The organism is Siccirubricoccus deserti (assembly GCF_014283215.1).
GTDB classification, from domain to species: domain Bacteria; phylum Pseudomonadota; class Alphaproteobacteria; order Acetobacterales; family Acetobacteraceae; genus Siccirubricoccus; species Siccirubricoccus deserti.
Genome location: NZ_JACOMF010000021.1, coordinates 1 through 57671, shown reverse-complemented (window position 1 = coordinate 57671; position 57671 = coordinate 1). Strand labels below are relative to the sequence as shown.

Sequence of the window (57671 nt, the reverse complement as noted above, 5' to 3'; positions counted from 1 at the left end):
GCACCAACACCAATGGCTCGCAGGACCTCGGCGTCATGCAGATCAACACGCTGTGGATCCGCCCGCTCGCGCGCCACTCCGGCCTGGCGGAGGAGGAGGTGCGCGAACGGCTGCTGCACGACGCCTGCTTCAACATCGCCGCCGCCGGGCTGATCCTGCGCATCTACCTCCATGAGGCGCAGGGCGACCTCATGCGTGCCATCGGCTATTATCATTCGCACACGCCGGAGCGGCACTTCGGCTACCGGGCCAAGGTGATGGATGCGGCGCAGAGGCTGTTCGCCCCGCGTCCGCTTCCCGCCGCGCGACCGTGACCGCCGCGTGACCGACGCCGCCCCCGACACCATGCTGGAGCGTCTCGCGGAGCTGCTGGTCCGCACCGGCCAATGCGACGCGCGCGGCTTCGAGCGGGCGCGTCGCGTCGCCGAGGAAACCGGCCAGCGGCTGGCGCCGGCGCTGCTGCAGCTCGGCCTGGTGTCGGAGCGCGGCCTGGCCGAAGCCTATGCGACATTGCTGGACCTGCCGCTCGCCCGCGCCGACCGCTACCCGACCGACCAGCCGCTGTGCGCCGACCGCCTCTCCACCCGCTTCCTACGCTGGGCCCGCGCCCTGCCGGTGGCGATCGAGGAAGGCACGCTGGTGCTGGCGCTGGCCGATCCGCTCGATCCCTTCACCCCGGCCGCCATTGCCGCCGCCACCGGCCACAAGGTCCGCACCGAGGTGGCGGTGCCGATCGAGCTGGATGCCGCGCTCGACCGGCTCTACCCGGATGAGGAGGCGAATGCGCCAGCCGAGCCCGCCGAGTTGCTGGAGAGCGATACCGAGCGGCTGAAGGATCTGGCGAGCGAGGCGCCGATCATCCGCCTGGTCAACCAGCTTCTCACCCGCGCGGTGGAGACCCAGGCCTCCGACATCCATATCGAGCCGCTGGAGGACCGGCTGCGGGTGCGCTACCGCTACGACGGGTTGCTGCAGGAGTCCGAAAGCCCGCCGCTGCGCCTGGCCGCCGCCATCATCTCGCGCGTCAAGATCATGGCGCGGCTCGACATCGGCGAGCGGCGGCTGCCACAGGATGGCCGCATCCGCCTGACGGTGCGCGGCCAGGACGTGGATTTCCGCGTCTCCACCATCCCGTCCCTGCATGGCGAGACGCTGGTGCTGCGCATCCTCGACCGCGGCGCGGTGGTGTTCGACTACGCCCGCCTCGGCCTGTCGCCGGCGGTGATCGGGAAATTCAGGGCGGGGCTGGAACTGCCCAACGGCCTCATCCTGGTCACCGGGCCGACCGGCAGCGGCAAGACGACCACGCTCTACACCGGCCTGCTGGCGCTGAACGCCGTCACCCGCAAGATCGTCACCGTCGAGGACCCGATCGAGTACCAGCTGCGCGGCATCAACCAGATCCAGGTGCAGGCACAGATCGGCCTCGGCTTCGCCAGCCTGCTGCGTTCCATTCTCCGGCAGGACCCGGATGTCATCATGGTGGGCGAGATCCGCGATGCGGAGACCGCGCAGATCGCGGTGCAGGCGGCACTGACCGGGCATCTGGTGCTGTCCACCCTGCACACCAACTCCGCGGCCGCCGCGGTAACCCGGCTGCGCGACATGGGGGTTGAGGATTACCTGATGACCGCGGCGCTGCGCGGCGTGCTGGCGCAGCGGCTGGTGCGCCGGCTCTGCGTGGAGTGCCGCCGCGCCCTGCCCGCCCCGCCCGAGCTGATCCGTCGCTTCGCGCTGGACCGCCGCTGCGACGGGGGCGCGGTCACGCTCTATCACCCGGTCGGCTGCGCCGCATGCCGGCAGACCGGCTATCGCGGCCGCGCCGCCATCGCCGAATTCCTCGTCCTCGACCCGGAGCTCGAGCGGCTGATCCTCACCCGCACCGACCATGCGACGATCGAGGCCGCGGCAGTCGCCGGCGGCATGGAGACGATGCTGGAGGCCGGCATCGCCGCCGCCCTGGCCGGTGAGACGACGATCGAGGAAGTGGTCCGCAGCGTGCAGGCATCGGCCTGAGCGATGCCCGGCTTCCGCTACACCGCCATCGCCCCCGGCGGCGCCCTGCAGCGCGGCCGGATGGAGGCGGCGAGCGAGGCCGAGGTCGTCGCCACGCTGCGCCGCCAGGGCAGCATCCCGCTGCGCATCGAACCTGCCGCGGCGGGCACGGGCTTCACCGCGCTGCTGCCGGCCGGGCTCGGCGCCCGCCGCGGGCTGCGCCGGCAGGAGGTTGCCGATCTGCTGCTAGAGCTGGCGACGATGCTCGGCGCCGGCCAGGATCTCGACCGGGCGCTGCGCTACCTGCAGGACACCGCGCCGAACCGCCGGGTTGCGCAGGTGGCGACCGGGCTGCGCGATGCGGTGCGCGATGGCAGCCCGCTCTCCGCCGCGCTCGGCCGCTACCCCGCCAGCTTCCACCGGCTGCATGTCGGGCTGGTGCAGGCCGGCGAGGCCGGCGGCCGACTGGCCCAGACCCTGCTGCGACTGGCGGAGCTGCTGCAACGCCAGCGCCGGCTGGCAGCAAGCGTCAGCGCCGCGCTGATCTACCCCGGCCTGCTGCTGGCGGCGACGCTCGGCTCGGTGGCGCTGCTGCTGACACAGGTGCTGCCGCAGTTCATCCCGCTGTTCGAGCAGAGCGGCGCGGCGCTGCCCGCCTCAACGCAATTCCTCATCGAGCTGAGCAGCCTGGCATCCCGCCACGGGCTGCTGGCGCTGCTGGTGCTGGCGGGCGGCACGCTGGCGGTGGGGGCGCTGCTGCGACGACCCGGCCCGCGGCGGCTGGTCGACCGGCTGCTGCTGCACCTGCCGGTGCTCGGCCCGCTGCTGCGGGAGGTGCAGGCGGCCCGCTTCAGCCATGTGCTCGGCACGCTGCTGGTCAATGGGGTGCCGCTGATCGCGGCGCTGGAGGTGGTGCGTGGCACGCTCGGCAATGCGGCCGTCGTCGCCGCGGTGGATCGCGCCACCGCCCTGGCGCGCGAGGGCGGCGGGCTGACCCAGGCGCTGGCGGATGCCGGCGTCTTCCCGCCGCGCACCATCCACCTGCTGCGGCTGGGCGAGGAGAATGCGCAGCTCGGCCCCATGGCCCTGCGCGCGGCGGAGATCCATGAGGAACGGATCCGGCTGGCGATCCAGCGGCTGCTGGCGCTGCTGGTGCCGGCGATCACCATCCTGATGGGCGGCCTGGTGGCCGGCATCGTGCTGTCGATGCTGACGGCGATGATGGGGTTGAACGACCTGGCCGGGATGTGAGGCCCGATCAGCGCAAACCTGCCGTCGAGACCCGGCCGGTGAGCCATTCGACCTTGACCGTCGCCACCCGCTCCCCGGCCTGCAGGGTGATGGCGCCGCCGGAGGAGCTGCCATTGGCCGCGAAGGCGATGGTGCCGGCGTCGCGCGCCACGATCCGCGCCGGCAGCGGCTGCGGCGCGCCGCCGTCGGTGGCGTAGGAGGCCATGCCGATCGTCACCGCCACGCTGCGGTTCTCGACGATGGCCTGAGAACGGGCCAATTGCAGCGCCCCGGTCAGCGCCCGCGCCGCGGCTTCAAGCTCCAGCCGCGCACTACGCGGCGCCCGCTGCAAGCCGAGGAAGCCCAGCACCAGCCCGATCACCGCCAGCACCACGACCATCTCGATCAGGGTGAAGCCGGCACGGCGATGCGGCGGTGCGGCCGGCATGCGGGCTACCGGAGCACCTGGACCACGAAGCCGTTCCGCACCGCCCGCACGGAGTAGCCCCGCGCCTGGCAAAAAGCCGCGGGCGTATCGCCGAAGCGGGCGGTGTCATAGTGCAGGATGGTAAGGCAGAAGTCGCAGCGCACCACCCGCGGATCCAGCGTCGGGGATTCGCGGATGCGGGCGGGATCGATATGCGCGTAGCGCGCATTGAGCCGCAGCGCCTGGGCGGCGACATCGACCACGGCAGGCAGCCGGCAGATCGGCCCGGGCGGCGCGGCCTGCGCCGCCGCGAAGGGCGCCGCCAGCGCCACCAGGGCTGCCAGGGCCGCCATGCGAATCATCCAAGCCTCCTGTGCGTCGCTGCCGTGAAGGCTGCCATCCTTCGTTGCCGGGCACTATCGACACTCCGGTGTGTTCGGGCACGGCAGCGCGAGCGGCGGCGTGTAACTTGTTCATCAAACGGCACGAACTCTCGCCGAAGTTGCTGGGACCTCGACGGCGGCAGCGTAGGATTGGCCGTCGCATCGCGCCTGCGGGGCCGGCGAGCGGCGATACGCCCTGTTCGGTGCTGCCCGTGGCGAGGATGACCGGTTGGATGCTGATGGCGACGGGTGTGCCGGAGGCGGCGCTCCGCTGGCTACGCGACGCCATCCGCGCCGCACGCCGCCCGCCTGCCCGCGCAGGGGGCTTCACCCTGGTCGAGGTGCTGATCGCCTTCGTCATCGCCTTCCTGGCGCTTGGCGCCCTGGCCCGAGCGGGGGCGGATGGGCTGCGCTCGCTGCACGGCGCAAGCCGGTACGAGGAGGCGCTGGCACGCGCCCGGTCGCGGCTGGCGATCGCCCTGCATGGCGCGCCGCTGCTACCTGGCGACCACCAGGGCGACGATGGCAGCGGCTTCCGCTGGCGCGTCCTGGTCACCCCCGCCGATGGGCCGGTGGTGCGTCCCCTCGGCGAGCGTGGCCCTCGCCGCCTGATGCGGGTGCAAACCACGCTCTACGCGGTCAGCGTCCGGGTATGGTGGACCGAAGGTGGTGGCACGGAGGGGCCGCGGCGGGAGGTGCGGCTCGACACGCTGCATGTCGCATCGAGCCTGCTGCCGCGCGGCGGCCCGCCCGAGACGGGGCGATGACGCGCCGCGTCACCTTGCGGGGCAAGGGCTTCACCCTGGTCGAGGTGCTGGCGGCGCTGGTCGTGCTTGGCCTGGTGGTCGGCGGCCTCGCCCAGGGCATGCGCTTCGGCCTGCAGGCCTGGGACCGCGCCGCCAGCCTGATCGAGGCGGGCGACACGCTCGACGCGGTGGACCGGACGCTGCGCCACCTGGTCGCTCGCATGCATCCCGGCGCTGTGGGCAAGCCACCTCCCTTCGCCGCCGGCCCGGCGAGCCTCGGCTTCGTCGGCATGCTGCCGGGGATGCCGCCGCGCCGCGTGGAGGCGAGGCTGGAGCTGGATGCACAGCACCGGCTGGTGCTGCGCTGGCGGCCCTACTCCAACGCCCCGCGCACCCGGCCCGTCGCCTTCACCGAAGCCGAGCTGCTGCGGGGCGTTGCCCGGCTGGAGCTTGCCTACTGGCACCCGGATGCCGGCTGGTCCGCCGATTGGGAGGCCAGTGTGTTGCCGGCGCTGATCCGCATCCGGCTCGGCTTCGCGCCGGGGGACCGGCGGCGCTGGCCGGATATCGTGGTGGCGCCGGGGCTGGACCGGCCATGACACGGCAGCGCGGTTTCGCCCTGGTGACGGTGCTCTGGGCCCTCGCCTTCCTCTCGCTGCTCGGCACCGGGCTGCTCGCCAATGCGCGCCTCAACACCCAGCGGGTGCGGAACCTGCTGGACGCCGCCGCGGCGGAGGCGGCGGCGGAGGCCGCGCTGCACCAGACAATCTTCGCCCTGCTCGATACCTCGGAGCGGCGCTGGCGGCCGGATGGCCAGGTGCGCCTACTGGCACATGGCACGCACCGGATCGAGGTACGGGTCGAGGATGAGAACGGCAAGGTCAATCCGAACCTCGCCTCGCCGGAGCTGTTGCAGGCGCTGCTGCTGCAGCTCGGCGTGGACCGGCGCGGCGCGGCGGCATTGGCCGCGGCGATCGTCGCCTGGCGCAGCCCGGTATTCGGCCCCGACCAGCAGCGGGCCAGGGCGCAGCCCTATGCCGCCGCCGGCCGCGACGTGATGCCGCCGGGCACGCCTTTCGAAACCCTGGACGAGTTGGCGGAGGTGCTGGGCATGACTCCGGCGTTGCTTGCCCGGCTGAAGCCGCATCTCACGCTGTTCACCACCAGCGACCCCGACGTGTCGGCCCGCGATCCGGTTGTCGCGGCAGCGCTGGGCGTCAAGGCCCGGGGCGCAGCCACGGCGGACAGCGGCGAGGGCACCGGCGTGATCACGGTCACCATATCGGTGCAGGGCGCGCGGCGCACCCGCTACGCCGAGCGTGTGAGCCTGCGCACCAATGCGCTGACCGAGATCCGCCGCTACGAGATCCTGGCGCGTGAGCCCCTGCCCTGACCCGGCCGGGGTGCGCCTCAGCCTGGCCGAGACGGCGGGAATACGCGGATGATCGTCTCGGCCAGCCTCTCCGGCGTCAGCATCGCCGGCGCCATGGTCCAGCGGTCCAGATGCTCCTCGCCGATCCGCAGCATGGCGGCGTGCTGGAACAGGTCGGCGTCCAGCACCGGGTTGATGTCGGCGAAGCCGAGGCGCCAGCGCAGCACCTCGATATCGGCAGGATCGCCGGTCAGGAAGGACCAGCCCGGCCTGATCGCGAAGCGGTCGGCGTAAAGCTTCAGCACCTCCGGCGTGTCGAAGTCGGGCTGCAGCGAGATCGAATACATGAGGATCTCGCTGCCCACCCGGTCGCCGAGGATGTCCTGCACGGCGGCAAGGTTCGCCGTCACCGAATCGCAGACATCGCTGCAGCCGACGAAGACGAAGTTGATCAGCACCCGCCTTCCCTTGATCAGGTCGGTATAGAAGCGCGCCTGCCGCCCCTCATGCGTCGTCAGCACGGCATCGGTGAAATATCCTGCTCCGCGCCCGGTGAAGGTTGCGGCCTTCGCCGCGCCCGGCAGGGCGAGTGGTGCCAGGGCGGCGCCGAGGCCGGCCTTGGCGAGAGTTCGACGGTTCATCCTTCGTCTCCCGTTGCTGCGCGCCGGCGCTCAGACAATGTCAAAGCGCATCATCATCGCCGCATCTTCATGGGTCACGTTGTGGCAGTGCATGACGTAGCGACCTTTCATGTCCCTGAAGCGCATGAAGACTTCCACCTCTTCCTTCCGGTAGAGCGGGATGGTGTCCTTGCGACCGTATTCGGATGTGTTGGTCGCGATAGGCCTGCCGTTGCGCTTCAGGATGCGGTGTTCCTCGAAATGCATGTGGACCGGATGGCTCCAGCCGTCGTCCCTGTTCTGGATGACCCAGACCTCCTCGGATTCCTGATCGATCCTGGCGGCGGCTTCCTTGGGGTCAAACAGCTTGCCGTTCACCGTCCAGGCGCCGTTGGAGCGGTCGAAGCGGAAGGTCCGCTTCTTCGCTTTGTCCGCCCGGGCCAGCAGCGCCGCGAAATCCGGGTCCGGCAGTGGCCGCAGTTGCAGCGGGGCGGCGGCCGGGTCGGCGCTGTCGTCACGCACCGCCGGGCCGACCTTGTTGAGCTGGATGATCGGGACGCCGGGGTTCAGGATCTCGTTCTTTGGACCGCGCCCGTCATCCTGCTTCAGCCGGTTGACCAGGTAGATGCGGGAGCTCTGGATCTTGCTGAAGTCGACGATGATGTCGGCGCGCTCGGCGACGGAGAGCCGCACGCTGGTCTTCTGGACCGCCTGGGGCAGCAGGTTGCCGTCGTTGGAGATCTGCCAGAAGGGGATGAAGCCCCGTCCGTCGTACAGCGCGAATTCATACCAGCGCGCCGGGCCATGGTTGTAGAGGCGGAAGCGGTAGCGCCGCGGCTTGACGTTGAAATAGGGCTGGATGACGCCATTGGCGCAGAATCTGTCGCCGAGGATGCCATCCACGTTGAACAGGTCGAAGACCGGCTGGCAGTCCCTGTCGAAGACGAAGTCGCCGAACATGATCGGCACGTCGAACTCGCCGCTCGGCAGGCGGAGCCCGGTCGTCTCGTCGCCGGTGTCCAGGTGATCGAACAGCGTGTAGACGCCGACCAGCCCTTTGTAGATGTTCTGCGAGGTGAAATCGAGCGTGTGGTCATGGTACCACAGCGAGCCCAGCGCCTCGTTCGGATCGCCGCGCAGGTCGTTCAGCGCGGTGTAGCCGGCATAGACATTCGGGTAGTGCTGATCCTTGAAGCCGAGCGGATTGACCTCATCGGGATCATTGACCGAGTTGAAGAAGTCGGCCGGGTTGCCGTCGCTCTCGGATGGCGTATGGGCGTTGTGCAGGTGGGTGGTGATCTCCGGCATGCCGAAGCCGACATGGGTCTTCCGTGACGGCAGGTGGTTGTGGAAGCGCACCATGATCGGCTCGCCGTAATAGGCGTTGTAGCGCGGTCCGGGGTAGGTTCCGTCGAACCCCCAGATCTTGCTGGGCGCCCAGGACGGGTGGAATTTGTGGTCCGCCTCCCGCACGAAGGTCTCGTAGAATTTCTGCGGCGGGAAGGTGCCGCCATAGGTTCCGTCTGCGTTGCGCGAGCAGAGCTGATGATTGATCCGCCGTCGCGCGCCATCGATCAGCGTGGTGCCGTCTGGCGCCCCATGGGTGAGCTGGTTCACGGCCACCGGCGTCTTGATCGGCAGCACCGGCATGGGCTGCGCCCAGGATGTCGCCGCCGGGCTGGGCGGGATCAGGGCGGTCTGGGCATGGGCCCGCGCGCTGAGACCGGCCTTCAGGACGAGCGACCCCGTCGAGGTCAGCAGGCCGAGCCGCATCATCTCGCGCCGGCTCAGCTTGGCGTTGACGATCTCCTGACGGTTGCGCTGCGCGATCACCGCAAGCCGGTCCTGCCAATCAGCCATCTTCATCATCCCCGCTCGTCTATGCCCTGCCTGCGGCAGGGTGCATTTTGGGTTTGCCTCTTTGGGGCCGCCTGGGCCTCGGACACCGGCTCCGACAGCCCCGTCCAGCGGGGTAGGCAGGGAACCAAGTTGTCTCGTTACGGATTATGAAGACGTATTTATTATTCTACAGCTCGCGTTTCAGTTACAGGCCATGACAATTTTGAGAGAAAAATAGCCTAGAAGGTGAACATGTAATCTCAGAAAGATCGCCAATTCCTCGACTTGTTCGCAACATGACCAGCAATCGGTCAGCCTTCCCCAATCACTATCACAAGAAAACCGAAACAAGCTTGGTGCAATTTCCATCACGCTGCGATGGCGACTGTTAATTTGCGCCATCTGTTCGAATTTCAAATGATGTATGTAGCGCCATGAGCAAAATTCGACTGAATTGTAGGCGATTTCGACGTGGGCTTTGCCAAACCTTCAAATCGTCTTGGTGAATAACGAGTTGCTTAATTCTACCTAGATATATTTTTTGTGATGCGGTGCGATTCCTTGCCAATGATAGCATCCGATGACGATCTGCAACGAGAAGCGCGATGCTCGAGGAGTTCCTCCGCTGGTGGGCGCAGCAGCTGCGTGCCCTGGTGCCGCGGCACGGGGCCTTGCCGAGCCGCGTCCTGCTGCTGGATGCAGGAGGGCAGGAGGAGCCCTGGCTGATCCTGACGCTGCTGCGGCGACAATCGGAGCGGCCACTGGGCCGCTTCCCCCTGGACCAGGCAGGAGGGGAAGCGCTGCGCCGTGCCCTGCGGGCGGCCGGGCGTGCCCCGGCGGTTCTCCGCCTGCCGCCAGGACGGCTGCTGAAGCAGGAGGTCGTTCTGCCGCTGGCGGCGGAGGCGGAATTGGCCGGGGCGCTCTGGCATGAGATGGACCGCGTGACCCCGTTCCGCCCGGCGGATGTCTTCTGGTCCTGGGAGGTCATCGGTCGCGACCGTCGCCGCGGGTTGCTGCGGCTGCGGCTGCTGCTGGTCCCCCGCGCCGCGGTGGCGGCGGCGCTCGCTACTGTGGCCGCCACCGGCACGACCGTCACTCTGCTGCAAGGGCAGAGCGCCGATGGGGCGCTGCACCGGATCGGCCTGGCAGCGACGGCATGGCGTCCCTGGCAGCGCCTTATCCTGCGCGCCGCGGCGCTGGCCTGCGCCACGCTGATGGTGGCGGTGGTGGCAGCGCCCTTCCTCCGCCAGGCCAGGCTGCTGGACGAGCTCGAAGCGCGGATCGCCGTGCTGCAGCCCCGCGCGCGGGAGGCCGTGGCGGCGCAGCAGCGCGCGGCGGAGGCGGCAGCGAGCGGTGACGTCATCGCGGCAACGGAGGCCGAGTTCGGCAATGCACTCGGCATCCTCGCCACGGTCACCACGATCCTGCCCGACCATACCTGGCTGACCGGCTTCACGCTGAAGCAGCGGCAGGTGACGCTGCGTGGCCAATCCGCCGATGCCGCCCGGCTGATTGCCACCCTGGCCGCCGAGCCGGCGATCCGCACCCCGGGTTTCGCCGCGCCGGTGACGCGCAGCTCCGGCGATGGCCAGGACCAGTTCGTGATCACCGCCACGGCGGCGCAATGAAGGGAATGGCGCAATGACCGCCAGCCTGCCGACCGGACGCGCCGGCACCGCGCTCGCCCTCGGGCTGCTCGGTGGTGTGCTGCTGACAGCGTGGTTCGCCATCGGTGCGCCGCTGCTCGCCTGGCACGCCGATCGCGCGGCCGAGCTCGCCGAGCGCCGCGGGTTCGCACGGCGGCTGGAAGCCCTGGCCGAGCCGGGGCCGGCGCCGCCCCGCGCGCCGGGCCTCGACGACACCGCCGCCCTGCTGCTGGAGGGCGGCACCGATGCGGTCGCCGGCGCGGCCCTGCAGGGGCTGGTGCGCGACATGGCGACACGGGCCGGCGCGACATTGTCGAGCGTGGAAACCCTGCCCGCCACTACCGTCGGCGGCTATCGCCGCATCGGCTTGCGGCTGTCGCTCAGCGCCAGCTGGCCGGTGCTGGTGCGGCTGCTGGAAGCGGTGGAGCTGGCGCGGCCACGCACCCTGGTCGACGAACTGGAGGTGCAGGCCACGCAGATGCTGACCGGCACCGACGAAACGCTGTTGACGGCCGGCCTCACCGTCTACGCCTTCCGCGCCGCCACCGAATTGCGGGCGGGACAATGACCGCTGGCAACCGCTTCGCCCTGGCCCTGCTGCCACTGCTGGCGCTCGGGGCCGCATTGGCGGCGGCGCTGCACGCCGGGCTTGCCGGCGATGCCACCGACACCGCGCCACCGGAGGCCGCACGGCCCGCGGCGCATGCCGACATGCCGGAGAGCGATCCCCCGGCGGCGAACCCGGTCGATGACTGGGTCGCCACCACCCTGGCGCGCCCGCTGTTCGAGCCGGAGCGCCGCCCGCCAACACTGCGGAGCACCCCGGTCGATGCCGAATTGCCGCGCCTCATCGGCGTGATGGTCAGCCCGGCCACCAAGGTCGCGATCTTCGCCGGCGCCAGTGGCGGCAAGCCGCTGGTGGTGGCGGAAGGCGGGCGGGTCGGCGGACATGTGGTGCAGTCGATCCGCCCCGGGGAGGCGACACTGGCCGGGCCGCGCGGGCAGCGCATCCTGCACCCCTTCGCGCGGAACCCCGGCGCCGCGTCCGCCACAGGCGCGGATCGCCGCTGACGCGCCGCGCAGGCGGCGCCGGAACCGGTGTCCCGCGCAGGCCCTGGGCCGGCTGGCGCGGGACGTCCGGGTCAGCCGGGCGGGCGTGCCGCCGGGGCTTCGCCGCCCTGCGCGGGCGCCGGCTGCTGGCCTTGTCCATGGCCATGCCGATGATGGCGCGGCCGCCGCGGCAGCTCGTCCCTCGCGACCGCGCCATCGCCATTGGCGTCGAAGCCGCGGAAGCGGGCCTCGGCCGCCGGTCGGATCTCCTCCAGCGTCACCTTGCCGTCACGGTTGGCGTCCAGCCCGCGGAACATCATGCCGAGCATCTGCGTCCGGCCAGCACCCTGGCCACGGTCCGCGGGCGTCTGGGCTCCGGCCTGGCCACGCCGCGGGAAGGCGGCGGCCAGCTCCTCCTGCGTCAGGCCGCCATCATGATCGCGGTCCGCCGTGGTGAAGCGCTGCTGCACATAGACCCAGGCTTCGTCCCAGGTGACCTTGCCGTCGCGGTCGCGGTCGATCTGGTTGAAGATCGCGCCCGGCCCGCGCTCGCCACGGGCCGGCGGGCCGCCGGCGGCCGGGGCGGGCTGTGCCAGGGCCGGCGCCGCTGCCAGCAGCGCCGTACCCAGCAGGGCCATGCGGAAACTCTTCATCGGCTACCTCCTTCATCGGACCCGGTTGGGCCGGTGATGCAGAGATGCTCCCCGATTGTAACGCCCGCATGACTTCGGGGCGCCTTCCTGGTGAGGAAGGGTAACGACCGACGCTACCGCTTCGGCGTCCCCGCCTCTCCCAGATCCCACCACAGGCCGGCGAAGGCCATGATGCCCTCGCGCGCCGGGGCGATCAGCAAATGCTCGTCCGGACCATGCTGCTTGCAGCCATTGTAGCTGTGCGGCACCCAGACCAGTGGCGTGCCGAGATGATCCACGAAGACATCACCCGGCAGCCCGCCGGAGGAATTCGGGATGATCTGCACCGGCTTGCCGAGGCTGCGCGCCATGCTGTCCTGCGCCCAGCGCACCCAAGGGTGGTTCGGCGGGGTGCGCGACGCCGCCATGCGCACGCCGGCGTCGCGGATCTCGACCTCGGGGAAGCCGTGCTCGTCGAGGTGGCGACGCAGCGCGGCCTCGAAGCCGGCCGGGTCGGTGTCGACGGTGTAGCGGATGTGGCAGGTGGCGCGGGCATCCGGGGCGACCGCGTTCACCGGTGCCTCCGGCCGGCCGCTGACCATGGCGAGGACGATGAAGCTGTTCCAGCCGTAGATCTTCTCGGCCGGGGTTAGCCCGGGCTCGCCCCAATCGGCGTCGATGGTGGCGGCGCCGTCAGCGCCACCCACCGGGCAGCCGTCCAGCACGCCGCGCACCTCGGCCGGCACGCCGTTCCGCGGCAGCCAGTCGCGGACCAGAATTCTGCCCTTGCGGTCCATGATGCTGCCGATCGCATGGGTCAGCACCACCGCCGGGTCGGTGGTCAGCCCGCCCCAATGGCCGGAATGCACGCCGCCGGCGCGCAGCTTCAGCTCCAGCTCGAACTGGAAGATCCCGCGGGTGCCGGTGGCGATGGTCGGCAGCGCCGGATCGACGCGCGGCCCGTCCGAGGCGATCAGCACATCCGCTGCCAGCAGATCCGTGTTCGCCGCAACGAATTCGCGCAACCCGCGGGAGCCGCGCTCCTCCGCCATTTCCAGCACCAGCTTCACATTGAAGCCGAGCCTGCCGCCGCGCTCGGCCAGCACCGCCTCCAGCGCCGCCAGGTTCAGCGCGTGCTGGCCCTTGTTGTCGGCGGTGCCGCGGCCGTACCAGCGGTCGCCTTCCTCGGTCAGCGCCCAGGGCTTGAGGCCATCCCGCCATTGCTCATCGAGGCCGCGGACAGTGTCGCCATGGCCGTATAGAAGAATCGATTGGAGCGCGGGGTTCTCAACCCGCTCCGCTGTCAGGATTGGGCCGAACCCTTCAATTGGATTGGGGTGGATGGCGACTGAAAAGCCGATTTGCTCTAACCAGGGCTGGATGCCTTCGGCAAGGTAGCGGTGCAGGTCCGCCTCCCTTCCCTCCTCCTGGGAAGTGGAGGGAATGCTGACCAGCCGAGCCAGGAGGTTCCGAAACTGGCCGCTGTCGAAGTAGCTCGCCGCCCGCGCCAAGGCACCGTTTCGCGTCCCCATGCGTGTTCTCCCATTCTCGGTCGGGAGGATGGGCGGGCAGAACTAGCACGTCCAGTCCGTCACACCGGGGCACCTGGGGGGCGGTTGGGCACTTGCTCCGGCGCACATCACGGAACCTTGAGGTTTGCGGCAGCTTGTGCTAAATAGCCTTTGGTACGGAATTATCCGCACCGATTTCATTCAAGATATTTCTATGTCATCATCATCACCCATCGACCCCGCCGCCTTGTGGCGGGCGCGGGTCGAAATGCTTGGGCAGGAACGTTGGTCGTTCGCCCTTACCCTCGCCTACAATGACTGGCCGATCTCCCGCGACCGCATGCGCAGGGACCTCCGCGCCCTTCATTGCATCGTCGATCGCAACCTGTTCGGCACGCGATTCCACCGGCTGCCCGCGTCCGAGCGCACGCGCTTCGTCGCATTCGTCGAGGGGGAAGATCATCATCCCCATCTTCATGCAGGCTGGCGCGTTCCTGGCGGGCGGCGCCTGATGGACTTCGTTCGCCTGTGGAAGGTGGATCACATCTGGTCGCGCATTGCACCGCGCGGCAGCTTCGAAATCCGCATACCCGAACCGGGGCGCGGCTGGTGGAGCTATTGCACCAAGCACACCACAGCGGACTCCGAATGGATCAGCAGCGACGAGTTCCTGCCCGCAGACGCCTTCGCCGCGCCATCATAGCGCACCTCCCTCTTGGCGGCGCGGGGAAAAGCGCCACCCACGGTGCCGAGCGGGCGGGGCTGCGACCAGCGCGCCCCTTCGGCCACCCGGACCAGCATCGAGCCAACCGCGTGGGGGCCATACGGACCCCCGCAATGTAATCCTATGGGCAGAGGTCAGAACACGATCGGCATAGGTTCGAGGAAGCCGTCACCAAGAGCCGCAGAGCCATCGACGACAACAGTTCGAAGCCACTGCTCTTGCACAGCCAGTCGGAGAGGCTGGAGGCCACGGCGAGCGAGAGCTAGTTGCACGGCATCCTCGACAACGAAGCTCGAATCCGGCACGGCCAGAGCATCCCCCAGCATCACCCCAGACCATCGCTGAGAGAAGACCTTCACCACGTCGTTGCCATCCGCACCATCGACCATCACATAGGCTCGGCCACTGGCAACGATGCCCGCTAATGCGACATGACACCATGTGCGGCGGCGGTGGACATGACGATCTCGAACATCACGAACTCCTCGCCGCAGTCCGCGAGCCGCCTCGACGATCTTGCCGGGCTCGGCGGTGACGGGAATCACGGTCAGCGACGCCCTCGGACTGGCCCACACTTGCACCCGGCTCCACCATGCCCGCATGGCGGATCGACGGCACGACCAGCAACCGGCGGAACCGCAGCGCCACCGTTCGTGCCGCCGCAGACGCACGGACTGACACCGGGCGAGACGGTCGGCGATCCCGACTGCGCCCTTCGACGACAAGCAGGCGATCACCTCCGCCTGGACGGCCTCGGCCTCCAACAGGGCCGCCCTTTGCATGCGCGGCGACCTGCCCATCATCGCCTTGCATCCCTGGCGCGCCGCTCCAGTTCGGAAAGTTTCGCCCGGTGGCGGTCACGCTCCTCCTTCTCACGGGGGGGCAGGTCGGCCAGGGCGACGGCCCGTCGCACGGCGTCGGCGATGCGGGCGGCGGCGCTCCGCTTAGCGGCGAAGCCCGCCATAGCGTTGGAATGGCGCTGCCGTTCGCGGGCGATCTGCCGCTGCACCGAGCCGAACTTGTCGAGCTTGGCCGTGACCGCCCCGCCGACAGGCTTCTGCGGCTTGCGGGCCTTCACCACTTCGGCCCTCCCATGAGCCTCTTGTGAAAGAGCCGCAGTGCGAGCGCCGTACCCTGGTTGGGCATCTGGAAATCCCAGCCGACCCTTTCATGGTCCACATAGCGGGCTTGAATGAAGCAGCGCGGGGCGATGCGATGAGCGAATGCACGGCAGCATTGGAACACACGGGCGGCGCGCCACGCGCCGATTTGGCTCCGGTCGATGGAGAGGAAGACAGGGATCATCCTCTATTTAGCGTCGGCGAAACATGCGCCGGGCCGCTTATGCGGCCCTGGTTGCCCCACCCCCTGCCGCCTCGGCCAGCGCGCGGTAGACGCTAGCCCGGCTGATCCCGAGCTTCTGGCCGATTTCGGTCGGGCGCACCCCTTGGGCATGGAGCCGCCGAACCTCGGCTCCCTGCCGCCGGGCGGTGGGCGCGCGGCCTCGATACTTCCCCTCGGCCTTGGCCTTGGCGATCCCTTCCAACTGGCGCTCCAACATTAGCGCCCGCTCAAATTCTGCCACGGCGGCCAGCATGGTTAACGTCAGCCGCCCAGTGGCCGTTGAGGTGTCTACCTCGGCGCCGCCCAAGCTGAGGATGCGGAGCCCCACCCCCCGAGCCTCCAGCCGGGCCACGATCCCAAGCAGGTCCACTACGGACCGGGCTAGCCGATCTGGCTTTGTTACAACGAGAGTATCCCCGGCCCGGACGAACTCCAGGGCACCCTGCAACTGTGGGCGTTGCACCGCGACGCTGGAGACCTGCTCGTAGAACACCTTCTCGCACCCGACCGCGTTCAGGTCCCGCACCTGCGCCGCCAGCCCGGCCTCCTGGCCCTCAATCGTCGATACCCTCGCGTATCCGACTTGCATGGCGTCATCCCGTCTCATTAGGGTCTAAGAGGTTAGACCATATCTGTCTCACAATGACAAGACTGATTCGTCTGAGACACATTCTGCCTCAGGGCAGCCGTCTCGCACTGGCTTGCCCTGCGAGAAGGGAGCGAGTGCAACCTCAGCGGCGGTAGACATCCCTTGCCGTCGCTTCCTGCCCGAGCAGGGCATCACATGCCCGGCGGACCACGCCGTAACATTCGCAGGCGACGCTTTCCAAACCGGGTCGGTCGGTGACCTCGATGCGGCCCCGCTCGTAGCGGATCATGCCTGCTTTCGAGAGTAGCTGGGCTGCGACGGTGACCCCGGCGCGGCGAACCCCGAGCATCATCGACAGGAACTCATGGGTCATCGGGAACTCGTCTCCCTCGGCCCGATCGTGGGCCATGAGGAGCCAGCGGGCGAGGCGCTGTTCGATGTGATGCCGCCCATTGCAGGCTGCTGTCCGCGCGACCTGACCGTGATGGACCAGCACGTAGCGGAGCAAGAGGGTCCGAAAGGCCGGGATGCGCTCCAGTTCCTCGCGGAACGCCGCCGCGTCCATTCGCAGGGCGGTGCCGGGGGCCTGCACCATGGCTTCGAGGTCGTCGCTATCACCGCCAAGCAGGAGTGGCAGCCCGATCATGCCCTCATGGCCAACAAGCCCGACCTCGGCGGCGTCGCCGTCCTCCATGTAGGCCAGCATCGAGGACCAGCCAGTCTCAGGGAAGTAGACCGACGTGACCGGCTTGCCCGGCTCCTGCAATACCTTGCGGAAGGGCAGTTCAACCGGCTCAAGCCGGGGCCGGAGCCGGGCAAAGTCCTCGGGCGGCAGGGCCATGAGCAGGCGATTGTGGAGGGTAGGCAGCGGTTGATCAGCGAGAGCCATGGGGGCGCTCCTGCGACGGGGTGTCGGCGGGAGTGCTGGCCTCTCTCAGCCGCCCGCGCCGGAAAATCTCAGCGGGCGATGGTCTACATATGGTGACGCAGGCGGTTATTTCCAGTCGGAAACCGCACAATGGCGGAGAGGCGCCTATCCGCAAAGCTCCGGCGCGATCTCATGCATGCTGCTTCTCACAGAGGCCCGTCCTAACGAGACGAAGCGCGGGATGCGGTAGTCGTAGGGCGACGGCTCCTCCGGTATCGTGGCCGCCCTGGCCGCCTTCCCCCTTCCCCCTTCCCATTTTGGCCTTCGGCTTCGAGCCGCTCAACCGCCTGATGTAGAAGTCGCCCACAATGCGGGTCTCGTTCCACCCAAGCGGGTGGAGGAGGTCATCCATGGCCTTGGCGGTCTTCGTCTTGTTCCCACCGCTCTCCACCATCTCGGCGGTCTTAATCCTGAACCCCATCAGCTTGCCGACGAGTTCGTCGAACTCGGCCTTGCAGGCGTTGCGCAGGATGTGGGCGGCGTTCCGGTAGCTGTGGACCTCGTAAAGATCGGCGAAGCCCTCGGGGAACAGATCGCCCGTGGCTTCGTCCTCGGCCGAAATAATGGGCGGTTCTGGCTGCGGAGGTATGGCCTACTCCGAGTTGAGCAGCAGAGGTGCCACGTTGCGCAACAGAAGGCGATACCGGCCCGGATGTCCCTTCTCCCAAATGAAGGACGGGCTACTCCGCCGCCATGCGCTCAGCCTGCGCGTCGTCCCGCTCCCACTCCTCCTCCCGCCCTTCGGGGCTGATGTCCACCGTGCTGCCGCCGATCGTCAGAAGGAGGCCACCGCCGCTGTCCCCAGTGATCTGGTAGTCTATCCGGGCCAGCAGGGTGCGGAGCCGGTCGCGCGCGTCCACGTCCCCCTGGATCGCCGGTCCCATCACCTCCCTGATAAAGGCCCAAGCCTCAGTGGCCCGGCTGGCCGCTGTCGCCGCCACCTCGATCTGCTGGGAGAGTTCGACCGCCCGCTTCTTGGCTGTGTCCTGCTCCCTGCCAGCGCGGGCCATCTCCTCGATGGCCCATTCCTGGGGCATGTGCTTCCGCACAGCCGCCCTGGCCTGCTCAAGCCGGTCGATTTCGGCCAGGAGGGCGACCCGCTCGGCCTCCATCTGCGACGTGTCCCCGGTCGGAGTTTTGGGGGCGATCTCTGAGCGACGGACGATCTCCATCAGCAGGAGGGCCTCGAAGTGGTGGAGATCATACCGCTGCCCGTCCGTGCAGGTGTCGCTCTCGACGTAGCGGGCGCAGATAAGGTCGCGGCGGCGACGGCCCCGGCGGATGCCCCCTCCGGTGTCGGCCCGCAGGCGGCCCCCGCAGGTCGCGCAGGCGGTCCGGCCCGTGAACAGGTTCGGGATGTTCTTGCCGCGCCGCCCCCGAAGGCGTCGCTCGCGGCCTTCCAGCACGTCTCGGGCCTTGTACCATTCCTCAAGCGTGACCACCGCCGGGGCGATCTTCACCTCCCCCATGGTGATATCGACATCGCCCACGCGACGCGTTGCCGGGACGCGGCGGCGCACCGTCTTGCCCTCCTCCACGACATCGACCCATTTGGTCGGCGTGTAGAAGCCCAACACATGGCGGTCTCGCAACAGTTGGCCGACGCGGCTGGCCCGCCAATCCTTCCCGTCCGGCGAGCGGATGCCGTCGCAGTTCAGCCCCGAGGCGACCTGCTTCATCGTCCTGCCCTGGCCGATATCCCGGAATATGCGGCGAACGATCGGCCCCCAGACCTTCTCGTCGATCACGTACCAAAAGCCATTGCCTTCGGCGGGGATGGGGCCGTGCTTGGTGTCCGGCCGCAGGCGGATAAGCCAGAAGGGCGTCCTGCCATTGATCTGCGGCAGGGAGGCCGTGGGGTCGGCGAGGACGGCGACCAACCGCTCCCGCTTTTTCCGGTGCGCCCCCTCGGCGAACTGGCGCAGGCGCTCAGCGTAGCGGCGGGCAGCGTTCAGTTCAGCCACCAGCTTGTGGTTCAGGTCAGTCTCGATCGAGAAGCGGTCCCAAATCGTGAGGTCGCCCGTTACCACGACGATATTGTTGTCGAGTAGCACTTTGAGGATTTCAGTGCTGCCGACCAGCAGGCCCTCGCGGATGAGGCGGTCGATGGCCTCAAGGACGAGGACGACCGGCTTTGGCCCGTAGAACACCCCATCCTTCGCCATCCTGAGGAGTTCGGCCAGCTTACCCCGAGTACGGTGGTCGCCTTTGCTGGCCGACAGCCCCTTGTCGTCGAAGCTCCACTCCGGGTTCAAGTTCAACCGGAAGTGGGAGATAGTTTGAGCCTTTACCTCATCTTGGCGCTCCTGGGTGGAGCCGCCCTCCTGCTGGGGGGAAGACCATCGATCGTAGTCGGCGGCCGTGCTGCCGAGCAGTTCTTCCCTGGTTAACGGGCGGCTGTAGGGGAGGATGAACACCTGGGGGGTTCCGTGCTGTCGGCGCGCCCCTCTTACCGAATATGCTCTCTAAATGCCACATCCTTACCCGTAGAGCAGCACGGTGGGCAGCGCCGGATCCTCGATGCGGGCAGCGGTCAGGATCGGGCCGAAGCCATCCAGCGGGTTGGGGTGGATGGCCGAGGCGAAGCCGAGCCGGTCGAGCCAGGGGGTGATCGCCTGCCGCAGGTAGCGGTCCAGCTCCGGCTCGAAGCCCGGCTCCTGCGCGGTGGAGGGGATCGCCACCAGATCGGTGAGCAATGCCCTGAAGCTGCCCTCGTCGAAGAATGCCGCGGCGCGCGTCAGCGCGCCTTCCCGTGATGCCATGATGATCCCCGGTGGGTGGTTGAGCCGGCGCCAGTGTGGCGCCGCCGTGCAGGCAGGGCGAGAGGGAGCCTGGCCGGCGAGGATGAGCGGGGCGGTCGCGCCGGCAGTTGTGGGCGGTTCAAGCGGATGGGTGGCCGGAGTCGATTGCGGACAAGTCCGTTCCGCAGCGGGCCGCGGATTCCCACCGGCCCAGGCCGGGTCCCGGCCTGACGGATGGGGTCTGGAGTAGCCAGTGCCTTCCCCAGCCATCACCGCCCACCCTGCCCGCTTCAGCCTACCGCTCCGCCTTCCAGCGCAGGAAGGGCGCCAGCTCCGGCAACCGGCGCGGCGCCGTCGCCGGGCCGGTCAGCCGCAGCCCGATCCCTGGCGCCTCCGCCACCGGCCGGGCCAGCAGCAGCAGGTCCAGGGTGCCGCGGGCGAGGCCGATCTCGCCGGTCGCCGTCGTTGCCTCGCCGCCACGCTCCGAAGCCAGCCGCGCCGTCTCCAGCCGCAATCGGCCTTCCGCCACCGGCCCCGCCACCTCCAGCCGCTCGAAGGCGCTGGCGCCGCCGCCGAGCGCGCCCTGCAAGGCCGCCTCGACCGCACCAAGCTCAGGCAGCGCCGCCGCCGCCTGCACCGCGCCGAGGTCGAGCCCGATCAACACGCCGTCACGGACGGCGAATTCCAGCGTGCCTTCCGCGGTCGCCGCCAGTGCCGCCAGGCTGTGGCCGGAGGCGGCGAAGCGGGTGGTCGCCTCCAGCCGCCCGGCACCGAGGTCGAAGGGCAGGCCGAACAGCGGGCCGGTCAGCGCCGCATCGGCGATGCTCGCCTCGATGCCGAGCCGTGGCGGGCTGGCGGTGGCCTCCAGCGTCAGGCCGCCGCGCAGGCTGCCACTGCCGAGCCGGGCCTGGACGCCTTCGAGCTGCAACCTGCCCTCGGCCAGCCGCAAGGTGGCGCTGGCCGCCTCCAGCACCGCGCCGCTGGCCGGTTCGCCCTGCGGCAGGATGCGTGCCGCCTCCACCGCCAGCTCCGCATCGAAGCCGGCCAGTTGTTCAAACCCGAGCGGCTCCGTAGCGCCGAGGCCGTGCCAGGGCAGCGGCAGCAGCTCGGCGGCGATGCGCCCGGTCAGCTTCGGCCGCGCCCCGCCGGTCGCCAGGGTGAGCTGCCCGCGCGCGCGCAGCCCACCGGCAACCACATCCAGATGCTCGGCGGTCAGGCTGGTGCCCTGGGCATTCGCCTGGCCGGATAGATTGGCGATGATGGCAAAGGATCCTTCACCCAGCCATTCCACCGGCCCGGCACCGAGCCGGGCCAGCAGCCGCGGCGCACCGGGGTGACGCAGGGTCAGCGTGCCGGTGCCGCGCCGCGCCACCGCATTCAGCGTCGCCGCCGCTTCCAGCCGCAGCGCGCCCAGGTCGCCCTCAGCCTTCAACGCCACCGCATCCGGCACGCCGCCGCCGGTCAGCCGCAACGCCACCTGCTGCGAGGCCAGCGGCGCCAGCGCCGCGAGACCGGACGGCAGCAGCGGCGCCAGCGCCGCGCCGCTTGCTCCGCTCAGCTCGATGCTCACATCCGGGAAACGCGGCGTCGGGCCGAGCTGCGCCGCGCCGGAGGCGGCGATGTCGACCTCGCCGAAGCGCAGCGCCAGCCGCCGCAGCGCCACCCTGCCGTTCTCCAGCGTCGCATCCAAGGTGCCGCGCTCCGCCGCCAGGCCCCGCCAGCGCAGCCGTTCGGCGGCCAGCCGCAGGTTGAGGTCGAAGCCGCCCAGCCAGGCACCGAGGCCCGCGGCATCGGGCAACTCCGGCACCAGCCCGCCGAGGTCCAGCCGGTCCAGGGTGATGCCGACGCCGATCGCCGGCCGCACCCCCTGGCGCACCACCCCGGCGCCGGACAGCCGGGCGCCATCGATGCTGGCGACGAGATCGGAGATCGTCGCCTCATTCTCCTGCAAGGCCAGGCGGAACCGCCCCTCCGCCTGGCGCAACCGGGCTGGGTCGGTGCCGCCGAGCGGCAGGCCGAAGGACGCCAGCGTCTCCCGCAGGTTCGTCCCGGCGAAGCGGATGGCGAGTTCCAGCCGCGACCGCGCGGTCGCGCCGGTCAGCTCGATCTCTGTATCGCCCGGCAGCACGGCGGAGACGTCGGAGAGCGTCATTCGCTCGCCTTCCAGGAAGGCCGCACCGCGCAGCCGCCGCAGCGGCACCGGGCCGAAGCTGGTCGCCTCGGCCGAGAGGTCGATGCTGACCGGCAGGCTCTGGCTGCTGGCCGGGCGCAGCGCGGCGATCCAGGCATCGAGGTCGAGCCGGCCGGCGGCGAGCGCGATGTCGAGCCGCGGCGCCGGGGCCAGCCGCAGGGTCACCGCGCCGCGGGCCGGCTGGCCGCCGAGATCGAGGGTCAGATCATCCGCCGCCAGCAGATCCGCCGCCGCGGTCAGCCTTCCGGTGGCGCGGAAGGCCAGCGGCGGGGCCGGCACCAGGGTGGAGAGGTCGGTGCCGGTCGCCTCCACCCGCCCCACGAAGCCGCCGCCGGGGGCAAGCACCCCGCGCGCGGTCAGGGTGGTGCCGGCGACCGCCATGCTGAGGTCGAGCGGGGCGATGCCGTCGAAGCCGGCGCGGCCGAGGTCGCCGGAGAAGCGCACGGCGAGGCCGCGCCAGGCGAAGCGGCCCTCGGCGACCAGCGCCTCCGCCAGCCCGCCGGTGGTGAGGCGGGCATTCAGCCCCTCCAGTTGCAGCCCGCCGACGGTCAGCCGGCAATCCTCCAGCCTGGCGTCCAGCGTGGTGAGCCAGGGCGGCGGGCGGAAGCTCGGCAGTTCGGTGGGCGGCCAGGGCAGGCTGATTTCGCCGCCGACCAGCGCCAGCTCGCGCGGCTCCAACCGGCCGCCAAGCAGCGCCGGCAGGTCGAGCCGGAGCCGCATGCTGCGGGCAGTGATGGTGAGGCCATCGGCATCCGGGCCGATGGCGATGCGCGTGGCCTCCAGCCGTGGCTGGGGCAGCAGCACCAGGGTGATGGGCCCATCCAGCGCCACCCGCCGGCCGAGCCGGGCGGAGGCGATCTCGGTCAGCCGGTCGTGCCAGACGTCCCAGTCGAGCAGTCGCGGCCCGAACCACAGCCCGGCGCCCAGCAGCACCAGCAGGGCGAGCAGCAGGACGGCGACACGGCGCATCAGCCGCGGCGCGGGGCCGGGCCGGGTGTGGCCGCCGGCATGATCGCCAATGGCCTCACGCCGGCGTACCCCAGCCGCCGCCGCCCGGCGTTTCCACCCCCAGCACATCCCCCACTTCGAGTGCGGCGCTGCCGGCATTGCCGGGGATCGGCTCCACCCTGCCGTCCACCCGCTCCACCCATTGCCGGCCGGGGGCGCCATCGGCGCCGCCCATCAGCCCATGCGGCGCGACATTGCGGCGGGAAGCGACGACGATGGCCTGCATCGGCCTCAGGAAGCGGATGCGCCGGCGCGCGCCATCGCCGCCGCGCCATTGCCCGGCGCCGCCCGAGCCGCGGCGGATCGAGAATTCCTCCAGCCGGACCGGATAGCGCAATTCCAGGATCTCCGGGTCAGTCATCCGGGTGTTGGTCATATGCGTTTGCACCGGGCCCCAGCCGTCGAAGCCCGGGCCGGCGCCGACGCCGCCGCAGACCGTCTCGTAATACTGGTAGGTCGCATCGCCGAAGATGACGTTGTTCATCGTCGCCTGGGCGGAGGCACAGGCGCCGAGCGCCGCCAGCAGGGCGTTGCAGGTCATCTGGCTGACCTCGGTATTGCCGGCCACCACCGCAGCGCCGCCGCCTGGCCCGCCGCCGCGCGGGCTGAGGAAGGTGCCTTCCGGCACCACGATCTCCAGCGGCTTGAGGCAGCCATCGTTGAGCGGGATCTCCTCCCCCACCAGGGCGCGGAAGCAGTAGAGCACCACAGCGCGGCAGACCGCCGCGGGGGCGTTGAAATTGGTCGGCCGCTGCGGCCCGGTGCCGGTGAAATCGATGGTGGCGCGGCGGTTGGCACGGTCCACCCGGACCGCGACCTGGAGCGGCGTGCCATCGTCGATGGTGGTGGCGAAGGCGCCATCCTGCAACCGGTCCAGCACCCGGCGGACGCTTTCCTCGGCATTGTCCATGACGTGGCGCATGTAGGCGCGGACGGTATCGAGGCCGAAGTCGCGCACCGCCCGCCGCAGCTCCTGCACGCCCTTCTCATTGGCGGCGATCTGCGCCTTGATGTCGGCGAGATTCACGTCCGGGCTGCGGGCGGGATATTTCGCCGAGGCCAGCAGGGCGCGGAACTCGGCTTCCCGGAAGCGGCCCTGCTCGACCAGCAGGAAATTGTCGATGACGACGCCTTCCTCCTCCAGGGTGCGGGAGGTCGGCGGGGTGGAGCCGGGGGTGAGGCCGCCGATATCGGCGTGGTGACCGCGGCTGCCGAGGAAGAACAGGATCTCCGCCCCGGCGGCGTCGAAGACCGGGGTGATGACGGTGACATCCGGCAGATGGGTTCCACCGTTATAGGGGTTGTTCAGCGCGACGACGTCGCCGGGGCGGAGCGTCGCGCCGCGCAGCCGGATGACGGTGCGCACGCTCTCCCCCATGGCGCCGAGATGCACCGGGACATGCGGCGCATTGGCCACCAGCCCGCCGGCCGCATCGAAGATGGCGCAGGAGAAGTCCAGGCGTTCCTTGATGTTGACGCTGAGCGAGGTGTTCTGCAGCACCGCGCCGGTCTGCTCGGCGATGCTCATGAACAGGTTGTTGAACAGCTCCAGCATCACCGGGTCGGGGCGGCCGGTGTCGGCGACCCGGGCGGCGGCGCGGGGCTGCGTGCGGCGCAGGATCAGGTGGTTCAGCGGCGTCACCTCGGCGGTCCAGCCGGGCTCGACCACCGTGGTGGCATTGGCTTCACGGATCAGCGCCGGGCCGGGCAGGCGGTCGCCGGCCAGCAGCGCCTCGCGGTCGAACACCGGGGCCTGGTGCGCGGCGGCCTCGGTGAAGAGTGCGACCTGGTCGATCGGCGCCGGGCCTTCGCCGGCGGGGCGGGCGGGCAGCTGCGCTTCCGCCACCGCCTCGCCGGCGGCGGTGACCTCGGCGATGCAGGCCTCGACGATGATCGGGCGTTCAGGTGTGGCGAAGCCGAAGCGTTGGCGATGGGCAGTGGTGAAGGTCTCCACCACCTCGGCATGCGGGCCGAAGGCGACGGGCAGGAAGCTGTCGGTGCCGGCGTAGCGCAGGTGCAGCCGGCGGGTGCCGGCGATGCGGCCCGCCGGGGCGCCCTGCTTCAGCAGCTCGGCCCGCCCTTCGGCGACCAGCGCGTCGAGCCGGGCGGTGAGGGCCGCCATGCCTTCGGGCGCGAAGGGCGCTTCCACCGCGCCCTCCCGGATCACCGTCTGGTCGGCGAGGCCCATGCCATAGGCCGAGAGCACGCCGGCGAAGGGATGGATGAACACCGTTTCCATCCCCAGCGCATCGGCGACGAGGCAGGCATGCTGCCCGCCGGCGCCGCCGAAGCACTGCAAGGCGGTGCGGGTGACATCATGGCCCTTCTGGATCGAAACCTGCTTGATGGCGTTCGCCATGTTGGCGACGGCGACGCGGAGGAAGCCTTCCGCCACCACGCGCGGGTCCTGCCGCGTGCCCGTCGCGGCTTCGATCTCGTCAGCCAGGGCGGCGAATTTCTCCTGCACGATCTCGGCGTCCAGCGGCTGGTCGCCGCCCGGGCCGAACAGGCTAGGGAAGTGCTTCGGCTGGATCTTGCCGACCATCACATTGGCATCGGTGACGGTCAGCGGCCCGCCGCGGCGATAGCAGGCCGGGCCCGGCACCGCGCCGGCGCTGTCGGGGCCGACCCGGTAGCGCGCCCCGTCGAAATGCAGGATGGAGCCGCCGCCGGCGGCCACGGTGTTGATCGCCATCATCGGCGCCCGCATCCGCACCCCGGCCACCTGGGTCTCGAAGGCCCGCTCGAACTCGCCGGCGTAGAGCGCGACATCGGTGGAGGTCCCGCCCATGTCGAAGCCGATGATGCGGTCGAAGCCGGCCATGCCCGCGGTGCGCGCGGCGCCGACGATGCCGCCGGCGGGGCCGGACAGGATGGCGTCCTTGCCCTGGAAGCTGCCGGCCTCGGCAAGGCCGCCGTTCGACTGCATGAAGTACAGCCTGACGGGCTTCTCACCGGCCGCTGGTGCAGGATTCAGCTCTCCCGCCACCTGCTCCACATAGCGCCTGAGGATCGGCGAGAGATAGGCGTCCACCACGGTGGTGTCGCCGCGCGGCACGATGCGCGGCAGCGGCGAGGCCTGGTGGCTGAGGCTGACCTGGGTGAAACCGGCCTCCCGCGCCAGGGCGCCGAGCCGCAACTCATGTGCCGGATGCGCCCAGGCATGCATCAGCACCACGGCGACGGCGCGGATGCCGTCGGCGTAGGCAGCGGCAAGCGCAGCGCGGGCGGCCGCCTCATCCAGCGGGGACAGCTCCGTGCCGTCCAGTGCCATGCGGCCGCCGATCTCGGCAACCTGCTCATGCAGCAGGTCGGGCAGGGTCACGTGCAGGTCGAACAGGCGTGGCCGGGCCTGGTTGCCGATGCGCAGCATGTCGGCGAAGCCCTGGTTGACCAGCAGCAGCACCCGTCCGCCCTTGCGCTCCAGCAGTGCGTTGGTGGCGACGGTGGTGCCCATCTTCACCGCATCGATGGTGCCGGGCGGGATCGGCGCATCCGGCGCAAGGCCAAGGATCTGGCGGATGCCGGCGACAGCGGCGTCGCGGTAGCGGCCGGGGTTCTCCGACAGCAGCTTGGCGGTGGACAGCCGCCCGGCGGGGTCGCGGGCGACGATGTCGGTGAAGGTGCCGCCGCGATCGATCCAGAACTGCCAGCCCGCGTCCATCGAAGCCCCTCCGCCTACAGTGGATGCGTTCGGATCCGAACGCCGATCCGCTGCAGGCATTCTGCTTGCAGGGCGGATCGACGCTCCGGCGCGTTCACGCCCTCCGTAATCCGCACTGGCCGTGATGGCGAAGCGGCGCCTGCGGCGCAAGTCCGCCAGCAGGCCATCCTTGACGATTTATTGGCATTTCATCGACGTAAGCCCATGGCGCAGCCTGTCGTCTCCTCCGCCCCTCTCGCCGCCGGCGCCTCTCCCGCATTGTCGGAGGTGGAGTACGGGCTGATTCTGGCCGGCCATGCCTTCCACCGCTGGATGATGGTCTGTGTCGCGGCGGCGGGCGTCCCTGGCCTGTCGCCAACGGAAGTGCTGGTCCTGCGCACCGTGCACCACCGCGCCCGGCCGAAGCGGCTGGCGGAGATCCTGTTGGCGCTGGCGATCGAGGACACGCACATCGTCACTTACGCCATCCGCAAGCTGGAAGGTGCCGGGCTGGTGAAGACCAGCCGGGGAAGGAGAAGTTGGTGGCGACCACCACCGCCGGCGCTGCGCTCTGCACCGGCTACGCCGAGGTGCGGGAGGCGCTGCTGGCGCCGTCGGTGCGCGGCAAGGGGCCAGGGGAAGCAACCTTGTCCGATCTCGCAGCGCTGCTGCGCACCCTGTCCGGCTACTATGATCAGGCGGCGCGGGCAGCAGCGACGCTCTGACCCAGGCCAGTCCAGGCCCTCCGGGCGTTAGGGGTCTGGGGCTGGCAGCAGCAATATCGGGTGATCCTGCGCCCTCACCCAGCCGTCTGCTGGCCGGCCCCGGCTCCATCGGCCAAAGCACCCATTTCATCACACCGGCGCTGCCGGCTGCCGGTTGGGACGAAATGCTGCAGATCCGCGAGGAGGTCCCTTCAACAAGGGTCGCATCATCATCCGCGGCAGGTCGGTCAGCCATGGGCAGGCGAAGCGCGCCGACTATCCACTCCCGGTCAAGCCGAACATCCCAATCGCCCTCATCGGCGAAGGACACCAGGTCCGGCGACCATCCGCTTCGCCGCGTGTTCTCACGCTCGTTCGGGACACTGCCCCGCATCCTTCATGCAACGAGCTTGGTCGACCTTCAGGCCGCCACATTCGGACCGCCAGCGGTAGAAGCTCGCCTCCGCTACCCCCAAGCCCATGGTGGACCTCACCCATCGTCCGGCCCTGCGCCAGTTCCATTTCGGCCTGCCGCAATACCCCAATGATCTGTTCCGGTCGGCACAGCGTCGTCGGCCAACATGCGTTCCGGCGTCCGGCACCGCACCCGAATCGCCACGACCGCGGCTCGGCCAGGGTGACGAGCGCGCCTTGGCATGGGCCTTGCAAAAGCTCTGCCGGACATGTGGCATGGCTTCCGGAATTGAAAGTTCTCCTGGTTGATGCCGAGCCTGAGCGGGCGCGCATCGTCGAGGCACACCTTGCCTCGGCCGGCGTCACCGTGACAGTTCGGCCCCGGCCAGGCGAGCCCTTGCCCGCGGCAGTCGCACGCGAGGCGCCCGACGTCGTCATCGTCGACATGGCGCGCCCTGATCGGGACTACCTCGACGATATCCGGCAGGTGACGCATCACGACCCGCGCCCGGTCGTGATGTTTGTGGATGGCGACGATCCTGCCTTCATGGAGGCCGCGATCGAGGCTGGTGTCTCCTCCTACACGGTGGTCGGGGCGGCGCTGCCGGATGTGAAGCCAATCGTACGCGCCGCGGTGGCGATGTTCCGCCGCTACCGGCAGGTCGAGGCGGAACTGCAACAGACCCGGACCAGCCTGCGCGAGCGGATGCTCCTGGATCGGGCAAAAGCTCTCCTGATCAGGCAGCGGCGGATGAGCGAGCCGGAGGCGCATCGCTGGCTCCGACGCCAGGCGATGGAGCGCAGCCAGCGCGTCGTTGACATTGCCGCCGACGTGCTCCGGATGGCCGGAGAGAAGGAGTCTCCCGAGAATGGCTGAGCGGAACGGACGACAGGCACCGATGCGTATTGGCCTGCTCCGCCTGACAGATGCCGCACCGGTCGCATTCGCAGCCACGCACGGCCTGTTCGCCGAAGAGGGCGTAGAAGTTGCGCTCTCGGTCGAGCCCTCCTGGGCCAATGTGGCGGATAAGCTCGCTTACGGATTGCTGGACGGGGCGGTGATGCTGCCACCGCTGGCGCTTGCGATGGAACTTGGGCTGCGTCCCGCGGCGACCCGGCTGGTGGTGCCGATGTCGCTCAGCCTGAACGGCAACTCGGTCGTGCTGGCGGAGGAACCGGCCAGGGCGGTACTGGAAGGCGGCGTCCGGCCGCCCGCGCTGGAGGCGGGGCGGCGTCTGCGCCACCTCCTGGAGCATGGCCGGCTCCGGCCACGCCTGGCGGTGGTGCACGCCTGGTCCACCCATGATCTGCTGCTGCGCTACTGGCTCGCGGCCAGCCGCATTCCCCCGGAGGAAGCTGTGGACATCACGGTCATGCCGCCGGCAGAGATGCCGAAGGCCTTGGCCGCCGGCCACATCGATGGATTCTGCGCTGGCGCGCCCTGGGGCGCCGTGGCGGCGCGGATGGGAGCCGGGCGAGCAGCGGTGCTGTCCTCCGAGATCTGGCGCAACCATCCGGAAAAGTGCCTGGCGGTTCGGGCCGACTGGGCCAACCGCCATCCCTCGGCGCTGCAGGCCGTGATGCGGGCGCTGCTCCGAGCCGGCATTGCCTGCGACGACCCTGCTGGTGCGGAGTCTCTGGCTACCCTGTTGTCCGAGCCCGGCTGGATTGGAGTGCCAACCGATCTCGTGGCCGCATCCCTGCCCGGTGGCCAGGGCGGCGAGGTGGATCGCTCGGTCTTCGCCGCACATGCCACGGCCTTCCCCTGGCGGTCGCATGCGCGCTGGCTCGCAACCCAAATGGCGCGCTGGCGCAGCTTGCCCGCGGACGCGGTGGAGCGGGCGATGCGCGCCTATCGCCCCGAGCTTTATGCGCGGGCCGCCCGTGAGCTGGGCCTGCCGGTGCCCCGCTCCGATCATAAAGCCGAAGGCGCCCATGACGTCGCATGGCACCTGGCAGCGGACCCCACCCCCATCGCCATGCAACCCGACTGCTTCTGCGACGGCGCACGCTTCGAGGCCTGAGTCAGGGACTCCCTGCCCGCCTGTAAGCGCGAAATTTTCCCTGCAGATATGCCTATCCTAGAGGCATATCTGCACGAAAATGGCCCAAACCGAGAATCTCTCCGCAACCAGGCCTTAAACTGCCTCATTTTGGTCAATGGCACACCGCTTGCTTGAGCATTGGCGTGCCTTTGCGATCCAACGAGGATTAAGCACAGCACGTACCGGGCCTCCCTCAAGGGCGGGGGATGCCTGTTCGCGGGTCCGGCCTTCTGGCCGGTCCATGAACGTGACCAGCGGGCCAATGGCGGCCCGCGGGCGGACGCATAAGGCGATCCGCGGAGCGTCCTTCTGGTGAACAAGGGCTTCTTGCAGGCGGGGCACCTGCCCACGCTGATCGCCGCTTTCCTCTATTTCGATCTCTCCTTCATGGCCTGGGTGATCCTCGGGCCGATGGCCGTGCAGATCGCAGCCGATCTCCAGCTCAGCCCTGGCGCGAAGGGCCTCATGGTCGCCACTCCCGTGTTGGCCGGCGCAGGATTCCGCGTGGTGAACGGGCTGCTGGTCGACCATCTCGGCCCACGGCGTACCGGCCTCATCAGCCAGGTGGTCGTCATCGCCGGCCTGCTGGCCGCCTGGTGGTTCGGCGTGCACAGCTTCGCGGAGACGCTGCTGGTCGGGCTGGTGCTCGGTGTCGCCGGTGCCTCCTTCGCGGTCGCCCTGCCCCTCGCTTCGCGCTGGTATCCGCCGGAGCACCAGGGTACCGCCCTCGGCATCGCGGGCGCCGGCAACTCAGGCACCGTCTTCGCCGCGCTCCTTGCCCCGAGCCTCGCCGCCAGCTTCGGCTGGAACAATGTCTTCGGGCTGGTGACCATCCCGCTCCTGCTGACGCTGCTGGTCTATGTGATCCTTGCCAAGGACAGCCCCGACCGCCCTACCCCCAAGCGGCTGCCGGAATACCTCGCCGTGCTGCGAGCGGGCGACGCCTGGTGGTTCATGTTCTTCTACAGCGTCACCTTCGGGGGTTTCGTCGGCCTTGCCTCCTCGCTGACCATCTACTTCAGCGACCAATACGCGCTCTCGCCCGTGGCGGCGGGCTACTTCACCGCCGCATGCGTCTTCGCCGGCTCGATGGTGCGCCCGCTTGGCGGCGCGGTGGCGGACCGGATCGGCGGCGTACGTTCCCTCACCGCCATGTACGCCACGGCCGCCGTGGCGCTGGTCGTTGTGAGTTTCGGTCTGCCGACGAGCTGGATGGCGCTCGGGGCTTTCATCCTCGCCATGCTGGCGTTCGGCATGGGCAATGGCGCGGTGTTCCAGCTCGTGCCGCAGCGCTTCCGGCGGGAGATCGGCGTGATGACCGGCCTGGTCGGCATGACCGGCGGCGTCGGCGGCTTCTGGCTTGCCTCAAGCCTCGGCCTCTCCAAGCAGATCAGCGGCAGCTACGCGGCCGGCTTTCTGGTCTTCGCCGCGCTCGCCGTGGTGGCGCTGCTCGGCCTGAGCAGCGTGAAGCACCGCTGGCGCGCCACCTGGGGCGCGGCTGCTGCCGGCGCCGCCCGGATTTAGGATAAGCGCGATGAACATGATATCGGCCCAGCGGCAGCGCCTGGTTGTCGTCGGCAACGGCATGGCCGGCATGCGGACGGTGGAGAACCTCCTCCGCCTGGCGCCGCATCGCTACGACATCACCGTATTCGGTGCGGAGCCGCATCCGAACTACGACCGCATCGCCCTCTCCTCCGTCCTCGCCGGCGAGAAGTCGCTGGATGAGATCGTGATCAACAGCAGAGCGTGGTACGCGGAGAACGACATTCGCCTGATTTCGGGCGATCCGGTGGTGTCACTGGACCGCGCGACGCAGACGGTGACCTCGGCGGCTGGCATCACCCTGCCCTACGACCGGCTGCTCATCGCCACCGGCTCCAATCCGCTGGCGCCGCCGATCCCGGGCCTCGGCCTGCCGGGGACCTGCGCCTTCCGCGACATCGCCGATGTCGAGACGATGATCGCCGCCGCCCGCACCGGCCGCCGCGTCGTCGTCATTGGCGGCGGGCTGCTGGGCCTGGAAGCGGCCTGGGGGCTGAAGCGCCAGGGCATGTCGGTCGCGTTGGTGCATCTGATGCCGACCTTGCTCGAACGGCAGCTCGATGCCACCGCCGGCACGCTGCTGCAGCGGGACCTGGATCGGCGGGGCATCGCCTTCTTCACCAATGGCCAGACCGAACAGATCCTCGGCACCGAGAGGGCGGAGGGTCTCCGGCTGGCGGATGGGCGCGAGATCCCGGCCGATCTGGTCGTCGTGGCCATCGGCATCCGCCCCAATATCGGCCTGGCCCGCGACGCGGGCCTGGAGGTGAATCGCGGGATCGTGGTGGATGACGGCCTGCGCACCGAGGATCCGCACATCCATGCCGTGGGCGAGTGCGTGGAGCATCGCGGTCAGGTCTTCGGCCTGGTTGCGCCGATCTGGGAGCAGGCGAAGGTCTGCGCCGCCCGGCTCGCCGGCGACGAGTCCGCCACCTATGTGACGCCGCCGCTCTCCACCCGCCTGAAGATCACTGGCGTCGATGTCTTCTCCGCGGGTGCGCTGGCAGCCGCCGACGAAGCGGATGAGGAGATCACCTTCCAGGACGTGGCACGCGGCGTGTACCGCAAGCTGGTGCTGCGGGACGGCAAGATGGCCGGCGTCGTGATGTATGGCGACGTCGCGGATGGCGGCTGGTATTTCCAGATGCTGCGCGAGGGGACCAACGTCGCGCCGATGCGCGACACCTTGATCCTCGGCCGTGCGGTTGCGATGGCGGCGGCCGGCGCGGCGGCGCCCGACCCGGCCGCCGCGGTGGCGGCGCTGCCCGACACGGCGGAGATCTGCGGCTGCAACGGCGTCTGCAAAGGCACGATCACCAGTGCTATCACCGAGCATGAGCTGACGACGCTGGAGGCAGTGCGGGCGCGGACCAAGGCCTCGGCCTCCTGCGGCTCCTGCAGCGGGCAGGTCGAGGCGCTGCTGGCGCATACTCTTGGCAGCGACTACGCGGAGCCCACCGGTGAGAAGGCGATGTGCAAGTGCACCTCGCATGGGCACGACCATGTGCGGCGGGAGATTCTTGCGCAGACGCTGAAGAGCATCCCTGCCGTGATGCAGGCACTCGGTTGGACGCGGCCGGAGGGCTGCGCCTCCTGCCGCCCCGCATTGAACTACTACCTGCTCTGCGCCTGGCCGGGTGAATACCAGGATGACGCACGCTCCCGCTTCGTGAACGAACGGATGCACGCCAACATCCAGAAGGATGGCACCTATTCCGTCGTGCCGCGCATGTGGGGCGGGCTGACCAGCGCGAAGGAGCTGCGCGCCATCGCGGAGGTTGCGGAGAGATACGACATTCCCACCGTGAAGGTGACGGGTGGCCAGCGCATCGACCTGCTTGGCGTCAAGCGTGAGCAGCTCCCCCATGTCTGGCGTGACCTCAATGCGGCCGGCATGGTGTCCGGCCATGCCTATGGCAAGTCGCTGCGCACGGTGAAAACCTGCGTCGGCTCCGAATGGTGCCGCTTCGGCACGCAGGACAGTACGGCCATGGGCGTGGCGCTGGAGAAGATGACCTGGGGCTCCTGGCACCCGCACAAGGTGAAGCTCGCCGTCTCCGGCTGCCCGCGCAACTGCGCCGAGGCAACGATTAAGGATTTTGGCGTCATCGCGGTGGATAGCGGCTGGGAACTGCATGTCGGCGGCAACGGGGGCATCCACCTGCGCGGCACCGAACTGCTGTGCAAGGTCGCAACGCCCGAGGATGTGCTCGAATACTGCGGCGCCTTCCTGCAGCTGTACCGGGAGGAAGCGCGCTACCTGGAACGCACGGCGCCCTGGATCGAGCGCGTCGGCATCGCTCATGCCAGGGCGCGCGTGGTGGAGGATCCGGAGGGCCGCCGCGCCCTCTACGCCCGGTTCCTCCATGCCCAGAGCTTCGCCCAGAAGGATCCCTGGGCCGAGCGTGCCGCCGGCACCGATGCCGGCGCCTTCTCCACCCTGGTTCCGGCGGAGTGAGCGCCATGGATGGAAGCATCATGCGCACCGCGGGCTGGACCGAGGTGTGCCGCCTTGACGATATCCCGCGCCAGGGTGCGCGCGTCGTCGCCACCCCCAAGCATGGCCAGGTGGCGATCTTCCGTACGCTGGATGATACGGCCTTCGCGCTTGAGGACCGCTGCCCCCACAAGGGTGGCCCGCTGTCACAGGGCATCGTGCATGGCCATGCCGTCACCTGTCCGCTGCATAGCTGGGTCATAGACCTCGGCAGCGGCGAGGCGGCGGCGCCGGACAAGGGCTGCGCGCGGCGCATCCCGGTCCGCGTCGAGGACGGGATTGTGCTGCTTGCGTCGGGGGCGCAGCCTTGAACGGTACCGTCCGTACTACATGCCCCTATTGCGGGGTCGGTTGCGGCGTGCTCGCGCAGCCGGATGGTACGATCAAGGGCGACCCGGCGCATCCGGCCAATCGCGGACGGCTCTGCTCCAAGGGCAGCGCGCTGGCCGAGACGCTGGATGATTCCGAACGACTGCTGCACCCGGTGGTGGAGGGCACCCGTGCCTCCTGGGACGCGGCGCTCAATCTGGTGGCCATGCGCTTCCGGGAGACGATCGCGGCGCATGGCCCGGATTCCATCGCCTTCTATGTTTCCGGTCAATGCCTGACGGAGGATTACTACGTCGCTAACAAGCTGATGAAGGGCTTCATCGGCAGCGGCAACATCGACACCAATTCGCGCCTCTGCATGGCCTCCTCCGTTGCCGGCCATATCCGCGCCTTCGGCGCCGATGTGGTGCCGGGCGTCTACGAGGATCTGGAGGAGGCGGAGCTGGTCGTGTTGGTCGGCAGCAATCTTGCCTGGTGCCATCCCGTGCTGCATGCAAGGCTCCAGGCCGCTCGGAGCGCGCGGGGAACGCGGGTGGTCGTGGTGGATCCGCGTGGAACCGCCACCTCGGAGAGCGCCGACCTGCATCTTGCGATCGCGCCAGGCGCGGATGTCGCGCTGTTCGCCGGGCTGCTCGTGCACCTCGATGCCGCCGCGGCGATCGACCGTGCCTGGGTTGCCGCGCATGCCACAGGCCTGGACGAAGCGCTCTCCATGGCGCAGGAGACAGCGCCGGACCTCGCGCATGTCGCCAGCGTCACTGGCCTCTCGCCCGCCGAGATTGCGCGCTTCTACGAGTGGTTCGCGACCACGGAGCGGACTGTCACGGTGTACAGCCAGGGCGTGAACCAGTCCTCCGCCGGGACGGACAAGGTGAACGCCATCCTTAACTGCCACCTGGCGACGGGGCGTATTGGCCGCCCCGGCATGGGTCCGTTCTCCGTCACCGGCCAGCCCAATGCCATGGGGGGGCGGGAGGTGGGCGGCCTCGCCAACCAGCTTGCCGCGCACATGCGCTTCGACCGGCCCGGGGATCTCGACCGGGTGCGCCGGTTCTGGAACGCGCCGACCCTCGCGACGCACCCTGGTCTGAAGGCGGTGGAGCTGTTCGAGGCGGTGCGGGAGGGCCGTGTGAAGGCGCTCTGGATCATCGCCACCAACCCCGCCGACAGCATGCCCCAGGTGGCACGCGTGCGGCGGGCGCTCTCGACCTGCCCCTTTGTCGTCGTGTCCGACTGCTGGCCCACCGACACGACGGCGCTCGCGCATGTCGTGCTGCCGGCCGCGGGCTGGGGCGAGAAGGATGGAACGGTGACCAACTCCGAACGCCGGATCTCGCGCCAGCGTCGCTTTCGCGAGCCGCCGGGCGAGGCACGGCCGGATTGGTGGATGCTGGCGGAGGTCGCGCGCCGCATGGGCTTCGCCGACGCCTTTGCCTGGAACTCGCCCGCCGCCGTGTTCCGCGAGCACGCCACGCTCTCCGGCTTCGAGAATGGTGGCACGCGCAGCTTCGATATCAGTGCGCTCGCCGCATCGACCGATGCTGAGTACGAGGCGCTGGAGTCGGTGCGCTGGCCACGACCCGCTGGCGCCGCCGGAGGTGACCGCCTGTTCGCCCACGGCAACTTTCCCACGGCGGACGGTCGCGCGCGCTTCGTGCCCACGCGCTGGCGCCCACCGGCCAGGCTGCCGGATGCCACGTTTCCGATGCTGCTGAACACCGGCCGCATGCGCGACCAGTGGCACACCATGACGCGCACAGGCCGCGTGCCGCGCCTCATGACGCATGTCGGCGCCCCCACCGCTGCATTCTCGCCGCAGGATGCGGTGCGCCTCGATGTGGCGGAGGGCGCCCTGGTTCGCCTGCGGAGCCCGCATGGCGAAGCGGTGCTGCGCGCCGCCATCACACCGGCCCAGCGACCGGGCGAGGTCTTCGTGCCCATGCACTGGACCGATACCTTCGCCGGGTCCGGCCCCGTCGGGCGGCTGGTCAGCGCCGCCACTGATCCGATCTCCGGCCAACCGGAGCTGAAGGCGACGCCAGTGCGGGCGGAGCCGGTGCGCCTCCAGTGGCGTGGCCTGCTGCTGCACCGCCGCGCTGTCCGGCCGGAGGGTGTCCACTGGTCGCGCGTGCCCGTTGGCGCCGGCCATGTGCTGGAACTGGCCGGTCTGGAGCCATTGCCTCCTGGCGCGGGACTCGGGGAGCTCGCCGCCCGGCTGCTAGACGCGCCCAGGGGGGCCGAGTGGCTGGAGCTTGCCGATCCTGCCCGCCGCGCCTGGCGCTTCGCCACGCTGCTGGCCGGGCGCGTCGAATCCTGCCTGTTCATCGTGGCGGAGGACTCCAGCACCGGCCTGCCGCAGGGCGCCTCCCTCGCCGCGCTGCTCGAAGGCACGGTGGCCGAGGCGGCGCGGAGCGGTCTTCTCGCGGGACGGACGACCGCGGCCGCTGCGGACCGCACGATCTGCGCCTGCTTCGGTGTCGGCATCGCAACGCTTCGCGCTGCCATCCTGGGCCGTCGCCTGATGGACGCCGAGGCGATCGGTGCCGCCCTTGGCGCCGGCACGAACTGCGGCTCCTGCTTGCCCGAGATCAGGGAGATCCTGCGTGACACACGTGCCGATGCCACCGCAGCCTGACGCGGTACCTGCCCCCTTTCCTCTCTTCCTCGACCTCAGCGGAGCCACGGTGCTGGTGGTTGGCGGCAATGATGCGGCGGCCGCGAAATGTCGGCTGCTGCTGCCCTCTGGCGCCGCAGTCCGTGTGGTGGACCCTGCTCCGGGTCAGGCGGTCGAGGATCTCGCTGCCGAGGAGCGGATCACGCTGCTACGCCGCGCCTTCATGCCCGCGGATCTGCAGGCTGCGCGGCTGTGCTATGTGGCGCTCGAAAGCGCGGAGGAAGCCGCCTGGGTCGTGGCCGAGGCGCGGCGGCAAGGCGTGCTGGTGAATGCGGTGGACCGGCCGGCGCTCTGCGACTTCACCACCCCGGCCATGGTGCGGCGGGGGCCGGTGGCCGTCGCCATCGCCACGGCTGGCATCGCCCCCGCCCTGGCGCGCGATCTGCGCGCCCGTATCGAGGCCGCGGTGCCGCCGGCCTTCGGCACGCTTGCCGCCTTCTGCGCCCGTTGGCGCAGCCGCGTGGCGCGCGCCCTGCCTGACCGCGACCAGCGCCGGCACCTCTGGGACGCTGTGCTGGATGGCGACGAGGCTGCCGCGATTCTCGATCGTGGCTCGGTGGCGGCAGCCGACAGCGCCATGGCGACACGCCTTGCTCACGCCGGCACCGTCCCGAACCGCGGCCGCGCCAGCCTCGTGGGTGCCGGGCCAGGGGATCCCGAGCTGTTGACCTTGAAGGCGCTCCGCGTGCTGAACCGTGCTGATGTCGTGCTCTACGACAAGCTGGTGGACCCTCGCGTTCTCGACCTCGCCCGCCGCGACGCGCGGCGCATCGACGTCGGCAAGCGTTGCGGCCGGCACTCCATGAGCCAGGCCGCAATCAACGCCCTGCTGCTGCGGGAGGTTCAGGCCGGCGCGCATGTCGTCCGACTGAAGGGAGGCGACCCCTTCGTCTTTGGCCGAGGTGGAGAGGAGTTGGAAGCGTTGCGCGCGGCAGGCGCCGAGGTAGAGGTGGTGCCAGGCATCACTGCGGCCCTCGCCGCTGCCGCGCGGCTCGGCGTGCCGCTGACGCATCGTGGCATCGCGCGTAGCCTGCACCTGATCACCGCGCATGGCGCCGATCATGCCCTGCCGGCGCATGACTGGCGAGCGCTCGCCGCTTCCGGTGGGACGCTGGCCGTCTATATGGGCGCACGCAACCTGCCGGGCGTGGCCACTGCATTGCTCAAGGCGGGAATGCCGGCGGATACGCCCGCCATCGCAATTGAGAATGCAAGTCTTCCGACTGAGCGGCGCATCCCGGCCAATCTCTCGGAAATCGCCGACGCCGTTGCCGTGGCGGGGGTGGAAGGACCGACGCTGATGCTGATCGGCGCGGTCGTGGCACTTGCGGAAACTGCAGCGGTGCCAGCGCGTATCGTGCAGCGCCATGCAGCATAAACTGGAAACAGCCGAGGATGGTGCGGCGGAGCATCCGTTCGCCCCCTTCCTGCGCACGCTCGGCCGTGGTCCCGGCCGTTCGCGCGCGCTGACGCGCGAGGAGGCACTGGCGGCCCTTCGCATGGTGCTGCGTGGCGAAGCCGATCCGCATCAGGTCGGCGCCTTCCTCATGCTCCTGCGCTACCGCGGCGAGGACCCGGACGAAATCGCTGGCCTGGTCGAAGCGGCGCGCGAGGCGGCGGGCTGCGGTACGGCGCCAGGCGTGCCGGTGGAACTGGACTGGCCGTCCTACGGCGCTGGACGGACGCGAGGCGCGCCCTGGTTCCTGCTCGCTGCCCTCGCGCTGGGGCGCGCCGGCCATCGCGTGCTGATGCATGGCTCGAATGAATTCTCCTCCGGCATGCCGGTGACCGAAGCGCTGGCCCGGCTCGGCCTGCGCCCCGCCGACGACCGGGCCGACGCGGCGCGCATGCTGGAGACAGTGGGCTTCGCCTATCTGCCGCTCAGAGTGCTGAGCCCGGGGCTGGACCGGCTGCTCGGGCTCAGGGCTCTGCTTGGCTTGCGCTCGCCGGTCAACACCGTGGCGCGGCTGCTTGATCCCTTCGATGCGCGGGCCAGCGTGGATGGGGTCTTCCACCCCCCCTACATCGCGCTGCATCTCGCAGCCGCGGAGCGGCTGCGACGTCCGCGCCTGCTGGTGGTAAAGGGCGGCGGCGGCGAGGCGGAGCGGACCCCGCTGAAGCCGGTCACGGCGCATCTGTTCGACCATGCCCTGGGACACCGCGAAATCGTGCTGCCCGCAACCTCCCGCGAAGGATCGCGGTCCACGACGGACGACATCATAGCGGTCTGGCGTGGAGAGGCCGAGGGCGTGGCACTCGCCACCGTTCTGGCGACGTTGGCGCTCGCTCTGCTGGCCCTCGGCTCGGTTGCCACAGCCTCGGAGGCGGACGCACGCGCGGTGGAGATCTGGCGCCGGCGCGAGGCGATGTAGACGATCGGCACCTTCCAGCAAACCAGCACGAATTGCGGCTGCGTTAGAAGTGTGCGTGCTGGCCCATGCAGGGGGAAGCCTTGGCGGATGGCAACGTCGAAATCTCGGCGTGCTTTCCACGATGGCCAAGCCCTGACCCGAGTCTCAGGCAGCCCGGAAAATTCCGTTCCTCGGTTCCTACCGCCGCAAGCGTCTGGCCTTCCTTCCGACTATCCACATTTTGGCTGCATCAGCTCTGCTCCGCGCCTGATGTCCATGAGGCGGGACCAGCCGCACACATCGCGGTATTGCCGGGTGGGCGGTTGCGCGCGGGCGAGATAGCCGCCGAGGCAGGCGATTTTCGTGAAGTAGTGCAACAGCGTCTTCCCGGCAGGCATGGTGGGCCGGTCGTGCACTGCCCGGTCGACGATGGTCATCTTTGTCTTGATCAGGGCTGATTGGGGCGGCGCATCCGGCGCAATCCTGACGATCATCGTCGTCCAGAGGATGCGCCAGGAGAGGATGCGGCACACTGCGATTGGCTCGGTCAGTCGCTCCGCTGTCCGCAGCCGTGCCGCCTCCACTAGACGCTGCCCGACGAGGTCTACCGTGTCGCCTTCCGTAAGACGCTCTGCGACAGCGCCGAGATGCTGCAGGCTGCCCTCGATGCCTGGTGGCGATCTGCAATGAGCAGCGTACCCATCAGCGCCGCTGGTGCTTAGGCGACAGGCCGATGCGGACTTTCCTCGACAGCGCCGATCTCGCGCGCGAAAAATCAGAACCCGGCGAAGGCCGCATCGCTGAGCCAGTTGACGGTTTCGATCCGGTGGACACCCACCACGCCAGAGCGACCACCTGTCAGATCATTTTCGATAACTCTACAGTTGACATCAACGTCTCGGTCTCGCCCGGCGGCACGCGGGACGGACGCTTCCTGCCGCACCGGATCAGGTAGGTGGTGGAGCACCTGTTCGCCTGACGCGGCTGCTGCCGCCGCCTCAACATCGTGTACGACGGTCCGACATCTTTGCCGTGCACGTCCGGATTGCGATGATCTCCGGCATCGCTCACCGCCTCATGGCCCAAACCCAGGCGCAGCAAGGGTTTCAATCGCGTGCAGCTGCTAACCCTTGTGCCAGGGGCGCGCATGCCTGATACAGGAGCCGTATCATTCCCAGTAGGGAGAAGGGCGTGGAGGACGAGGTGGCCTGCGATGCGCAGCATCCGGGAGCGAACTCGCCCGACGGCACGCCGGAGGGAGGCCCCTTCGCGCCCTTCGTGGTTGCCATCAGCGCTTCGCCCGGTGCGCTTCCGGCCCTCCGCACATTCTTCGGCGCCCTGCCTGCCCGTTCCGGCCATTGCTTCCTGCTCACCCAGCATGCGGCCGCCGAGGAGGAATCCCTTCCGGTTGAAGCGCTGGCGCTCATCGCCGCCCGCCCGGTGGCACTGGCCGAGAACGGCGCTGCGGTTGAGCCCGACACGGTTCTCGTTTTCCCGCCTGGCATGCGGCCCGGCTTCCGCGCCGGCCGGCTGTGGTTGCGCCGTCCAACCCGGAGCAGCGGCCGGGCGAATCCCGTGGACCGGCTCTTCCTTGCGGTGGCCGAGGCCTTCGGCCCGCGAGCGGTCGGCGTGATCCTCGCGGGCACCGGCGGCGACGGGACAATGGGGCTGCAAGCAATAAGCGGCGCGGGCGGGCTCGCCATCGCCGAGGAGAGCGCCGCCGCCGCGCTGGTCGGCGGGATGCCGGAGGCCGCCGGGACCGGCTCGGGCTTCGCCGATTACGTCGCGACGCCGGAGGCGCTGGCCTCCGCGCTGGCCGAGCACGACCGCCACCGGCGCGCGCGGCTCGGCGGCGCGGGGGAGGCGGCGCGGGAGCGCGCCGCCGCGTTGGCCAGCCTGCCCGAGGTCTGCGCGCTGCTGCGCGACCGCACCGGCCACGACTTCCGCCACTACAAGGCGAGCACGCTGGTGCGGCGGCTGGAACGGCGCATGCGTGTGCTGCGCCTCAATACCATCGAGGCCTATCTGGAGCGGCTGCGGGCCGACGTGCAGGAACCCGGCACCCTGTTTCGCGAACTGCTGGTCGGCGTGACCGCCTACTTCCGGGATCCAGACGCCTTCCAGGTGCTGGCCGAGCTCGCCATCGCCCCGCTGCTCGCTCGCGGCAGGCCGGAGGAGCCGCTGCGAATCTGGATCGCGGGCTGCGCGACGGGCGAGGAAGCCTATTCGGTCGCGATCCTGGTGCGGGAGGCCATGGATGGCCTTGAGAAGCCGCCGCCGGTGCAGATCTTCGCCACCGACGTAAACGACCGCGCCCTTGCGGCGGCGCGGCGCGGCGTCTACCCGGCCTCGATCGCCGGCCAGGTCTCGCCCGAGCGCCTCGCCCGCTTCTTCACCCGCCGCGGCCGACAATGGCAGGTGGGCGAGGAGCTGCGCGCGACATGCCTCTTCTCGCCGCACAACGTCATCTCCGACCCTCCCTTCTCGCGGCTCGACCTCATCTGCTGCCGGAACCTGCTGATCTATCTCGGCACGCACCTGCAGAAGAAGCTGTTTCCCCTCTTTCACTACGCGCTGAAGCCCGACGGCTTCCTCTTCCTCGGCGCGTCCGAGACCCTGGCGGGGCATGCCGAGCTGTTCCGCCCCGTGGACGCCCGCCAGCGCCTGGCGCAGCGCAAGCCGACGCGCGGTTTGGCCCTGCCCGGGCGGCCGGAGCCGCGCCTGCCCGGCACGCCCGCCACCGCCTCCGGCCCGCGAGAAGGGGGGGTGGGCTCCCATGCCCCGTGGCGGGAGGCCGCGGGCGGCGTGCTGCCGTTGGCGGAGGCTGAGCTGGGCGCCGTCGCGCAGCGCATCCTGCTCGACGAATTCGCCCCCGCCTATGCCATCGTCACCGCCGAGGGGCACCTGGTCTTCCTTTCGGAGCGGGTGGACCGCTTCCTCCAGCCGCCGACCGGCAGCTTCACCAACAGCATCACGCGCATGGCGCGCCGGGGCCTCGGGATCGGGCTGCGCGCGGCCCTGTCCGATGCGGTGCGCACGCGGCGCACCGCGGTGCGCGACGGCCTCATGTTGCAGGGGCCGGAGGGGCTGGTGCCGGTGCGCCTGACCGCGCAGCCGATGCCCGAACTCGGCTACGGCGAAGGCCTCTATATGCTGGTCTTCCAGGAATCCTCGGCGCCGCTCGTCGCCGGGCGGGGTAGGGCGGGTCAGGGTGGTGCTCGCATGCCGGACGCCGAGGCGGTGATCGGCCAGTTGGAACAGGAGCTGGTCCGCACACGCGAGGATCTGGAACGCGCCGTGCAGGACCTGGAAGCCGCGAATGAGGAGCTGAAGGCGTCGAACGAGGAACTCCTCTCGATGAACGAGGAACTTCAGTCCTCGAACGAGGAGCTGGAGACCAGCAAGGAGGAGGTACAGGCCGCGAACGCGGCGCTGGCCGCGGCCAATGCGGATCTGGAGAACCTGCTGCATGCAACACGCATCGCCACCATCTTCCTGGACCGTGAGGGGCGGGTACGCGGCTTCACCCCGGCGGCGGCCGAGATCTATCCGGTCACCGTGCAGGATATCGGCCGGCCGCTGGCGCATCTGAGACACCGGCTGCGCGACCTGCCCCCCTGCCCGACCCGGCCGAGGTGCGCGCGGCGACCGGCAGCGGCACGCCCATCGAGCACGAGGCAGAGAGCGAGGACGGACACTGGTTCCTGCGCCGCGTGCTGCCCTATCGCGGCCCGGGCGACGGGGCGGACGGGTTGGTCGTCACCTTCCTCGACATCACAAGCCGGAAGATGGACGAACACGCGCTGCGTGAGGCCGAGAAGCGACTGCGCCTGTCTCAGGAGGCGGGTGGGATCGGCACCTGGGACTGGGAGATCGGGACGGAGCGCGTCCACTGGTCGGACCAGATCCCCCGGCTGCTCGGCCTGTGCCCCAGCACGCCCGCCTCCTACCGCACCTTCGTCGAGCGGGTCCATCCCGAAGACCGCATGGCGCTCGAGGCGGCGCTCGAGGCGGCGGCGGACGGCCGGACGCCGGATCTCCGGGCCGAGTTCCGCATCCTGCGCGGCGACGCCGGCGAGCTGCGCTGGATCGCGGCGCGGGGCGAGGTGGAGCGTGACAGCACGGGCCGGCCACTCCGCGTGCGAGGCGTGGAACTCGACGTGACCGAGCAACGCGCCGCCGAGGCGGCGCTGCGGGAGAGCGAGGCGCGCCTGCGCGACCTGTTGGCCACGCTCGACCTCGGCGCCTTCATGACGCGCGACCTCGATGGCAGGATCCGCTTCTGGTCGGCGGGCTCCGAGCAGCTTTACGGTTGGGGGGCGGCGGAGGCGGTGGGGCGGGACGCGCATGAGCTGCTCCGCACCGTCTTCCCGGTCCCGCGGACGGAGATCGCGGCGGCGCTGGAGCACGACGGCGAATGGACCGGCGACCTCCGGCAATGGACCCGGGACGGAAGGGAGATCGTCGTCACCGCCCGCAAGGCGCTGCGGCGCGACCCGGGCGGCCGGCCGGTGGCCGTGCTGGAGTCCCTCACCGACGTGACCGCGCAGCGCCGGGCCGAGGCGGCGCTGGTCGGGAGCGAGGCGCGGCTCCGCGCTGCGGTCGAAGGCTCGCCCTTCCCGATCATGCTGCACGCCGAGGACGGCGAGGTGCTGGCGCTCAGCCGGAGCTGGACGGAGCTGAGCGGCTTCGGGCCGGAGGAGATCCCGACCCTGTCAGCGTGGCTGCACCTCGCCTATCCCGATCGCCACCAGGAGATTGAGGCCCTTTTGGAGGAGGAGTTCGCTGTCGGGGAGGTGGCGCGGACCGGGGAGAAGACCATCCGCACCAAATTGGGCGAGGCGCGTATCTGGGATGTCCAGGCCGTGCCCCTCGGCCGGCTGCCGGACGGCCGTCGGCTGCGGATGAGCGCGGCCGCCGACGTGACCGAGCGCAAGCACACCGAGGAGCAACGGCTGCTGTTAGCGCGCGAGGTGGACCACCGGGCGAAGAACGCGCTCGCCGTGGTGCAGGCGTTGCTGCGGCTGACCCCGGTAAGGGAGGAGGAGACAAGGCGCTTCGCTGCCACTGTCGCCGACCGCGTTGCCGCCGTGGCCAGGGCGCATGGGTTGCTGTCGCGGAAGCGCTGGGTGGGGGCGGAGCTGCGCGCGCTCATCGAAGAGGAACTTGCTCCCTACGCCATGGACACGCCGGGCCGCGTGCGGCTCGCTGGTCCTCCGGTCCGCCTGACGGTGAATGCAGCGCTGTCGGTCTCGATGGTGCTGCATGAGCTGGCGACCAATGCCACCAAGCACGGTGCATTCTCGGCGCCCGGCGGGCAGGTGGATGTGGCCTGGGCGCGCGATCCCGTCGATGGCGAACTGCGGCTGGACTGGCGCGAGATCGGTGGCCCGCCGATAGCGGCCCCGCCGCCCTCCAGCGACCGCAACGGCGGCGGTTTCGGCTCGCGCCTGATCGCGCGAACGGTGCGCCAGCTAAGCGGCAGCATCGAATTCACCTGGGATCCGGTCGGCCTGCACTGCACGCTTCGCCTGCCAGCCGACCGCCTCGGTGCCGCCGCCATGGAAGATACCACCGACGCCGCGTAAGCGCCGTCCTCCATGCCGTTCGGCCATCTCGTCCCGGTCCGACCCGTTTCTGCTACCCCTGGGTTGGCTGGCCTAACCGGCTTCCTCGAGTCGAGCCTCCTGAGAGGATCGGCCTGGAAGGAGGAACTGGCGATAGCGAAGAGGCCGAGCCGCGAGGGGTTGAAGGTCCCGAACGTCAACACTCGCCTAACTCAGCCACCCGCCATCGGCTACCGAAGCGCGGCACGCAGGAGAGCGCAACGAACCAGCTGCGGGCGGCCCATCCGTTCCCTGCCGCCGGCGGTTCGCTGCACCAACGTCGCGGCAAGGCAGACGGCGTTACAAGGCGCTGGGCGGTCGAGCGCCGCCGAACCAACCCAATCGACTGAAGCACATCAATTCGCATCTTAACCAAATCATTATAATTCCGTCGCCCCGCAGCGAGGGATGGCCGTCCCGCGTGCCGGTAGAGCGAAGCCGTCCGTCACCTTCCAAGGCGGGCGGAACGCCTCACGGCAAGCCTGCGGGAGCTACCTAGATGTCCGGGACGAATATCGATCTCTCCACCTATATTCGCGTTGGCCGCTACGACCTGCCCGAGCCCACCCGGACCACCGCCCCGCCCAACAGCGTGCTGGCCCAGGAAGTCTCCGCCGTCACCTACAATCCCGATACCGACACGCTCTTCGTCGTCGGCGATGGTGGCACCTCCATCGTTCAGATCTCGAAAACCGGGCAACCCATCGATTCGATGACCCTGGCGACCGGCAGCAGCCCGCAGGGCACCGAATTCTATGATCCCGAGGGCCTGACCTATATCGGGAACGGGCAATTCGTGATGACCGAGGAGCGCGACAGGCGCGCCGTCGTCTTCACCTATGAAGCCGGCACCACCCTGGGCCGGGCGGATGCGAAGACGGTGACGCTCGGCACCAATGTCGGCAATGTCGGGCTGGAAGGCCTGACCTACGATCCGCTGACCAGCGGCTATATCTTCGTCAAGGAAGCCTCGCCCGCAGGCATCTTCCAGACCACGATCGATTTCGACGCCGGGACGGCGAGCAACGGTTCCGCCAGCACCGAGAACTCGGTCAACCTCTTTGATCCGGCGCTGCTCGGGCTCTCCGACATCGCCGATGTCTATGCCTTCTCGAACATCGCATCGCTGACCGGTACCGCCGAGGGCACCCACCTGCTGGTGCTGAGCCAGGAGAATGGCCGCATCGTCGAGGTGGACCGCGACGGCAACATCCTCAGCACGCTGAACATCGCGACCGATGCCGACAACCCCCTCGCCCTTGCCGACCAGCAGCATGAGGGGCTGACGATGGATGCTGACGGCAACCTTTATGTCGTCAGCGAGAATGGTGGCGGCGACTTCAACCACCCGCAGCTTTGGGTCTATGCGCCCTCCGCCACGCCGAACCAGGCGCCGACCGCCGTGGCACTGACCGGCGTCACGGCCTCGCTGGCCGAGAACACCAGCACCACGGCACGGGTGAAGGTGGCGAACGTCGTCGTTACCGACGACGGTCTCGGCACCAATACACTGTCGGTCAGCGGCGCCGATGCCGCGATCTTCGAGGCGGACAACACCGGCCTCTACATCAAGGCCGGCACCGTGCTCGACTTCGAGGCGCAGTCGAGCTTCTCGGTAACTGTCGCCGTTGACGACGCAAGCCTGGGCACGACGCCGGACGCGACGACGACCTATACCCTGACACTGACCGATGTGGTGAACGAGGCCGCGCCGGCCAGCCTCTTCATCTCCGAGGTCGCGCCCTGGTCGAGCGGCAACAGCCCGGTCGGCGCCGATTGGTTCGAGGTGACGAATGCCGGCTCCTCCGCGGTCGACATCACCGGCTGGCGGATGGATGACAGCTCCGACGTCTTCGCCCAGGCGGTCTCTCTCAGTGGCATCACCAGCATCGCGGCCGGCGAATCGGTGATCTTCATCGAGACCAGCAATCTTGCCGCGGCGCAGGCCCAGTTCATCGCAACTTGGTTCGGCGGCACCGCGCCGGCCGGGCTGCAGATCGGCGCCTACAGCGGCGGCGGCGTCGGGCTCAGCACCGGCGGGGATGCGGTGAACCTCTACAACGCCAGCGGCGAGAAGCAGGCGGGCGTGAGCTTCGGCGCCTCCCCCGCCGACAGCCCCTTCGCCAGCTTCAACAACGCGGCCGGGCTGAACAACGCTGAGATCACGCAGATGAGCGCGGTGCGTACCAACGGCGCCTTCGCCGCGGCGGAGGACGCATCCGAGATCGGCTCCCCCGGCACGGTCGGCCGGGTCTTCGTCTCCGAAGTGGCGCCCTGGTCCAGCGGCGACAGCCCCATCGGCGCCGACTGGTTCGAGGTGACGAACGGCACGGCCTCCACCCTCGACATCACCGGCTGGAAGATGGATGACAGCTCCGGCTCGCCAGCGGCGGCGGTGGCGCTCAACGGCATCACCACCATTGCTCCCGGCGAATCGGTGATCTTCATCGAGACTGCCGACCTTGAGGCGGCGAAGGCGGCCTTCCTGACCACCTGGTTCGGCGGCAACCCACCGGCCAATTTGCAGATCGGCAGCTACAGCGGCGGCGGCGTCGGCCTCAGCACTGGCGGCGATGCGGTCCACCTCTATGACGCCGGCAACGTGCTGCGGGCGAGTGTGACATTCGGCGCCTCCCCCAGCGGCCCCTTCGCCACCTTTGACAATGCCGCGGGGCTGAACGGCGCCACCATCACCCAGCTCGCCGCGGCGGGCACCGACGGCGCCTTCGTCGCGGCGGGCGATGCGACGGAGACCGGCTCGCCCGGCGCGATCGTGGCGGGGAACGAGGCGCCGACGACCCCGGCCTATACCCTACAGATCCTGCATGCCTCGGATTTCGAGGCGGGGGTGGAGGCGGTGAACCGGGCGCCGCAATTCGCCGCCATCATCGACAAGCTGGAGGACCAGGTCGCCAACAGCATCACCCTGGCCTCGGGCGACAACTACATTCCCTCGCCCTTCCTCAATGCCCAGGGTGATCCGGCGATGAACGCGGTGCTGCGGGAATTCTATGCCCAGCTCCTCGACGTGCCGGTCGAGACGCTCTCCGGCCTCACCTCCGATCTCGGCCGCGTCGACATCGCCATCATGAATGCGTTCGGCGTGCAGGCGAGCGTCCTAGGCAACCACGAGTTCGACCTCGGCACCCGCACCATCCTCAACGCCATCGACATGGTACGGTCGGGCAATGCCGCGACCTCGATCGGGGCGCTGTTCCCCTACCTCTCGGCCAATCTGGATTTCTCCGGCGATGCCGACCTCGCGCCGCTGTTCACCGCGGCGCTGCGCGACGCGGCGAGCTATGCGACGACGGCGGCCGACCTGGACCCGGCGAACATCGCGGCCGAGGCGGCGGACCAGCAGATCGCGCCCTGGACCACGATCCAGGAGGGCGGCGAGACCATTGGCGTGCTCGGCCTCACCACCCAGGTGCTGGCCAGCATCTCCTCCGTCACCGGGGTTCGGGTGCTGGACCCGGCCGGCGATGGCGGCGTGAACAATACCGATGAGCTGGCGCAGATCCTGCAGCCCTATGTGGATCAGATGACGGCGCAAGGGATCAACAAGATCATCCTGTTGAGCCATCTGCAGCAATATGGGCTGGAACTGGAGTTGGCGACCAAGCTTTCGGGCGTGGACATCGTCATCGCCGGCGGCAGCCATTCCGTCTTCGCGGATGAGACCGACAGGCTGACGGAGGGGGTGACTGCTGGCGAAACCTATCCGGTGATCCGCACCGGCGCGGACGGCAAGCCGGTCGCGATCGTCAATACCGGCGGCGAGTATTACAATGTTGGCCGCCTGGTGATTGGTTTCGACGAAGATGGCGTGATCCTGCCCGACAGCGTGGATCCAGCGGTGTCCGGCGCCTATGTGGCGGATGACGCGACCGTCGATTCGCTCTATGGCGAGGGCGAAGACCCCTATGCGGAAGGCACGCGCGGCGGCCAGGTGAAGCAGCTCACCGACGCCGTCGACGCAATCATCGACGCCAAAACTGCCGTCGTTGCCGGCTACACCGACGTCTATCTGCAGGGCCAGCGGGGTTTCACCCGCACGCAGGAGACGAATTTCGGCAACCTTACGGCCGATGCCAACCTCGCCTACGCCAGGTCGGTGGATGCGGCGACGGTCATCAGCATCAAGAATGGCGGCGGCATCCGCGAGGGCGTCGGCACCGTCGGCGCGGGCGAGATCCCGAGCTACGAGGCGCCGGAGGGAGGCCGCGTCACCCAGCTCGACATCGAGAACGCGCTGCGCTTCAACAATGGCCTCTCGCTGATCACGGTGACCGCGCAGGGGCTGCTCGACGTGCTCGAGAACGCGGTGCGCGGCGTGGCACCGGGTGCGACGCCGGGCAGTTTCCCGCAGGTTTCCGGCCTGAAATTCAGCTTCGACCCCAGCCGCCCTGCCGGGGACCGGGTGCTGAGCCTTGCCGTCGTGGATGACGAGGGCAATGTCATCGACGTGGTGGCGCAGGATGGTGCGGTGGTCGGCAATCTCGACCGCAGCTTCCGGCTGGTGACGCTGAACTTCCTGGCCGATGGCGGCGACGGATATCTCGGCACCAGCGGCGGCGCCGTGGTCACCCCGACCGACCGCGTGGACCTGTTCAACCCGGCCGATCCCAGCAGCTACACAACGGAAGGACGCGAGCAGAAGGCGCTTGCCGACTACCTGGCGGAGCATTACGGCACGCCGGAGACCGCCTACGGGGCAGCCGAGACGGCGCCGGAGCTCGATAGCCGCGTGCAGAACCTCTCGGCTCGCGCCGAGGACGTGCTGCCGGAGAGCTTCGCCTTCAACGGCACGGCGGACGCAGACAGCATGGCCGGCAGCGCCGGCGACGACCTGCTGAACGGTTTGGCCGGCAACGACACCATCGCCTCCGGCGCCGGCAATGACAGCATCGATGGCGGGGCGGGGCTCGATATCGCCATCATCGACGCGGTGCGGTCGGCGGCGACGGTGGTGAAGACCGGCTTCGACACCTGGACGGTGACGACCGTGGGCGGCACCGACACGGTGACGGGTGTGGAGCGGCTGCACTTCACCGATGGCGACCGTTCGCTGCTGCCGCTGGCGGATGATTTCCTCGGGACCCTTACCTCCAGCCCGCTTTTCCAGCATGCCGGTGGTACTGTGGCCTTCTGGACGGTGGCGGACGGCCTGGTCACTGCGTCCACCGGCCTCGGCGCCAGCGCCGCCGGCTGGTCGGCAGTGGCTGCCGGCGACCTGACCGGCGACGGCATCGCCGATGTGGTGTTCCAGAGCGGGGCCGGGGACATCACGCTCTGGGCGACCAGCCAGGGCGCGGTCACGGCCACGCAGGGCATCGGCATGCTGGGCGCCGGGGAAAGCTTCGCCGGCCTCGGCGACATCAATGGCGACGGCACGCAGGACATCCTGGTGCGCGGCGCCGATGATCGGATCTTGGCCTGGATGGTGTCGAACGGTGCGGTCACCGGCGTGACGACCGTGGGTGCCACGGACGCCGCCTGGACCCTTGCCGGCACCGCGGATGTGAACAGCGACGGCACGGACGACCTCATCTTCACCAGCACGGGCGGCGATGTTGCCGTCTGGCTGGTGCAGAACGGCGTCGCCATCGCCGGGCCCGGCATCGGCAAGCTGGCCGCGGGCTGGAGCTTCGGCGCGGTTGCGGATGTGGATGGCGACGGCCATCAGGATCTGGTGTTCAGCCATACGGACGGCGCGGTCGCCGCCTGGCGGCTGGACGGCAACGGGGCGGTGGCCTCGGCCGGCTCGGTGGGCAATCTTGCGGCGGGCTGGAGCCTTGTCGGCAGCGGCCACTACACCGGCGACGGCGTGGCCGACCTGCTCTTCGCCCACGGCGATAGCTACGCCTTCTGGGAAGTGCAGGACGGCGTCGCGGTGGCGGGCACCAGCCTTGGCACCACGGCGGCCGATTGGACCCTCGTCTGATGTCGGCATCCAGGGGTGCCCTGGGCGGCGGGGGCCTCACGCCCCCGCCAGCCGGGGCCATCCTGCCGCGGTTCCGCCACGCGGCGGCGCTGCTGCAGGCCACCTGGCGGCAGCACGGGCTGGCGGCGGCGGCGGCCTACGGATTCAGCACCGCGCTCCGCAAGGGGGCGCTGCTGCTGCGCCAGGTCGGCGCCCGCACGCGGGAGCAGAAGCTGCGGCAGGCGCTGCGCGCGGAGCGACAGGCGATCCCGGGCGGCCTGCCGCGCATCGCCGTCGCCATCACCGGTGGAATTGGTGACATCCTCGTCATCGGGCGCTTCCTGCGCGACCTGGAAGCCCATCTCGGCGGCGCGGATTTCGACATCTTCTGCCCGCGCCCGGCGCTCGCCGCCTGGGCACTGGGCGGCCTGCCGGGCCTCAGGCAGGCGCATTACGACATCCTGTTCGACGGCCTGCGGCACGAATACGACGTGGCGTTGCGCGCCAACCAGATGGTCGTTCTCTATCAGGAAGACCTGCGCTGGCAGACGGCGCGGGACAGCCCGGCCCTGGCGGAGGTGGCGGCCGCGCTGATCCGCAGCCGCCCATTAATCGACCCCTTCGTCGCGCAGCACCCCTGGCATGACAATTTCCTGGCGCAGAAGGCGGTATTCGGCGGCCGCAGCCGGCGGGACTTCCTGCACCACCTTGCCGGGCTGGAATATCGCGGGGACCGGATGGCGGTGCCGCAGGATGCGATGGCACTGTCCCGCTTCGGCCTGCGCCCGGGCGGCTACGTCACCGTGCACAATGGCTTCGACACGGAGTTCATCATCGCCGGCCGCCGGGCCACGAAATGCTACCCGCATTTCGACGCCGTGGTGGCGGAGCTGAAGGCAGCGCGGCCCGACCTCGCCGTCATCCAGCTCGGCACCGCCACCAGCACGCCCATCCCCTCCTGCGATCAGGTGCTGATCGGCCGCACCAGCATGCCGGAGGTGGCGGCGATCCTCGGCAACAGCCTGTTTCACCTCGACAATGAAGGTGGGCTGGTGCATCTGGCAGCTTCGCTCGGCACGCGGTCGGCCGTGGTGTTCGGCCCGACGCCGGTGGATTATTTCGGTTATCCGCAGAACCTCAATATCGCGCCGCCGATCTGCGGCGGCTGCTGGTGGATGACGCGGACCTGGATGGATAGCTGCGCCAAGGGCTACGGCACCGCGCTGTGCGTGCAGCACCAGACACCCGAGACAGTGGCCGGGCAGGTCCTGGCGGCGCTGACGCCGGCGGCGGAGGTGGTGGCGTGAGCCGCCCCGAGGCCGCGCTGGCGGAGATGCTGGAGGCGATGATCGAACAGCGGCTTGGCGGGCCGCTGCGGCGCATCCTGGCGAAGCTGGATGGCCCGGCCGAAAGCCAGCTCGGCCTGGGCCCGTGGGGTTATCGCGGCCATCCGGACCAGCCCTTCGGGCCGCTGAGCTACGCCCAGTTCGGCGAGGATCTGATCCTGCTGAACCTGTTCCGACAGCTCGGGGTGGACCGGCCGAGCTACCTCGATATCGGAGCGCATCACCCGGTCCATTGCAGCAACACCGCGCTGCTCTACGCGCAGGGCGGCCGCGGCGTTTGCGTGGAGGCGAACCCGAACCTCATCCCTGCCTTCGCCGAGCTGCGGCCGGAGGATGTGACGGTGAATATCGGCGTCGGCCCGGCGGAAGGCGAGCTGCCCTTCTACATGATCGACGCCTGGTCGGGCCGGAACAGCTTCGACCGCGCGGCGGCCGAGGCCTTCGTCGCGGCGCATCCGGAATTCTCGATCCGCGAGGTGCGGCGCATTCCGGTGATCACACTGGACCAGGTGGTGGCGCGACATTGCGGCGGCGCCTGGCCGGACTTGCTCAGCATCGACATCGAAGGCCAGGATGTCGCGGTGCTCGCGGCCTCCGGCCTGCGGCGCGGTGCGGGGCCACGGGTCATCTGTGCGGAAGTCGTGAGCGGAGGAGACCAGGACGCCGGGTCCGACATGGCGGCGCTATTACAGGAGCGCGGCTATGTTGAGGCGATCCGCACGGTGGGGAATTCGCTGTTTGTGGAGCGGGCCTAGCAGACTGCCGAAACCTGTGCCTGGCGTCCCGTACCGCACCCGGTTCTATGGGCAACAGGTTGGCTTGTACCGGCCTCATGAAGCCCGGACCGATTGCAGGTATGAGTAGTCGCCAAGCGGCGTCGCCCAAGTGGGCTGAGCGCAACTGCCCCCCCTGCCCTGCCTGGGCGCACCAGCAGATCGCGCTCAAGGCGCTGCCCCCGAACCGCGCTGCGGCAGCGCGGCAGGACGCAACCGCAGCCATCTCACGAGCGGTGCGGAGATGGAAGCCGGCGTTGGCGGCATAGGTCGCCGCCATGGCGGATTGCCGCACTCGCTCGGAAGGCGGCGACGCGGCGGTGGGCGTCCTGACCCGCTGAGTGGGCGCGCGCACGCCACTGGCGGCGACCGTCCTGCACCGAATCATATCGGCGCACGCATCCGGCGGCGCCTGACGGTTTCCTGTCGGGCCCCACTGCTCTAAGACGCCGCCGCATGTCCCTGCCCATCTCCCCTGCCATCCCGCGCGCCGCGCTGGTCACCGGCGGCGCCAGGCGCCTTGGCCGCGCCATTGCACTCAGCCTGGCCGGGGCGGGCTTCGACATCGCCATCCACTACGGCAGCAGCGCCGAGGCCGCGGAGGCAACCGCCAAGGAGATCCGCGCGCTCGGCCGCCGCGCCGTGACCCTGCGCGCCGAGCTCGGGCGGGAAGCCGAGGTGGCGGCGTTGCTGCCGGCCGCTGGCGCGGCGCTCGGCCCGCTCGGCGTGCTGGTGAACAACGCCAGCACCTTCGAGCGCGATGAATGGAATGATGCCACCCGCGCCAGCTGGGATGCGCATATCGAGCCCAACCTGCGCGCGCCCTTCGTGCTGTCCCAGGCCTTCGCCCGGGCACTGCCACAGGATGCCGAAGGGCTGGTGCTGAATCTGCTGGACCAGCGGGTATGGTCGCTCACCCCGCATTTCATATCCTATACCGTCTCCAAGGCAGGCCTCTGGGCGCTGACGCAGACGCTGGCGCTGGCGCTGGCGCCGCGCATCCGGGTCAACGCCATCGGCCCCGGCCCGGCCATGCCCAGCCCGCGCCAGACCCCGGCGCAATTCGCGGCGCAATGCGCCAGCGTGCCGCTGCGGCATGGCACCAGCGCGGAGGAGGTGGCGGGTGCGGCGCTGGCGATCCTCGGCCTGCCGTCGATGACCGGGCAGATGCTGGCACTCGATGGCGGGCAGCACCTGCAATGGGCGCCGGCCGGCGGCGCGGGAGCCATGGCGGAATGAGCTTCGCCCCGGATGCCGCGCGGCGGGTGCGGCTGGTCTTCGTTCGAGGCCTGGCGCTGCAGGCACGGCTCGGCGTGCACCCGCATGAGAAGGCGGCGCCGCAGCGCGTCGTCATTCATGTGGAGTTGGCGGTGGAGGATGATGCGGCGCCGGACAGGGTGGGCGCCGACGACCTGCGCCGCGTGGTCAACTATGGTGAGGTCGTGCGGGCGGCACGGGCGGCCGTCGCCGAGGGGCATACCCTGCTGGTGGAAACTCTGGCGGAACGAATCGCCGTGGCGGGGCTCGGTGATCCCCGGGTGTTGCGCGCCCGCGTAACGGTGGAAAAGCCGGATGCCTACCCTGATGTTGACGCAGTCGGAGTCACGATCGAACGGCAGCGTGGCTGAAACAGTTCTGTCACATCATTTGTCCACTGCAATCACATTTTCGTGATAACCAAGATACGGGCCGCGGATGAAGTTGCTGTTGACTTCGCCGGAAGCGCCATTCCGAAAATAAATCTTTCCATATCAGCGACTTAAGAAATTGCGTCATTTTTGTGCATTCCTTGGCAAGTGGCCGTCGGCAGCGGGATTCGACAGCTTCGCGGAACTGCATCCACAGAGTTGTCCACAGCTTTCGTGGAGAACCCACGCTTGCGGCGGACGAACCGCCCCCCCTAATCCCAGGCCATGAGCCTAGCCGACGATGCCGTGCCTGAATCCCCGCCGGACAGCCCGGTGATGGAGGGCGTGCGGGTCATCGAGGCGGCGCTGGCCACCCTGCCCTTCTCGCCCGGCGTCTATCGGATGCTCGATGCCCGCGGCGATGCCCTTTACGTGGGCAAGGCGCGGGCGCTGAAGAAGCGGGTCGCTGCCTATACCCAGATCGGCCGGCTGCCTGAGCGGCTGCGCCGCATGGTGCATGAGACCCGCAGCCTGGAGGTCATCACCACCGCCAGCGAGGCCGAGGCGCTGCTGCTGGAAGCCAACCTCATCAAGAAGCTTCGGCCGCGCTTCAACATCGTCCTGCGTGACGACAAATCCTACCCCTGGCTGGTGCTGACCGAGGACCACCCCTATCCGCAGATCGCCAAGCACCGCGGCGAGCGGCGCAAGGGCGCCAGCTACTGGGGCCCCTTCGCCAGCGCCTGGGCGGTGAACCAGACGCTGACCGCATTGCAGCGGGTGTTCCTGTTGCGGAGCTGCCGCGACACGGTGTTCGACAGCCGCGACCGGCCCTGCCTGCTGTACCAGATCCGCCGCTGCTCCGCCCCCTGCGTCGACCGCATCAGCGCCGAGGACTACGCCGGGCTGGTGGAGCAGGCGAAGCAATTCCTCTCCGGCGAGACACCCACGATTCAGCGTGAACTGGCCAAGGAGATGGAGCAGGCGGCGGAGGCGCTGGAATTCGAGCGCGCCGCGGCGATCCGCGACCGGATCCGCGGCCTGACCCATGTACAGGGTCGCGACCGCATCAACCTGGACGGCGTCGGCGACGCCGATGTGGTGGCGTTGCACCAGCTGGCGGGACAGACCTGCGTGCAGGTGTTCTTCTTCCGCGGCGGCCGCAATTACGGCAACCGTCCCTTCTTCTTGGCCAAGGGCGAGCAGCCGGCGGAGGAGGTGATGGGCGCCTTCCTCGGCCAGCTCTACGACGACCTGCCGCCGCCGCCGCTGGTGCTGCTGAGCCACGCCCCGCCGGAGCAGGCGCTGATCGCCGAGGCGCTGAGCATCAAGGCCGGTCGCAAGGTGGAGCTGCACCGGCCGCAGCGCGGCGAGAAGCGGGCCGCGGTCGAGCATGCCGAGACCAACGCGCGCGAGGCGCTGGAGCGGAAACTGGCGGAGGGCACCGCGCAGGAGGCGCTGCTGCAGGGCGTCGCCCGCGTCTTTGACTTGTCGGCGACGCCGGAGCGGATCGAGGTCTACGACAACAGCCACATCCAGGGCACCAATGCCTATGGCGTGATGATCGCGGCCGGGCCGGGTGGCTTCCTCAAGCAGGCCTACCGGAAATTCTCCATCAAGGGCGAGATCAGGCCCGGAGACGACTTCGCCATGATGCGCGAGGTGTTCGAACGCCGCTTCGGCCGCGCCCTGAAGGAGGACCCGGAACGCGAGGGCGGTACCTGGCCCGACCTGGTGCTGATCGACGGCGGCCTCGGCCAGCTCAACGCGGCGCGCGAGGTCTTCGCCGAGATGGGCGTGCATGACGTGCCGCTGGTGGCGATCGCCAAGGGCCCGGACCGCGACGCCGGCCGCGAATGGTTTCACCGCGCCGGCGCCGCGCCCTTCCAGCTGCCGCCGCGCGACCCGGTGCTCTACTACCTGCAGCGGCTGCGCGACGAGGCGCACCGCTTCGCCATCACCACCCATCGCGCCGGTCGGTCGAAATCCCTGATCCGCAGCGAGCTGGACGACATCCCCGGGGTGGGCACGGCGCTGAAGCGGAAGCTGCTGAACCACTTCGGCAGCGTGCGCGGGGTGCGCAACGCGGCGCTGGAAGATCTGGCCAATGCGCCAGGGGTGGGGCCGACGGTGGCGCGAAAGATCCACGGGCATTTCCACCCGGGCGCCGGGTAGCCGGCGGCGCCAAACGCCATTCCCGCGTCAGACGGGCGCTTTCGCCGTGGGGCGCGCGGGGGCAGGCCGTCGCGGCGGTTCGCCCGGCGCCGCATCCTGCCGCCCCAACGTGACGCTCGGCGACGCCGCTATCCCGCCGGGACGGCGGGTATTGGAGGTGAGCGGCGCCGAGAGCGCCCGATGCGTCGCCATGAGGGCGACCAGGGTGGCAACGCCCAGCGAGCGATGGCATTCCATGCTGGCGTCCTTCCTAATGCAGCGAGGATGGCGGTGGCGTCCAGTCATCGGCCGGGCGGTCCGGCGGCGCCTCGGGCGCGGCGCGGTGCGGGAAATGCAGCCCGGCCCGGCGGAACAGCACCCCCAGGCCGGACAGCGGCCCGAGCGCGAAATCGGCGGCGGCGGCCGGCAGCAGGTCGACACCAAGCCGGCTGGCGGCCAGCGCCGTCTCGCCGCCCTGCGCCAGGCGGGCGGCATGCATCAGCCGCAGTTCATCGGCCGACAGGCAGGAGCAGCGCGGGGCGTGCACCTCGATCTGCCGCTGCGCCGTGCGGGCGATCACGCACATGAATTGGTCCAGGGAGGCGGCCGCGTCGGTGGGCCCGGCCATCGCCATCGTCTGGCGCAGGCGGGGCATCGGGTCGGCCCATTGCCTTATGTCCGCGACCCACCAGCGAAGCGCCAGCAGGAAGACGGATTCGGCGGGGTCCAGGGCGGTGGTCGCCGTCGGATAACCGCGCAGGATGCGCGGTGCGAATGGCAGGATTCGGCCCATGTGCATGCTCCGCTATGGCGGAGCCCTTTTAGAGTAATTGAGAATGCGTCGCAACTGCATTCATTAAGGGGAAGCTGCCGACCTGCTTCAGACCATCGAATGCTCTGTTGAAACCCTGGCTTGGCTGGGTACTTTGGGCGGCTATCTTGGGATGAGCGGTCCGGAGGTGGTCGATGCGGACGCTTTCGAAGTCGGCGCTGCGGGTGGCCGGTGAGGCGCTTGCGGTGGGGCGGACGGCACTGCCTGCCTATGGCAGCCACTACTCG

General features: G+C 69.6%; 44 protein-coding genes and 3 pseudogenes (1 of these 47 running past the window's edge). 30 read left to right on the top strand and 17 right to left on the bottom strand.

All coding sequences use genetic code 11. The features are described from left to right. The 3 genes in view from H7965_RS16955 to H7965_RS16945 are tightly spaced (at most 7 nt apart) and all read left to right on the top strand, a layout consistent with a single transcriptional unit that may run on beyond the window. On the top strand, positions 1–314 hold the 3' portion of the coding sequence (locus tag H7965_RS16955) for a lytic transglycosylase domain-containing protein (protein ID WP_186771773.1). It extends 112 nt beyond the left edge of the window; the window shows 314 of its 426 coding nt (coding positions 113–426); its start codon lies beyond the left edge, outside the window; its stop codon occupies positions 312–314. Positions 315–321: 7 nt separating this feature from the next. Then, positions 322–2016 carry a GspE/PulE family protein gene (locus tag H7965_RS16950; protein ID WP_229682669.1) on the top strand — a complete coding sequence of 565 codons (1695 nt, stop codon included), beginning with the start codon at positions 322–324 and terminating at the stop codon, positions 2014–2016. 3 nt (positions 2017–2019) lie between these two features. Beyond that, positions 2020–3246 carry a type II secretion system F family protein gene (locus H7965_RS16945; RefSeq protein ID WP_186771771.1) on the top strand — a complete coding sequence of 409 codons (1227 nt, stop codon included), beginning with the start codon at positions 2020–2022 and terminating at the stop codon, positions 3244–3246. 7 nt (positions 3247–3253) lie between these two features. Here H7965_RS16945 and H7965_RS16940 read toward each other — a convergent pair whose 3' ends face one another. Then, a complete protein-coding gene (locus tag H7965_RS16940; protein WP_186771796.1) occupies positions 3254–3673 on the bottom strand; it encodes a GspH/FimT family pseudopilin in 420 nt (139 codons plus the stop codon). Between the two features lie 5 nt (positions 3674–3678). Next, positions 3679–4014, bottom strand: coding sequence for a hypothetical protein (locus H7965_RS16935; RefSeq protein ID WP_186771770.1), 336 nt, complete (start codon positions 4012–4014; stop codon positions 3679–3681). Between the two features lie 254 nt (positions 4015–4268). Between H7965_RS16935 and H7965_RS16930 the strand changes: the two genes are divergently transcribed. From H7965_RS16930 to H7965_RS16920, 3 genes are read left to right on the top strand one after another with little or no spacing between them, the layout of a single operon-like run. Next, on the top strand, positions 4269–4802 hold the full coding sequence (locus H7965_RS16930) for a prepilin-type N-terminal cleavage/methylation domain-containing protein (RefSeq protein WP_186771769.1): 534 nt from the start codon (positions 4269–4271) through the stop codon (positions 4800–4802). Beyond that, entirely contained in the window at positions 4799–5380 is a 582-nt protein-coding gene (locus H7965_RS16925) for a prepilin-type N-terminal cleavage/methylation domain-containing protein (RefSeq protein ID WP_186771768.1), read from the top strand. Before H7965_RS16930 ends, H7965_RS16925 begins: the two co-directional genes overlap by 4 nt. Then, positions 5377–6174, top strand: coding sequence for a type II secretion system minor pseudopilin (locus H7965_RS16920; protein WP_186771767.1), 798 nt, complete (start codon positions 5377–5379; stop codon positions 6172–6174). The genes H7965_RS16925 and H7965_RS16920 overlap by 4 nt, the downstream gene beginning before the upstream one ends. Before the next feature lie 17 nt (positions 6175–6191). On the opposite strand, the gene H7965_RS16915 is transcribed toward H7965_RS16920, so the two are convergent. Beyond that, entirely contained in the window at positions 6192–6794 is a 603-nt protein-coding gene (locus H7965_RS16915; protein ID WP_186771766.1) for an SCO family protein, read from the bottom strand. A gap of 30 nt (positions 6795–6824) precedes the next feature. Then, entirely contained in the window at positions 6825–8633 is a 1809-nt protein-coding gene (locus H7965_RS16910) for a multicopper oxidase family protein (RefSeq protein ID WP_186771765.1), read from the bottom strand. A gap of 584 nt (positions 8634–9217) precedes the next feature. Between H7965_RS16910 and H7965_RS16905 the strand changes: the two genes are divergently transcribed. From H7965_RS16905 to H7965_RS16895, 3 genes are read left to right on the top strand one after another with little or no spacing between them, the layout of a single operon-like run. Further along, positions 9218–10240, top strand: a complete 1023-nt coding sequence (locus H7965_RS16905) for a PilN domain-containing protein (protein WP_186771764.1) — start codon at positions 9218–9220, stop codon at positions 10238–10240. Positions 10241–10253: 13 nt separating this feature from the next. Beyond that, positions 10254–10826 (top strand): type II secretion system protein GspM, encoded by a 573-nt coding sequence (gene gspM / locus H7965_RS16900; protein ID WP_186771763.1) that lies wholly within the window; start codon positions 10254–10256, stop codon positions 10824–10826. Next, on the top strand, positions 10823–11329 hold the full coding sequence (locus tag H7965_RS16895; RefSeq protein WP_186771762.1) for a hypothetical protein: 507 nt from the start codon (positions 10823–10825) through the stop codon (positions 11327–11329). Before gspM ends, H7965_RS16895 begins: the two co-directional genes overlap by 4 nt. 71 nt (positions 11330–11400) lie before the next feature. Here H7965_RS16895 and H7965_RS16890 read toward each other — a convergent pair whose 3' ends face one another. Next, a complete protein-coding gene (locus H7965_RS16890) occupies positions 11401–11961 on the bottom strand; it encodes an EF-hand domain-containing protein (RefSeq protein WP_186771761.1) in 561 nt (186 codons plus the stop codon). A 113-nt stretch (positions 11962–12074) separates the two neighbouring features. Further along, the gene (locus H7965_RS16885) at positions 12075–13472 is read right to left on the bottom strand and encodes a M20 family metallopeptidase (RefSeq protein WP_186771760.1); all 1398 of its coding nucleotides are present in this window, start codon (positions 13470–13472) and stop codon (positions 12075–12077) included. Between the two features lie 124 nt (positions 13473–13596). Here H7965_RS16885 and H7965_RS16880 point away from each other — a divergent pair, with 124 nt between their 5' ends. Next, positions 13597–14154: a hypothetical protein gene (locus tag H7965_RS16880; RefSeq protein ID WP_186771759.1), complete on the top strand. Its 558-nt coding sequence runs from the start codon at positions 13597–13599 to the stop codon at positions 14152–14154. A 155-nt stretch (positions 14155–14309) separates the two neighbouring features. On the opposite strand, the gene H7965_RS16875 is transcribed toward H7965_RS16880, so the two are convergent. The 9 genes from H7965_RS16875 to H7965_RS16835 all read right to left on the bottom strand — a co-directional run bounded on the left by H7965_RS16875 (position 14310) and on the right by H7965_RS16835 (position 26640). Beyond that, positions 14310–14720 (bottom strand): hypothetical protein, encoded by a 411-nt coding sequence (locus H7965_RS16875; protein ID WP_186771758.1) that lies wholly within the window; start codon positions 14718–14720, stop codon positions 14310–14312. Between the two features lie 254 nt (positions 14721–14974). Continuing rightward, positions 14975–15256 (bottom strand): hypothetical protein, encoded by a 282-nt coding sequence (locus H7965_RS16870; protein ID WP_186771757.1) that lies wholly within the window; start codon positions 15254–15256, stop codon positions 14975–14977. Positions 15257–15517: 261 nt separating this feature from the next. Beyond that, positions 15518–16108 carry a recombinase family protein gene (locus H7965_RS16865; protein WP_186771756.1) on the bottom strand — a complete coding sequence of 197 codons (591 nt, stop codon included), beginning with the start codon at positions 16106–16108 and terminating at the stop codon, positions 15518–15520. Between the two features lie 142 nt (positions 16109–16250). Beyond that, a complete protein-coding gene (locus H7965_RS16860; protein ID WP_186771755.1) occupies positions 16251–16997 on the bottom strand; it encodes a Crp/Fnr family transcriptional regulator in 747 nt (248 codons plus the stop codon). Between the two features lie 169 nt (positions 16998–17166). Further along, on the bottom strand, positions 17167–17508 hold the full coding sequence (locus tag H7965_RS16855) for a BglII/BstYI family type II restriction endonuclease (protein WP_268239740.1): 342 nt from the start codon (positions 17506–17508) through the stop codon (positions 17167–17169). 208 nt (positions 17509–17716) lie between these two features. Continuing rightward, positions 17717–19453: a recombinase family protein gene (locus H7965_RS16850; protein ID WP_186771754.1), complete on the bottom strand. Its 1737-nt coding sequence runs from the start codon at positions 19451–19453 to the stop codon at positions 17717–17719. A 63-nt stretch (positions 19454–19516) separates the two neighbouring features. After that, positions 19517–19798, bottom strand: a complete 282-nt coding sequence (locus H7965_RS16845) for a hypothetical protein (RefSeq protein WP_186771753.1) — start codon at positions 19796–19798, stop codon at positions 19517–19519. Between the two features lie 274 nt (positions 19799–20072). Further along, positions 20073–22937, bottom strand: coding sequence for an AsmA family protein (locus H7965_RS16840; protein ID WP_186771752.1), 2865 nt, complete (start codon positions 22935–22937; stop codon positions 20073–20075). 55 nt (positions 22938–22992) lie between these two features. Further along, entirely contained in the window at positions 22993–26640 is a 3648-nt protein-coding gene (locus tag H7965_RS16835; protein WP_186771751.1) for a hydantoinase B/oxoprolinase family protein, read from the bottom strand. A gap of 204 nt (positions 26641–26844) precedes the next feature. On the opposite strand from H7965_RS16835, the pseudogene H7965_RS31765 reads away from it, so the two are divergent. The 11 genes and pseudogenes from H7965_RS31765 to H7965_RS16790 all read left to right on the top strand — a co-directional run. Continuing rightward, positions 26845–27090, top strand: a pseudogene (locus tag H7965_RS31765) (winged helix DNA-binding protein); the annotation flags it as partial. Between the two features lie 71 nt (positions 27091–27161). After that, positions 27162–27344 (top strand): hypothetical protein, encoded by a 183-nt coding sequence (locus tag H7965_RS31760; protein WP_229682674.1) that lies wholly within the window; start codon positions 27162–27164, stop codon positions 27342–27344. Between the two features lie 86 nt (positions 27345–27430). Next, a pseudogene (locus tag H7965_RS31990) lies at positions 27431–27642 on the top strand (hypothetical protein); the annotation flags it as partial. A gap of 366 nt (positions 27643–28008) precedes the next feature. Then, positions 28009–28614, top strand: coding sequence for an ANTAR domain-containing response regulator (locus H7965_RS31755; RefSeq protein WP_186771750.1), 606 nt, complete (start codon positions 28009–28011; stop codon positions 28612–28614). After that, positions 28553–29761, top strand: a complete 1209-nt coding sequence (locus H7965_RS16820; protein WP_186771749.1) for a CmpA/NrtA family ABC transporter substrate-binding protein — start codon at positions 28553–28555, stop codon at positions 29759–29761. Before H7965_RS31755 ends, H7965_RS16820 begins: the two co-directional genes overlap by 62 nt. 333 nt (positions 29762–30094) lie before the next feature. Further along, positions 30095–31306, top strand: a complete 1212-nt coding sequence (locus H7965_RS16815; RefSeq protein ID WP_229682667.1) for a nitrate/nitrite transporter — start codon at positions 30095–30097, stop codon at positions 31304–31306. Between the two features lie 10 nt (positions 31307–31316). Then, positions 31317–33785: a nitrite reductase large subunit NirB gene (gene nirB, locus H7965_RS16810; RefSeq protein ID WP_186771748.1), complete on the top strand. Its 2469-nt coding sequence runs from the start codon at positions 31317–31319 to the stop codon at positions 33783–33785. Positions 33786–33790: 5 nt separating this feature from the next. Beyond that, a complete protein-coding gene (nirD, locus tag H7965_RS16805) occupies positions 33791–34135 on the top strand; it encodes a nitrite reductase small subunit NirD (RefSeq protein WP_222440662.1) in 345 nt (114 codons plus the stop codon). After that, positions 34132–36789, top strand: a complete 2658-nt coding sequence (locus H7965_RS16800; RefSeq protein WP_186771747.1) for a nitrate reductase — start codon at positions 34132–34134, stop codon at positions 36787–36789. The genes nirD and H7965_RS16800 overlap by 4 nt, the downstream gene beginning before the upstream one ends. Further along, positions 36758–38206 carry a siroheme synthase CysG gene (gene cysG, locus H7965_RS16795; RefSeq protein ID WP_186771746.1) on the top strand — a complete coding sequence of 483 codons (1449 nt, stop codon included), beginning with the start codon at positions 36758–36760 and terminating at the stop codon, positions 38204–38206. The genes H7965_RS16800 and cysG overlap by 32 nt, the downstream gene beginning before the upstream one ends. After that, positions 38196–39200: a glycosyl transferase family protein gene (locus H7965_RS16790; RefSeq protein ID WP_186771745.1), complete on the top strand. Its 1005-nt coding sequence runs from the start codon at positions 38196–38198 to the stop codon at positions 39198–39200. The genes cysG and H7965_RS16790 overlap by 11 nt, the downstream gene beginning before the upstream one ends. A 209-nt stretch (positions 39201–39409) precedes the next feature. Here the strand turns inward: H7965_RS16790 and H7965_RS16785 are convergent, their stop codons facing one another. Beyond that, positions 39410–39712, bottom strand: coding sequence for a hypothetical protein (locus H7965_RS16785; RefSeq protein ID WP_186771744.1), 303 nt, complete (start codon positions 39710–39712; stop codon positions 39410–39412). A 200-nt stretch (positions 39713–39912) separates the two neighbouring features. Here H7965_RS16785 and H7965_RS16780 point away from each other — a divergent pair, with 200 nt between their 5' ends. From H7965_RS16780 to uvrC, 9 genes and pseudogenes are all read left to right on the top strand, one after another. Further along, positions 39913–40134, top strand: coding sequence for a hypothetical protein (locus H7965_RS16780; RefSeq protein WP_186771743.1), 222 nt, complete (start codon positions 39913–39915; stop codon positions 40132–40134). A 236-nt stretch (positions 40135–40370) separates the two neighbouring features. Continuing rightward, positions 40371–42770, top strand: a pseudogene (locus H7965_RS30985) (CheR family methyltransferase); the annotation flags it as partial. 197 nt (positions 42771–42967) lie between these two features. Then, positions 42968–44767 carry a sensor histidine kinase gene (locus H7965_RS16760; protein ID WP_186771742.1) on the top strand — a complete coding sequence of 600 codons (1800 nt, stop codon included), beginning with the start codon at positions 42968–42970 and terminating at the stop codon, positions 44765–44767. A 517-nt stretch (positions 44768–45284) separates the two neighbouring features. Next, positions 45285–50732 (top strand): SdiA-regulated domain-containing protein, encoded by a 5448-nt coding sequence (locus H7965_RS16755; RefSeq protein WP_186771741.1) that lies wholly within the window; start codon positions 45285–45287, stop codon positions 50730–50732. Continuing rightward, the gene (locus H7965_RS16750; RefSeq protein WP_186771740.1) at positions 50732–52018 is read left to right on the top strand and encodes a glycosyltransferase family 9 protein; all 1287 of its coding nucleotides are present in this window, start codon (positions 50732–50734) and stop codon (positions 52016–52018) included. The genes H7965_RS16755 and H7965_RS16750 overlap by 1 nt, the downstream gene beginning before the upstream one ends. After that, positions 52015–52812 carry an FkbM family methyltransferase gene (locus H7965_RS16745; RefSeq protein WP_186771739.1) on the top strand — a complete coding sequence of 266 codons (798 nt, stop codon included), beginning with the start codon at positions 52015–52017 and terminating at the stop codon, positions 52810–52812. Before H7965_RS16750 ends, H7965_RS16745 begins: the two co-directional genes overlap by 4 nt. Before the next feature lie 474 nt (positions 52813–53286). Further along, a complete protein-coding gene (locus H7965_RS16740; RefSeq protein ID WP_186771738.1) occupies positions 53287–54069 on the top strand; it encodes an SDR family oxidoreductase in 783 nt (260 codons plus the stop codon). After that, complete coding sequence (gene folB, locus H7965_RS16735) at positions 54066–54458, top strand: dihydroneopterin aldolase (RefSeq protein ID WP_229682666.1); 393 nt, start codon at positions 54066–54068, stop codon at positions 54456–54458. The genes H7965_RS16740 and folB overlap by 4 nt, the downstream gene beginning before the upstream one ends. 285 nt (positions 54459–54743) lie before the next feature. Further along, on the top strand, positions 54744–56633 hold the full coding sequence (gene uvrC / locus H7965_RS16730) for an excinuclease ABC subunit UvrC (protein WP_186771736.1): 1890 nt from the start codon (positions 54744–54746) through the stop codon (positions 56631–56633). A 250-nt stretch (positions 56634–56883) separates the two neighbouring features. Here the strand turns inward: uvrC and H7965_RS16725 are convergent, their stop codons facing one another. Further along, positions 56884–57405: a hypothetical protein gene (locus H7965_RS16725; protein ID WP_186771735.1), complete on the bottom strand. Its 522-nt coding sequence runs from the start codon at positions 57403–57405 to the stop codon at positions 56884–56886. Between the last annotated feature and the right edge of the window lie 266 nt (positions 57406–57671).

Bases quoted from the DNA above. Each gene is read 5' to 3' on its own strand.
- H7965_RS16910 (WP_186771765.1), bottom strand. From the start codon at position 8,633: ATGGCTGATTGGCAGGACCGGCTTGCGGTGATCGCGCAGCGCAACCGT.
- H7965_RS16840 (WP_186771752.1), bottom strand. From the start codon at position 22,937: ATGCGCCGTGTCGCCGTCCTGCTGCTCGCCCTGCTGGTGCTGCTGGGC.
- H7965_RS16865 (WP_186771756.1), bottom strand. From the start codon at position 16,108: ATGCAAGTCGGATACGCGAGGGTATCGACGATTGAGGGCCAGGAGGCC.
- gspM (WP_186771763.1), top strand. From the start codon at position 10,254: ATGACCGCCAGCCTGCCGACCGGACGCGCCGGCACCGCGCTCGCCCTC.
- H7965_RS16780 (WP_186771743.1), top strand. From the start codon at position 39,913: ATGCGGACTTTCCTCGACAGCGCCGATCTCGCGCGCGAAAAATCAGAA.
- H7965_RS16835 (WP_186771751.1), bottom strand. From the start codon at position 26,640: ATGGACGCGGGCTGGCAGTTCTGGATCGATCGCGGCGGCACCTTCACC.
- H7965_RS16760 (WP_186771742.1), top strand. From the start codon at position 42,968: ATGGACGAACACGCGCTGCGTGAGGCCGAGAAGCGACTGCGCCTGTCT.
- H7965_RS16750 (WP_186771740.1), top strand. From the start codon at position 50,732: ATGTCGGCATCCAGGGGTGCCCTGGGCGGCGGGGGCCTCACGCCCCCG.
- H7965_RS16860 (WP_186771755.1), bottom strand. From the start codon at position 16,997: ATGGCTCTCGCTGATCAACCGCTGCCTACCCTCCACAATCGCCTGCTC.
- H7965_RS16845 (WP_186771753.1), bottom strand. From the start codon at position 19,798: ATGGCATCACGGGAAGGCGCGCTGACGCGCGCCGCGGCATTCTTCGAC.
- H7965_RS16790 (WP_186771745.1), top strand. From the start codon at position 38,196: ATGCAGCATAAACTGGAAACAGCCGAGGATGGTGCGGCGGAGCATCCG.
- H7965_RS16895 (WP_186771762.1), top strand. From the start codon at position 10,823: ATGACCGCTGGCAACCGCTTCGCCCTGGCCCTGCTGCCACTGCTGGCG.
- folB (WP_229682666.1), top strand. From the start codon at position 54,066: ATGAGCTTCGCCCCGGATGCCGCGCGGCGGGTGCGGCTGGTCTTCGTT.
- H7965_RS16925 (WP_186771768.1), top strand. From the start codon at position 4,799: ATGACGCGCCGCGTCACCTTGCGGGGCAAGGGCTTCACCCTGGTCGAG.
- H7965_RS16920 (WP_186771767.1), top strand. From the start codon at position 5,377: ATGACACGGCAGCGCGGTTTCGCCCTGGTGACGGTGCTCTGGGCCCTC.
- H7965_RS16935 (WP_186771770.1), bottom strand. From the start codon at position 4,014: ATGATTCGCATGGCGGCCCTGGCAGCCCTGGTGGCGCTGGCGGCGCCC.
- H7965_RS16740 (WP_186771738.1), top strand. From the start codon at position 53,287: ATGTCCCTGCCCATCTCCCCTGCCATCCCGCGCGCCGCGCTGGTCACC.
- H7965_RS16915 (WP_186771766.1), bottom strand. From the start codon at position 6,794: ATGAACCGTCGAACTCTCGCCAAGGCCGGCCTCGGCGCCGCCCTGGCA.
- H7965_RS16930 (WP_186771769.1), top strand. From the start codon at position 4,269: ATGCTGATGGCGACGGGTGTGCCGGAGGCGGCGCTCCGCTGGCTACGC.
- uvrC (WP_186771736.1), top strand. From the start codon at position 54,744: ATGAGCCTAGCCGACGATGCCGTGCCTGAATCCCCGCCGGACAGCCCG.
- H7965_RS16890 (WP_186771761.1), bottom strand. From the start codon at position 11,961: ATGAAGAGTTTCCGCATGGCCCTGCTGGGTACGGCGCTGCTGGCAGCG.
- H7965_RS16945 (WP_186771771.1), top strand. From the start codon at position 2,020: ATGCCCGGCTTCCGCTACACCGCCATCGCCCCCGGCGGCGCCCTGCAG.
- H7965_RS16725 (WP_186771735.1), bottom strand. From the start codon at position 57,405: ATGGGCCGAATCCTGCCATTCGCACCGCGCATCCTGCGCGGTTATCCG.
- H7965_RS16905 (WP_186771764.1), top strand. From the start codon at position 9,218: ATGCTCGAGGAGTTCCTCCGCTGGTGGGCGCAGCAGCTGCGTGCCCTG.
- H7965_RS16940 (WP_186771796.1), bottom strand. From the start codon at position 3,673: ATGCCGGCCGCACCGCCGCATCGCCGTGCCGGCTTCACCCTGATCGAG.
- H7965_RS16755 (WP_186771741.1), top strand. From the start codon at position 45,285: ATGTCCGGGACGAATATCGATCTCTCCACCTATATTCGCGTTGGCCGC.
- H7965_RS16885 (WP_186771760.1), bottom strand. From the start codon at position 13,472: ATGGGGACGCGAAACGGTGCCTTGGCGCGGGCGGCGAGCTACTTCGAC.
- nirD (WP_222440662.1), top strand. From the start codon at position 33,791: ATGGATGGAAGCATCATGCGCACCGCGGGCTGGACCGAGGTGTGCCGC.
- nirB (WP_186771748.1), top strand. From the start codon at position 31,317: ATGAACATGATATCGGCCCAGCGGCAGCGCCTGGTTGTCGTCGGCAAC.